A 55318-nucleotide genomic window follows, 5' to 3' on the forward strand; every position below is an offset into this window, starting at 1 on the left:
AAGGGTTGCGCGGCGACTATTCGGTCTGCCGTGCCGATTTCACCGTGGCGCAGGGTTACGACTACAGCGACGAAGAGCAGGCAGTGTGGCGCACGCTGTGCGACCGCCAGACCGAACTGACGCGCAAGCTCGCCCACCACTCCTATCTAGACGGCGTCGAGAAGCTCGGCCTGCTCGACCGCATCCCTGATTTCGACGAGGTCAGCGCCAAGCTGCGCAAGCTGACCGGCTGGGAGATCGTTGCCGTGCCAGGTCTCATTCCCGCGGCTCCCTTCTTCGACCATCTCGCCAATCGCCGATTCCCGGTCACCAACTGGCTACGGACCAGGCAGGAGCTCGACTACATCGTCGAACCGGACATGTTCCATGACTTCTTCGGCCACGTCCCGGTGTTGTCGCAGCCGGTGTTTGCCGATTTCATGCAAATGTATGGCCGCAAGGCCGGCGACATCATTGCGCTGGGCGGCGACGAGATGATCACCAGGCTCTACTGGTATACGGCAGAATACGGCCTGATGCAGGAGGCCGGCCAGCCGCTGAAGGCCTTTGGCGCCGGCCTGATGTCCTCGTTCACGGAATTGCAGTTCGCCGTCGACGGCAAGGATGCCCACCACGCGCCCTTCGACCTGGAGACGGTGATGCGGACCGGCTACGAGATCGACAAGTTCCAGCGCGTCTATTTCGTGCTGCCGTCGTTTGACGCCTTGCGCGATGCCTTCCGGACCGCCGACTTCGAGGCGATAGTCGCCCGCCGCAAGGGCCAGCCGGCACTCGACCCGGCGACGGTCTGACGCCTTAGTCGGCCTCGGCCTCGTCTCGCTGGCCGCAGCCGCCGTGCTGATGCGCATCGCCGTCTACGGCTTTTGAGCCATGCCCTGCATCCGCCGGCGCCATTACCGGCGCCCGCATCGGCGGCTTGATCAGGCCGCTTCGGAAATGTCCGTGCCGAGGATCGTCAGGTTGCGGCCCTGATGCTTGGCCTGGTAGAGGCGCCGGTCGGCGGCGTGCATCAGGTCCGACACGCTCATATCTTCGCCGCAGACGGTGCCGCCGATGCTGACGGTGAGTGGGATGGTCCGCTCGTCGACGGGCCGGAAGCGGATCAGCTCGACTTCGCGGCGAATACGCTCGGCGACGCGCTTGGCCTCCTGCTCGGTGGCGCCGGTCAGGAAGGCGCCGAACTCCTCGCCGCCGATGCGGCCGAGCACATCGCCGCTGCGCACGCCGCGCTGAATCGCGCTGGCGATCAAACGCAGCGCGTCATCGCCGGTCAGGTGGCCAAAATTGTCGTTGATCCTCTTGAAGTGGTCGGCGTCGATGATCAGCAGCGCGCCGCGATCGGACTTGCGGCGCGAACCCTCCAGCGCGGCAAAGAAGCTTTCCCGGTTGAGCATGCCGGTCATGTCGTCGCGGCTTGCCTTTTCCGCCAGGCGGCGATGCGCGGCGGCGAGCTGGGCATGCGCGCGAGCGAGGTCGCGATGTGCGTTTTTCAGCCTGTCGCTTTGCCAGAAAGTGCTTGCGCTGGCGGCCCATGTCAGCACCAGTGGACAGAGCGTAGAGGTCAGCCAGATCGTGCGGTTGACCGGGAATCCCATCGCCGGAACGATGATCAGCGTCAAAACGAGCGATGCCGCGACTGACGCGAAAGCGACGGCGGCGGATCTCAGAATTATGCTGTTCATCGCTTGCTCCCACAAGACTGTCTCTGTGCCAGCAAGCCCTGAAGGGCACCTTTCCCGGATGACTAAAATTTGAACGGTGAGGTCATTTCTGCAATCATAGCGAGTAGAAGTTGTGGATAAAGTCTCTTTCAGGCCGTCCGTTTCATGCCATAAGGAGCAGATGACCACGCTCCCTGACCCCGCCCGCTTCGCCCATGTCACCGATTGGGTGTTCGACCTCGACAACACGCTCTATCCGCATCATTCGAATCTGTTCTCTCAGATCGACGTCAAGATGACCGCCTACGTCGGCGAACTCCTGGCGCTGCCGCGCGACGACGCGCGCAAATTGCAGAAGGAGCTCTACCGCGAATATGGCACGACGCTGAACGGGCTGATGACGCGCCACGGCATCGACCCCGACGATTTCCTCGAGAAGGTCCATGACATCGATTACTCATGGCTGGTGCCCGATCCCGTCCTCGGCACGGCCATCCGCCAGCTTCCGGGCCGCAAGTTCATCTTCACCAATGGCGACCGCAGGCATGCCGAACGCACCGCGCGCCAGCTCGGCATTCTCGAACATTTCGACGCCATCTTCGATATCGTCGCCGCCGGGCTCAATCCCAAGCCGGCGCGCCAGACCTATGAGAAGTTCGCCGAACTCCACTCCGTTATCGGCCACAATGCAGTGATGTTCGAAGACCTTGCCCGCAACCTTTCGGTGCCGAAGTCGCTGGGCATGACCACGGTGCTTGTCGTGCCGCGCAATTTCGAACCGACCTTTTCCGAGATCTGGGAGCGCGATCCAGCCAACGAGGATGACGTCGATTTCGTCACCGACGACCTTGCCAGCTTCCTGACGGCGGTAGTCGAGGTAACGGCCTGAAGCGTCCTGCCCGCCAGGTTCACAGACTGTAGAAGCGGCTGATGATCCCCCAGGCCTCGTCGGCGGTGTCGACGAAATCGATGATATCCTGGTCGCCGGGGCTGATCGTGCCCTGCTCGGCGAGGAAATCGAGATCGATCGCCCGTTTCCAGAAGGATTTGCCGAACAGGATCACCGGCACGCGCTCCATGCGGCCGGTCTGGATCAGGGTCAGCGTCTCGAAGAACTCGTCCATTGTTCCGAAGCCGCCGGGAAACACCGCGACGGCCTTGGCGCGCATGACGAAATGCATCTTGCGGATGGCGAAATAGTGGAAGTTGAAGCAGAGCTCCGGTGTCACATAGCTGTTCGGTGCCTGCTCGTGCGGCAGGACGATGTTGAGGCCGATCGACGGCGCGCCGACATCGTCGGCGCCGCGGTTTCCCGCTTCCATCACGCCGGGTCCGCCACCGGTCACCACGACATATTCGCGGTAGTATGACGTGGCCGACTGCTGCGAGCAGAGGCGGGCGAATTTGCGCGCCTCCTCGTAGTATTTGCTGTTTTTCTCGAGGTTCTTCTTCTGCGTTTCGTTCTTGGCCGCCCAGGCCTCGCCGCCGGGCTCAGGCAGGCGTGCGCCACCAAACAGGATGACCGTCGAACGGATGCCGCGTTCGGCCAGGATCATCTCAGGCTTCAAGAGTTCGAGCTGCAGCCTGACCGCGCGCAATTCGCGACGCGTCATGAAGTCGGGGTCGTTCCAGGCCAGCCGATAGGTCTCGGCACGCGTCTGCGGCGTGTCCGGCACACTCTTCGACCGCTCCAGATCCTCGTCCGAATGCGGCAGCGGCGTCCACCCCGCCTTTTCCATAGGAGTCATAATTGCGCTACCCGTCCAAATTCTTCAGTTGCGCCGTCCCATGGCGCAGCCGCGATTGACCCTCATTGAGCCTTAACATAAGCAGGTTCCGCAAAAGTGTCCGACGGTTTTGCGACAAGAACCTGCTACATGCAAAGACCCAGGAAGGCAAAGCCTGCCAGCGGTCCGCGCGACTTTCAAAACAGGTTAAGGCGCAGCCCCTTAACAGCTTGGTAATGGAGCGAATTCATGTCGAAGCCAGATCTGGCGAGCCTCGAAAAGACCATTGAGAAGGCCTTCGAGGAACGCGACACGATTTCGACGATGACACGCGGCGAGACGCGCGACGCCATCCAGTCGGCGCTCGACCTGCTCGACCGCGGCACCGCCCGTGTCGCCGAGCGGCAGGCCGACGGCAAGTGGCATGTCAACCAGTGGCTGAAGAAAGCCGTGCTGTTGTCGTTCCGGCTCAATCCAATGGAGATCATCAAGGGCGGCCCGGGCCAGGCGGTGTGGTGGGACAAGGTGCCGTCGAAGTTCGATGGCTGGAGCGCCGTCGATTTCGAGAAGGCGGGATTCCGCGCCGTGCCGTCATCGATCGTGCGCCGTTCGGCGTATGTCGCGCCGGGCGCCGTGCTGATGCCGTCCTTCGTCAATGTCGGCGCCTATGTCGATACCGGCACCATGGTCGACACCTGGGCCTCGGTCGGCTCCTGTGCGCAGATAGGCAAGAACGTGCACCTGTCCGGCGGCGTCGGCATTGGCGGCGTGCTGGAGCCGATGCAGGCCGGCCCGACCATCATCGAGGACAATTGCTTCATCGGCGCGCGCTCGGAAGTGGTCGAGGGCTGCATCGTGCGCGAAGGCTCGGTGCTCGGGATGGGCGTCTTCATCGGCCAGTCGACGAAGATCGTCGACCGCGCCACGGGCGAGGTTTTCTATGGCGAGGTGCCCTCGAATTCCGTCGTCGTCGCCGGCTCGCTGCCTGGCAAGCCGTTGCCGAACGGCAAGCCGGGCCCAAGCCTCTACTGCGCCGTCATCGTCAAGCGCGTCGATGCCAAGACCCGGTCCAAGACCTCGATCAACGAATTGCTGCGCGATTGATCTTTGCGCAAAGCGGGCGCACCTTCCGCCGGCGCGACGATCGGTCGCGCTGGTTCAACATGGAGGGGTGACATGGACTGGAAGTATCTTCTCACAAGTTTCGACGGCCGCATCAACCGTGGCAAGTTCTGGGCTGGCATCGGCGTATTCATCGTTATCGGCATCGTTGCCTTCATTCTCGACGCGATTCTGGGCACGCGATTCACCACGGCCAGCGGCGCCCAGGTCGGCATCATCGGCATCCTGTTCGCGCTGGCGTCGATTTATTTCGCCATTGCCCTCTATGCCAAACGCTGGCACGACCGCAACAAGTCGGGCTGGTGGACGCTGATCGGCCTCGTACCCATCATCGGGGGCATCTGGCTGCTGGTCGAACTCGGCATCCTCGAAGGCTCCAGGGGTGCCAATCAATATGGACCGGACCCGCTTGCCTAACAGATCAGATCTTACCTGGCTTTTCTTCAAAACATCGGGCCGCGTCAGTCGCGCGGCCTATTTCCTTGGTGGATTGCTCGTTGCCATCATCCAGGCCTTCCCGCTCTACCGGTTCACGCTGGTGCCCGAGGGCTCGCCCGAGAGCAACATGTGGTCGTTCATCTTCTTTATCGCTTTCATCGCATCGCTGTGGTCGAACATCGTGCTGGCGGTGAAGCGGCTGCACGACTTGGACAAGCCGGGCATTGCCGCGCTGATCCTGTTCGTCCCGGTGGTCTCGATCGTCGCCTTCCTTGTGTTGTGCCTGTTTCCAGGGCAGCCTGGACCCAATCGCTATGGCCGGCGCACCAACGAGCCGGCACAATCCTGAGGGCCGATCGGACATGCGCTACCGCACGCTTGATCCGGAACTGATCGTCGACACCGCCGAGCGGCTCGAAGAGCGGATCGCCGACCGTTTTCCCGAAGCGGGATTGCGTGGCGTCGCCGCCGAGCTGGTCTCCCTGTCGCGCGATTTGGCCAAGGCCGCCAAGGCGCTCGAGTCGCCGATCTGGTGGCTGCGCGGGCTCATCATTGCCGCCGTCGTCGCCGGCGCGCTGGTGTTCCTGTTCGTCGGCACCATCCTGCCGCTCATTCATATCTCCCAGGCCGACGATGCGGTTCAGTCGGTGCAAGGTATCGAAGCCACGATCAACATGATGATCCTTGCCGTGCTTGGCTTCCTGGCGTTGACCCGAACCGAGGAGCGTATCAAGCGCAAACAGGTGTTCCGTCAGTTGCACGGCCTGCGCTCGCTGATCCATGTCATCGACATGCATCAGCTGACCAAGGATCCGGCAGCTCTTTCGGCCGATTTCAGGCCGACCACGCATTCTCCTGCCCGCATCACCAATGCCGCCGACCTGGCGCGTTATCTCGACTATTGCTCCGAAATGCTGTCGATCACCGGCAAGATCGCAGCGCTGTTCGCGCAGTCGGTCAATGACGATGTCGTCATCGATGGCGTCAACGACATCGAGAACCTGGCGTCCAACCTGTCGCGGAAAATCTGGCAGAAGATCACGTTGATCGACGGCCGGCCGGCGCCGCAGCGATCTGCCCCGGCGACAGGCCCGGCGAGCCAACCCGCTCCGCTTCCGCCGCGCGCACCAGCGCAGTGATCCGCTGGACCATCGGCGCCGGCGTGCCGGCCTTATCCGCCAGCCGCAGGATGGCGCCCTGCAAGTCGTCGATTTCCGTCGGTCGGCCGCGCTGCAAATCGTCCCACATTGACGAGCGCGCTTGTGGATCGATCGCCAGCATGCGCCGGGCCAGCAGTTTGAACAGGCAGTCGGGCATCCTGAGCACCTTCGACAGCAGGGATGGCCGCAGGCCGGCAATCCGCGCCGGCTCAATGCCGGACGCTTTCATCGCCGTGAGCGCCTCGTCGATCTGACCGGCCAGAATCAGCCGCCAGCGCCGATCGGCCAATTCGGTTGCCAGGGGCAGGTCCGACAGCGCCACCAGCGGGTTGTTCAAATTCATCAGCAGCTTGCCCCACAGCACGGCCTTCATGTCGCCACGGGCCTCGACCGCAAAACCTTCGACACCAAGCAGATGGATCAGGCCGGAATTGCCGTCTTCGACCATCACCTTGCTGTCGCTGGCGCGGTGAACGCGCAGCGGCAGTTCGCCATCCGGGGACTGCACGACATTGAACGGCACCATGCCGGCCAGCACTGTTTGCCCGGTAAGCCCGGCGCGCAGCCTTTCTGCATTTTCGATGCCATTCTGCAGGCTCACCACAACCGCATCCGGGCGGGCATGGACCTTGATGAGGCCTGCCATATCCTGCGTCGCGCCGCTCTTGACCGTGACCAGGATCACATCCGCCTCCGGCAGGGCGGCCGGATCGGTGGTGACTGCAAGCGCCTCCGGCTTGATCGAGCGATCGCGACCTTCAAGATCGGTGACCCGCAATCCGCCCTGCCGCAACGCCGCATCGATACGCGGCCGGGCCAGCAGAATCACCCGGCGCCCGGCGAGCGCCAGGCAGCCGCCGGCATAGCAGCCGATGCTGCCGGCACCGGCAATGACGATTCTTCTTTCCCGGTCTGCCATCCTGTCGCCCGCGCGGGTCGCAGCTATACGACATGAAAACCATAATATCGGCGGTATCGCCAGCCATGAGGCTGGCCCCCATGTCTGGCCGTGACAGGCCTTCCGCTTTCGACTATCGCTTTTGCCATGACGCTGCCGACCGATCCCGCCGAAAACCTCGCTGCCCTTATCCGCTGTGCATCCGTGACGCCCGCTGAGGGCGGCGCGTTGGGCGCGCTGGAGACGATGCTGAAGCCGCTCGGCTTCCTGGTCGACCGGCCGGTGTTTTCCGAAAACGGCACGCCCGATATCGAGAACCTCTATGCGCGACGGTCCGGCAACGGCCCGCATCTGATGTTCGCAGGCCATACTGACGTGGTGCCGGTCGGTGACGAAGCCGCCTGGACGCATCCGCCCTTCGCTGCCGAGATCGCCAATGGCGAGATGTATGGCCGTGGCGCGGTCGACATGAAGGGCGGCATCGCCTGTTTCATCGCCGCCGTGGCACGCCATGTCGAGACCAAGGGCGGCCCGAAAGGGTCGGTCTCGCTGCTGATCACCGGCGACGAGGAAGGGCCGGCCATCAACGGCACGGTCAAGCTGCTCGAATGGGCGGCTGCCAGGGGTGAGAAATGGGATGCCTCCCTTGTCGGCGAGCCGACCAACCCCGATACGCTCGGCGACATGATCAAGATCGGCCGGCGCGGTTCGATGTCCGGAGCCATAACGGTCAATGGCCGTCAGGGCCATGTCGCCTATCCCTTGCTTGCCGACAATCCGGTGCGTGGGCTGATGAGCCTGGTCGACGCCTTGCTGCACCCGGACTTCGACAAGGGCACCAGGGATTTCCAGCCGACCAATCTGGAGATCACCTCCATCGATGTCGGCAATCCGGCCACCAATGTCATCGCGGCCAAGGCGACCGCGACCTTCAACATCCGCTTCAACGACAGCTGGACGGCCGAGACCCTGCAGGCCGAGATCCACAACCGGCTCGACCAGGCGGCAAGACGCAAGAAGTACCGGCAGGCCAAGAAGACGCCGGTCGACTATGAGCTGGTCTGGCGCGACCGGCCGAGCCATGTCTTCCTGACCCGCGATGACAGCCTGGTCGAGACGCTTCGCGGCTCGATCAAGTCGACGGTCGGCAAGGAGCCGGCGCTGTCGACTTCCGGCGGCACGTCCGACGCGCGTTTCATCAAGGACTATTGCCCGGTGGTCGAGTTCGGGCTTGTCGGCAAGACCATGCATATGGTCGACGAGCGTGTCGCCATTGCCGATCTCGAAACGCTGACGCAAATCTATCAACGCTTCATCGAAGACTGGTTCGGGCAGGGCTAGGGCATGCTTTCGGCTGATGAAACCCAAGCTTCGCTGACGGGCGCCTGGCGGCTCATGCTCGGCAAGGCTGACGGCTTGCGCCTGCTCGACCTGTCGGCCGACGGCTTCTGGAATTCCTTTTTCGCCATTGTCGTTGCAGCACCGGCCCTGATAGTCGGCTGGGTCGGCATCGCCAACGAGATCGGCGATCCAGACGCTTTCGCGGGGCGCTTCAGCATGCTGGTGCGTCTGGCGACCGTCGACATCGGCTCCTGGGTGCTGCCGCTGGTCGTTCTGGCCCTGGTCGCGCCGCGCGCCGGCATTGGCGGCCGCTTCGTCCACTATGTCGTCGCCAGCAACTGGGCCTCGGCCATTACTGCCTGGCTGATGCTGCCCTCGGCGCTGATCCGGCTTTTTCTATCGTCAGCGAGCCAGGTTTCAAGCCTTGTGTCGCTGTTGTTGTTTGCCCTGTCGATGGTGCTGACCTGGCGAATGACCAACGCCACAATTGGCAAGGGGCCCGCCATTGGCACCGCCGTTTTCGTCGGTATGTTCCTCGCGTCGCTGTTGGTGCTGTTCGGCCTGCAGACGCTACTCGGCATCGCCGTGCCGGATGATGTCGGGTCCCAGAGCCTTTCCGGGTTCGTCCCCGGGTAGAGCCTTCCGGACTCTACCCCAGACAGAGCCCTTCGGGCCTCTATCCCGGAGAGCCCCTATCCTGCATAGTCGATCTCAGGATAATCGACACCCACCAGAAACAGCCCGTCGGGCGGCGCCACCTGGCCGCAGGCGGCGCGGTCGTGCGCCTCGAGCGCTGTTTTCAGGTCGGCCGCGGTCCAGCTGCCTTCGCCGACTCGCTTGAGGGAACCGACCATCGAACGCACCTGATTGTGCAGGAAGGAGCGCGCCGAAGCCCTTACCTCGATCACGTCATCTTGCCTGCTCACGTCGAGCCGCTCCAGCGTCCTGATCGGGCTGTTGGCCTGGCACTGGGTCGAGCGGAAGGTGGTGAAGTCATGCCGTCCGACCAGGACCATTGCCGCTTCGTGCATGGCGCCCGCGTCAAGCCGTTTCGGCACCCACCACACTTTGCCCTTGTCGAGTGCGGCCGGCGCGCGGCGGTTGAGGATACGGTAGAGGTAGTGGCGGCCGGTGGCCGAGAATCGCGCGTCGAAGCTGTCGGAGACGACCGTTGCCTTGAGCACGGCGACGCGCGCGCCGGCCGCCTGCAGATGGGCGTTGACGGCATCGCGCACCTTGTCGTTGGGCCACGCCTTGACGAGGTCGACATGCGCAACCTGGGCGGTGGCATGCACGCCGGCATCGGTGCGGCCGGCGGCGCGCAGCCGGACCGCTTCGCCGCAGAATTTTTCGATCGCCTGCTCGATCGCCTGCTGCACCGAAGGCTGGTCCGCCTGGTGCTGCCAGCCGGCAAACAGGCTGCCGTCATATTCGATGTCGAGGCGAAAACGCGGCATGCTAGGGCGAGACGCCGAAAAGTGTGAAGCGGTTTTCGGACGACATCATGCTCGATCTCTTGGATTAGAGACGGATTCAGATTTCAGGTGGATTCGACCTGAAATCATCCGGCTCTAGGGCTGTTGCCGCCTACGCGGCGAGTGCCGAGCCGAAGGCCGACGCGTAGACCAGTTTGCCGGCTTCCGGAGCATCGCCCCAGGCCAATGCCTGCAGAGCCTCGCTTTGATACTCGCTCTCGAACTTTTCGGCGCGGGCGTGACTGTAGCCGAAACGGCTGTAATAGGCCGGATCGCCCAACACCACGGCCAGTGTCTCGCCGGTGTCCTTGAGGCGGATATGCGCCTCGCGGATCAGCGCGCCGCCGATACCGCTGCCATGGAACGAAGGCTCCACCGCCAACGGCGCCAGCGCCACGGCCGCGAAGTTCTTGCCGCCGCTTTCGACGAACAGCCGGGAAAACAGGATGTGGCCGACCACCTGGCCGTCTTCTTCCGCCACCAGTTCGGCGACGACGTCGCCGCCGGTCACCAGCGCGTCGACCAGCCCGGCCTCCGCCTGCTGGCCAAAAGCGTGCTCTTCGACGAGGCGAATGGCCTCGCGATCCCGCGGCGTCGCCGCGCGTATCGACATCATGCTCATGAGAATTTCATTCCTTTTTCGATCTTGGCCCCGCGCAGGAACTCCTGCGCGGCAGCAGGCCTTCCGCCCGCCCGTTGAACTTCGACCAGCCTGATCGCGCCTGCCCCGCAGGCGACAGTCAGCCGGTCATCGAGAATTCCTCCCGACTCGCCCAAATCTTCCGAAAGCGACAGGCCTTGCGATAGCGTCGAGCGAAGCAGTTTCAGCCGTTCCGGGCGGCCGCCAATTTCTATCTCCGACCAGGCGCCGGGAAAGGGCGACAAGCCACGAATATGATTGTGGACCTCGCTCGCCGGGCGAGTCCAGTCCACGCGCGTCTCGGATTTATCGACTTTCTTGGCGTAGGTCACCCCTTCCACCGCCTGGTCGGCAAATGTCAGCGTGTTCCTTTCCAGTCGGGCCAGCGCTTCCACCATCAGGGTTGCGCCGACGCTCATCAATCGATCGTGCAGATCGCCGGCTGTCATATCGGGCTCGATGGCGCATTTTTCAACCAATCCGACCGGACCGGTGTCCAGACCCTCTTCCATGCGCATCACCATCATGCCGGTTTCGCTGTCGCCGGACATGATGGCGCGCTGGATTGGTGCAGCCCCCCGCCAGCGCGGCAAAAGCGAGGCATGGCCGTTGATGCAGCCAAGCCGGGGCGCCTCCAGAACCGCCTTCGGCAGCAGCAGGCCGTAGGCGACCACCACGGCTACATCGGCCCGCAAGGCCCGGAAAGCGGCCTGCTCGGCCTCACCTTTGAGCGAAGTCGGTGTACGCGCCTCGATGCCCAGCCGCTCCGCTTCGCGCTGCACCGGCGACGGCGTCAGTTCCAGCCCGCGCCGTCCGGCGGCGCGCGGCGGCTGGGTGTAGACGGCTGCGACTTCATGTCCGGCCTCGGCGATGGCGCGCAACGTCGGCACCGAAAACTCCGGCGTGCCCATGAAGATGACGCGAAGGGGCATTTCCCCTATCCCACCAGCTTGCCCGGCGCCTTGTCTCTGGCGAGCTTCTTGAATTTCTTCACAACCATGTCGCGCTTCAGCTTCGAGATATGGTCGATAAACAAGACACCATTGAGGTGGTCGATCTCATGCTGCAGGCAGGTCGCCATCAGGCCCTCGGCCTCCATCTCCTGCAATTTGCCGTCACGGTCGAGATACTTGACCCGCACGGCGGCCGGGCGCTCGACCTCGGCATAATAGTCCGGGATCGACAGGCAGCCTTCCTCGTAGACGGACCGCGCATCGGCGCTCTCCAGGATTTCCGGGTTGATGAAGACGTGCGGCGCCGGCTCCTCGTCTTCCTTGGCGAGATCGATCACCAGCATGCGCAGCGGCTCGCCGATCTGGATTGCGGCCAGCCCGATGCCGGGCGCGTCATACATGGTCGCCAGCATGTCGTCGGCTAAATTGCGCAAAGGCGCGTCGACACGCTCCACCGGCTTGGAAACCTGGCGCAGGATGGGATCGGGAAGGATGATGAGCGGCTTGATCGGCATGGCGCTCCACCTAAGACCTCCAGCGAAAAGCGTCAACCGTTGCGCGCGAAGCTCGTTCACGTTTTGATCTGTGCGATCAGGGCGAATCGTTTATGCTGTCCACATGAATGATCTGAGCACCATCCTTTCGGAACCTGTCGCCCGGCTTGGCGCCACCACGATCACACTCGGCCATGCGCTGGCCTTCGGCGCCTTGCTGGTTCTCGGCCTGTTCGTGGCGCTCGTTGTCGCGCTGTGGCGGTCGGCCAAGGCGCGCGCAGTCGCTGCCGCCGAAGCCGCCGATCATGCCCGCGACGCCGAGGCGCGAATGGCCGGCATTCTGCAAAGCCAGGCCGAGATGCAGGGCCGCATGGGCGCCATCGCCGAAGTGTTCGGGGCGCGGCAAGCGGAATTGACGCAGTCGATCGGCCAGCGTCTCGATGCCATGACCGGCAGGCTCGGCCAGACCATGACCGAGCAGACGAAATCGACGCATGAAAGCCTGGCCAAATTGCAGGAGCGGCTGGCGATCATCGATGTCGCGCAAGGTAACATCCAGTCGCTCGCCGGCCAGGTCGTGCAGTTGCAGGCGATACTCTCCAACAAGCAGACGCGCGGCGCCTTCGGTCAGTCGCGCATGGAGGCGATCGTCGCCGACGGCCTGCCGCACGGCGCCTACGAATTCCAGGCGACGCTGTCGAACGGCAGCCGGCCCGACTGCCTGGTGAAGATGCCGAACGGCGCGCCGTCGCTTGCCATCGACGCCAAGTTTCCGCTGGAAGCCTGGAACGCCATCCGCGCCGCCGATGGCGCCGACCTGCAGAAGGTCGCCTCGCAGGCATTCCGCCGCGACATCGAGATCCATGTCCGCGATATCTCGGAAAAATACCTGATCCAGGGCGAGACCCAGGACACCGCCTTCATGTTCGTGCCTTCGGAATCGGTGTTCGCCGAGATCCATGAGAATTTCGAGGCGATCGTCCACAAGGCGCATCGCGCCCGTGTCGTCATCGTCTCGCCGTCGCTGCTGATGCTGTCGATCCAGGTTATTCAGGCGATCCTCAAGGACGCCCGCATGCGCGAACAGGCGCACCTGATCCAGGGCGAGGTCATCCGGCTGATGGAGGATGTTGCGCGTGTCGATGAGCGGGTGCGCAAGCTGCAGGTCCATTTCGGCCAGTCCGCCAAGGACATCGACGACATCCTGGTTTCTACTTCGAAGGTCACCAAGCGCGGCCAGAAGATCGAGGCGCTGGAGTTCGGCGCGCAGGCCGACGGCGAAGCCGCGGCGGACGCCGCGTCGCGGCCTCCCGCTGCAAAGGCTGACACGGGCGCTCGCGTTGCCGATTCGAAGACCGGGCAGCTCAGGCTGAGGGTCGTCGAAGGCGACGATTGAACAGCGCTACTGCTCCTCGACGGTGGTCATGTCCTGAAATTCCGGCAGCCAGTGCAATGCCGAGCGGTGCCAGTATTGCATCCGGGGAACCAGTTCATCGCGCTGCCTCGCCGTGCCGACCCGGATGCCATAGACTTTCGGCCCGTCGCCAACCGATGTGGCGTATAGATGCGAGCCGCACTCGCCGCAAAAGGCCTGCGCGCGCTTGGCGCCGCTCGATCCTGTCTTGATGTAGATTTTCGGCGTACCCTTGGTGATGCGGTAGTTGCTTTCGAGCGCCGGAACCGTCACGCGAAAAGCCGTGCCGGTCAGTTGCTGGCAGTCCGTGCAGTGGCAGATGTTCGTCTTTTCAGGATCGACCTCCGCCTCGTAGGTGATGGCGCCACAATGGCAGCCGCCGTCGATTTTCATCTTCGTTCCTCCAAAGTGTTGTTAATCTTAGCGAGGCAAGACCGTGAGGCAATGGCGCAACGCTAATCCGGCGCCGGATTGGATGCGGTCTCGATCAGCTTGCGCCGCTTTTCCCAGGTGCCGGTGGTCTGCGGCTTGACGAACAGCCGTGTGATCTCCGGCATCTCCTTCTGTAGCCGCGCCTCCAGGCGCTCCACACAGGCTTCGATCTCCGGCGCCGTCAGGTGATCCTCGAACTCGATGCTCAGCCCGGCAACGATCTCTGCCGGCCCCATATGGACGGTCAGAACGCCGTTCGCCCGCTGCACCGCCGGATCTTGTTGGGCGATCGCCAGCACCTGTCTCTGCACCTCGGGCGAGGCCGGCTCGCCGATCAGTAGGCCCTTGCTTTCGCGGGCCAGGAAAATTGCCGTCGCGCCAAGGATCAGCCCAATGCCGATCGAGGCGGCGCCGTCGAGTTCCGGCATCCCCAGCAGTTCCGCCGCCAGGATGCCAGCGAAGGCGACGATCAGGCCGAGAAGGGCCGCACTGTCCTCGAACAGCACGGTGTAGACGCTCGGATCCTTGCTCGACTGCACGGCCCGCAGCCAGCCTTCCTTGCCCTTCTGATTGCGGAACTCCTTCAGCGCCACCAGCCAGGAGCTGCCTTCGAACAGGAAGGAAAGGCCCAGGACGAGATAGTTCACCTTGACGTTGGCGACCGGTTCCGGCGCCATGATGTGGATCACGCCCTCGTAGAACGATACCCCGGCGCCCACGGCAAAGACGAGAAGTGCGACGATGAAACTCCAGAAATACAGTTCGCGGCCGTGACCGAGCGGATGCGTGTGGTCAGCCGGACGGGCGGCGCGATGCATGCCGTAGAGCAGCAGGCTGCCATTGCCGGTATCGACCAGCGAGTGCACGCCTTCCGACAGCATCGCCGAACTGCCGGTGAAGAAGGCGGCGGCGAACTTGGTCAGCGCGATGGCGAGATTGCCGGCCAGCGCCGTGTAGATCACCCGTTTTGAGCCGCCATGCGCAGCCATGGTGTGTGGTCCCGTTAGATGCGCACCCAGCCTAAGGCCAGAGGCAGAAGCTCCACAGACATCACAATGCACGAACCGCAGGCTCGTTCAAAGCTGGCGTGCGTCAAAGACAGTGCTGGACAGATTGGCCGGCAGGAAGCGGGCTAGTCGACGATCTCGCTGGTCCACACCTTGAACCCGGCGAGCGTGCCCGGCCCGAAAATATGGGTCAGCGGCACATCGGCGGCGTCACGGCCGGAGGCGATCAGGATGCGGCCGATGCGCGGTGCGTTGTTGCGCGGATCGAAGGCATGCCAACGGCCGCCGAGATAGACTTCCATCCAGGCGCAGAAATCCATGCTCGCCCATGGCTTTGGCATGCCGATGTCGCTGATGTAGCCGGTGCAGTAGCGCGTCGGGATGTTGAGTGCCCGGCAGAATGTGACGGCGAGATGCGCATAGTCTCGGCAGACACCGCTCTGTTCGCGGTAGGCCTCCGCAGCGCTACGTGTCGGCCGAGCATTGCCGTAGTTGAAGACGAGATGATTGTGGACGAAGTCGCAGACCGCCTGGACGCGTGGAATGCCGAGCGGCGTTTGCCCAAACAGCCGCCACGCTTCATCAGCCAGAAGGTCGCTCTCGCAAAATCGGCTGGGCAGCAGGAACAGCAGCGTGTCCGCCGGCAGGTCGCGCACCTCGTGCTGCCAGGCCATCAGGTCGCCCATCTCGAAGGTGCCGGGATCGCGGATCACCGCGTCGGTGCCGAAGGTGAAACGCCCGGGCGGCGCGACGAACCGGTTGCACCAGTTGCCGAAACTGTCGCGGTAGCTCTGGATGGGCACCGGCGGGTTGGAGATCAGGAAATCCGGCCGCTCGAGATCGGAGGCACGGGAATAGTGGACATTCAGCATCGCGATGAGCGGCGTTTCCTGCGGAAAGTCGAAGCTCATTTCGCAGCCGATGTGGATTCGCATTGTCGTCCTGACCGGCCTGCCTGACGATCACCCGGCGACGGCACGGTTGATGCTGCAGTGCGAAAATGACCATGGCACGGACCGCCAGAGTTTACGAGCAAATTAGAAACCGGTTGAAAGCGATCCGCTGACGGCGGCAGCAGTCGCTAACCCCTTGCAGTCGGGCGGTTCTCTTGTTTCACTTCGCTTCCCGCAATCGGAGGAACGAATCATGGCTAAAGGTGCGATGAAGGCAGGCAAGGAAGCCCGCAAGCCGAAGAAGGACGCCAAGAAACCCGCTCCCGCTCCGGCCCTGAAGGCGCCGCCTGTCAAGGCGATGAAGCTTAAGGACAAGTAGGTCCGGGCCATCCGCATTGGAATAGGATTACGACCGGCAACGTTGTTGCCGGTCGTTGCTGATCGAGCGCCCGAAATACCGATGTTGGCATGGCGGGGACGACCTCGCGCTACCCCAAATCCGGACGGGACGACCCGCCATTGCTTGATTGATTGATCGTCGGGCACCCGAAGATCGCTTTTCGGTCCGATGCTCTGATGGAGCGTTGTCGATGTCTTGGATTCTTCTCTTTTTTGCCGGCCTGTTCGAGATCGGCTGGGCAATCGGCCTCAAATACACCGATGGCTTTTCGAAGCTGGTGCCGACCGTGCTGACCGTTGCCTCCATGATCGTCAGCCTCGCCTTGCTCGGCCTGGCGCTGAAGACGCTGCCGGTGGGTACCGCCTATGCGGTGTGGACCGGCATCGGCACCGTCGGTACGGCACTGCTCGGCGTCTGGCTGCTCGGCGAGCCGGCCACGGCGATCAGGCTGGCCTGCATCGCGCTCATCGTCTGCGGCATCATGGGACTGAAGTTCGCCGCCTGACCGGAACGGCGGACAAACGCGTTCAGGGTCGCTGCAAGGCGACCCTGATTCTTGAAGCTGATTGCTTCGGCAGTTTTGAGGCTAGCGGGCGGAGAAGCCCGGAGGCGTCCTGCCGGTACGCTGCTTGCGCGCCGCATAACGCGCGTCGCGCTTGGCCTTGCGTTCGGCTTCGTCGGCCAGAAAACGGGCGATGCGCTCGTTCTCTTCGGATTCCCGAATCTTGGCCTCGGCCTGTGCGGCTTCCTCGGCGGCGATACGTGCTGCCTCGGCCGCCGCCTCGCGCTCGGCCTTCTCGACCGCTTCGCGTGCCAGCTTTTCCTGCTTCAGCCGGGCCTTTTCAGCCTCGCGGATTTCGCGGGCCGCTAGGATTGCCTTGCGTTCGGCCTGCCGCGCCAGCACTGCGGGATCATCCGCAGCCGGCTTTGCCTTGAAGCGCTCGAGGAGCGCCTTCTTTGCCTCGTTTGCGGCGTTGCGCCGCTCGAAAACGTCTTTTTCCCTGTAGATAGCCAAGTCCACTTCCCTGGAGTCAATTCGCGACGCTTACATACGCGCGAAAACCGAGAGTTCAAGCGCCAAAACGGCATGGCAGCCATGAAATTATTGGCTGTTGCAGCCGGGAGACGTCTTTTCGGCCGAAACCGGCATGCACTGTTCACCGTCCGCCCCTCTGGCGGCGCGACGGGTCGGTCGCTACGTCTAGAGCGATTCACCCGAAACGGTGAACCGCGCTTTCTCTCTGGTTTTGACGCAATTCCGGGCGGAAATCCGCCTCACACTTTTCCTGGGATTACTACGCGACCAACCCAACAGCAGGATGACACTTAATGGAACTCGGTCTCTACACCTTCGCCGACGTCAGCCCGCAGCCGGGTCCGGGCGCCATCGGCCCGCATGAGCGGCTGCGCAACCTGATCGAGGAGGTCGAACTGGCCGATCAGGTCGGTCTCGACGTCTTTGGCCTCGGCGAGCACCACCGGCCCGATTATGCGGCCTCAGCGCCGGTCGTAGCCCTGGCCGCAGCCGCCGAGCGCTCGAAGCGTATCAAGCTGACCAGCGCGGTCACCGTCCTGTCTTCCGATGATCCGGTGCGCGTCTTCCAGCAGTTCGCCACGCTCGATCTTCTGTCGGGCGGCCGCGCCGAGATCATGGCCGGACGCGGCTCGTTCATCGAATCCTTCCCGCTGTTCGGCTACAATCTCGAGGACTATGACGAGCTGTTTGCCGAAAAGCTCGACCTGCTGCTCGCCATCCGCGATAGCGTGAAGGTCACCTGGTCCGGCAATCTGCGCGCTCCGATCAACGATCGCGGCGTTTATCCCCGGCCCTTCCAGGACAGGCTGCCGGTCTGGATCGCCATTGGTGGCACGCCACAGTCTGCCGCCCGCGCTGGCGCACTCGGCCTGCCGCTGGCGCTCGCCATCATTGGCGGCGAGCCGGCACGGTTCGCGCCGCTGTTCGATCTCTACCACGAGGCCGCCAGGCGCGCCGGCAGCGAACCGGCTGATCTCGCCACCAGCATCAACGTGCATGGCTTTATCGGCGAAACGACCGAGCAGGCGGCCGACGATTTCTATGGACCCCAGGCGGAAGTGATGAACCGCATCGGCCGCGAGCGCGGCTGGGGTCCGACATCGCGGGCGCATTTCGACCAGTCGCGCGGTCCCAACGGCGCACTGTTCGTCGGCAGCCCCGAGCAGGTGGCCGAGAAGATCGTCGCCCAGCACAAGATCTTCGGCAACGACCGTTTCCTGCTGCAGATGGCGATCGGCACCATGCCGCATGCCAAGATCATGAAGGCGATCGAACTCTACGGCACCAGGGTGGCGCCGATCGTGCGCAAGGAAACGGCGAAATCCGCGCCGGCGCTGGCGGTGCCCGTCGAAAAGTAGGTCGGACCCGATCTCCCCTGACGAAACCAAGTGGAATGGCGGGCATGAAGCCGATCGCCACGGGGTACGTTCCAATATCGATCCATGACCATGGCCGGAAACGGCTCGTGCTGTCGCGACATGCGCTTAAAGGCAATGGTCATACCAGCCATCTCGGTGGAGCCCGGTTCACCTAACCCTGGAACCTGACCCCGTCACTCTGCGTTTCATGCAGGCAATCGCCGATCGCCGAGGGGCGCCCGGCTCAAGGGGCGAGCATGAAGACCGAACCCACTGCCTTGGGCGCAGGCGTTGCCGATGAGCCGAATTCGCGCGTCGCGGCTCACGCCGACATGCATCTGACGCGCTTACTGCTCGTCGGCATCTTCCTGTTCATGGCCATCTATGCGCTCTACTTCGCCCGCGCGTTCTTCATGCCGGTCATCCTGGCTTTTCTGCTGACGCTGACGCTGACGCCGATCGTCCGGCTGCTGCGCAAGCGCGGCATCCCCGAAGTGGTTTCGGCAACCGTGCTGGTACTGCTGTCGCTTTTCGTTTTCGCCAGTGCCGGCTATCTGCTCAGCGGTCCAGTCATCGAACTCATCAACAACACCTCGTCGATCGGCCAGCGGCTCACCGAACGGCTGGCGCAATTGCGGCGTCCGCTCGAGAAGATCATGCAGATTTCGCATCAGATCGAACAGCTGACCGAGACCTCGCAGGAGCCGGGCGTCCAGAAGGTGGCGGTGGCGCAGTCCGGCATTCTGTCGGCAGCGGCCAGCAACATCCTGTCGGCGGGAACAAGCCTCACCATAATCTTCGTACTGTCGCTGTTCCTGCTCGCCTCCGGCACGATGTTCTACGAGAAGATCATCCAGTCCTTCGCGCGTCTCAGCGAAAAGAAGCGGGCGCTGCGCGTCGTCTATGACGTGGAGCGGGAAATCTCGCACTATCTGCTCACTGTCACCATCATCAATGCCGGTCTCGGCGCCGTCATCGGCCTTGGCCTGTGGGCACTCGGCGTGCCCAACCCGCAAGTCTGGGGCATCACTGCCGCCATGCTCAACTTCCTGCCCTATGTCGGCGCGCTGTTGACCATCATGCTTGTCACGATCATGTCGCTGATCAGCTTCGACACCGTCTCCTACGCGCTACTGGCTCCGGCCTTCGTGTTGTTGTGCGATATCATCGAAGGCCAGTTCGTGACCCCGACGGTGGTCGGCCGCCGCCTCGAGATCAATGCCGTGGCGATCCTCATCGCCATCGCCTTCTGGTCGTGGCTGTGGGGCTTCGTCGGTGCCTTGATGGCGGTGCCGCTGCTGGTCGTCATCAAAGTGTTCTGCGATCATTTCGACGGCCTCAGCCATGTCGGCAATTTTCTCGCCGCACAACACACGGCTGTCATCGAGGACGAGGACGTCGCCGACACTGAAATTGCAAAAGGCTGATCAATATTTTTGAATTTGCAGGTCGCAGGGCGCTTCCTACATGCGGTCCTGACACAGGAAACCGTTCATGACCGACCTTTCCGTTCTCGACCTGTCGCCGATCGTCGAAGGCAGCGATGCCTCGCAATCGCTGGCCAATTCGCTTGATCTTGCCCGTCATGCCGAGCGGCTGGGCTACAAGCGCTTCTGGCTGGCCGAGCATCACAACATGCCAGGCATCGCCAGTGCGGCAACCGCGGTCGTCATTGCCCATGTTGCCGGCGGCACCAAGGCCATTCGTGTCGGCGCCGGCGGCATCATGCTGCCCAACCACGCGCCGCTGGTGATTGCCGAGCAGTTTGGCACGCTGGCCGCGTTGCATCCGGGCCGCATCGACCTCGGCCTCGGCCGGGCGCCCGGCACCGACATGGCCACGGCCCGCGCCTTGCGCCGCAATCTCGAGGCCGGGGTCGACAATTTCCCGCAGGATGTCATCGAACTGATGCGCTATTTCCAGCCGGCCGAGGAAGGTCAGCGCATCCGCGCCGTGCCTGGAGAGGGCCAGAACGTGCCGGTCTGGATTCTCGGCTCCAGCCTCTATGGTGCGCAGCTCGCTGCCATGCTCGGCCTGCCCTATGCCTTCGCCTCGCATTTCGCGCCGGCGGAACCCGATCACGCGCTGGACGTCTACCGCTCGCGCTTCCAGCCGTCGGAGCAGCTCGACAAGCCGCATGTCATGCTTGGCCTCAACGTCTTTGCCGCGCCCACCGACGCTGAGGCACGGTTGCTGTTCACGTCGTTGCAGCAGGCCTTCGTCAACCTTCGCACCGGTCGGGCCGGCCGACTGCCGCCACCTGTCGAGAACTATGAGCGCGATCTCGAGCCGATGGCCAAGACCATCCTCGGCCAGGCATTGTCCTGCGCCGTCGTCGGCTCCCCGGAAACGGTCCGGCAAGGCATCGACGCCTTCGTGCGCCGCACCGGTGCCGACGAGCTGATGGTCACAGCGCAGATATCAGATCATGCGTCGCGAGTGCGGTCGTTCGAGATCTTGGCCGAGGCGCATAAATCGCTATCGCAAGCTGCCTGACAATCCGCCTCGGCTAAGGGCGTACACCTTTCGCAACGTCCAGTGCCCGCCGACGCGCGAAAACTACGCGCTCACGCTCTGCGCCATCGCTCCCAGGGGGCGGCATGAATTGCGGATCATCAGCCGGCCTTTGAGCACCAGCTTGCGCGGCGGCGCGTCCCTGTTGCCGGCGAGACGGTCGAGCAAGAGGTTGGCCGCCTGCTCGCCGATCGCCTGCACCGGCTGGGCGACCGTGGTCAGCTGCGGCTGGAACACATCGGACCATGGAAAATCGTCGAAACAGGCGACCGAAATGTCTTCAGGACAGGACAGGCCGATGTCGCGGATCGCCTTCATGGTGCCGATCACCATCGGGTTGTTGGCCGAGAAGATCGCGCTTGGCCGATCGTGCGAGGAAAGCATCTGCATGGTGGCATTGTAGCCGTCGATCTCGTGGAAATTGCCGAAACGGATCAACTCCTCGGCGATCGGCAGGCCGGCGGCGTAAAGCGCCTCGCGATATCCCGTCATGCGGTCATGCATCGGCGAAATGTCAGACGTGCCGGTGATGTAACCAATGCGCCGATGGCCGAGATTGATCAGGTAGGTGATGGCGTCGAACACCGCGCGCTGGTTGTCGAGCACCACGGCATCGGTATCGACGCCTTTGCAGAGACGGTCGAGCAGCACGACCGGCACATTGGCGTCGTCGACAATCCGCTTGAGGATCGCGCCGTCGCCGACGCGCGCCACGATCAGCCCGTCGACCATGCGATCGAGCAGCAGCCTGATCTGGTCGTCCTGGGTGTTCAGGTCCTCGTCCGTGCAGCAAAGCATGACGGCATAGCCGGCCCGGTCGAAGGCCTGCTGGATGACCGAGACGACATCGGTGAAGAACGGGTTTGTGATGTGCGGCACGGTCAACCCGATGGTGCGGGTCGTGCCCATCTTCAGGCTGCGGGCGATCGCGTTGCGCTTGTAGCCGATATCGCGGATCGCCTGTTCGATGCGCTGGCTGAGTTCCGGGCTGACCGTTGCCGTGCCGTTGATCAGCGCCGACACCGTGGCGACCGATACACGCGCCGCTTCGGCGACGTGGAGCATGGTCGGCGCCGTGGATTTTCGCTTCCTAGTCCGCTTGAATGCTGTCATTTCGAAACGTTTCGCCACCCCTCTATGTGCTATATCTACGGAATTTTGCATTTTTTCGCAAGAATTGAAATATGTCGGCTCAGCATCATCAGATATCGGCTTGACATGATCGAAACGTTTAGATTAGCGTTTGGGTGAGATTTGACGAGGACGGAAGGGAGGCCGCCATTGTCATGGAGCACGCGAATTCCCTATCCCCGGAGCACAGTGCGGCGGATCGTTCGAACGTCGTTCTGAGCGCCGAGCATATTTCCAAGAGCTTCGGCGGCATCGCCGCCTTGGTCGATGTCCGCTTCGAACTGCGGCGCGGCGAAGTCCATGCCCTGATGGGCGAGAACGGCGCCGGCAAGTCGACGCTGATGAAGATCCTCTCCGGCGTCTACACCGGCTACGAAGGTAAGGTCAGCGTCGATGGCCGTCCCGTCAGCTTCTCCGGCGTGCGCGACGCCGAGGATGCCGGCATCGCCATCATCCACCAGGAACTCAACCTGGTGCCGGAACTCAGCGTCGCCGACAACATCTTCCTCGGGCGCGAGAAGCTGATCGCCGGGCTGATCGTCGACCGCAAGGCGAGCAGCCGCGCCGCAGATGCTTTGTTGCGGCGGCTCGGCATCGAACTCGATCCGCAAGCCCGCGTCGGTGCCTTGCGCGTCGGCGAGCAACAGCTGGTCGAGATCGCCAAGGCGCTGTCGATGTCGGCACGTATCCTGATCATGGACGAGCCGACTTCGGCGCTGTCGCCGGCCGAATGCCAGCGGTTGTTCCGCATCATTCGCCAGCTCGCCGACAGCGGAGTCGCCATTGTCTACATCTCGCACCGCATTGACGAGGTCATGCATCTGGCCAGCCGCGTTACCGTGTTTCGCGACGGGCGCCATGTACTGACCGAGCCGATGGGCAAGCTCGATGAAGACGCGATCATTTCCGCGATGGTCGGCCGCAACCTGCTCGCGTCCCCTGAGGGCGAGCGCGGCCCCAGTGGCAAGATCGTGCTCTCGGTCGAGAATCTGTCGCTGTCGAAGCCCGATGCCCATGGCTGGCGAACGGTGATCGACGGCGTCGGATTCGATCTTGCCGCCGGAGAAATCCTCGGCATTGGAGGGCTGCTCGGCTCTGGCCGCACCGAGATACTGGAAGCGATCTTCGGCTCGAGCGATGGCCGCACCGGTGGCGAAATCCAGGTCGACGGCAGGCCCGTGGATATCCGCTCGCCCCGCGACGCAAGGCGGCTGGGCATCGCACTGGTGACCGAGGACCGCAAGACGCAAGGCCTGCATCTGCAGGCCTCGATATCAGACAATGTCGCGTTGCCGCTGGTCGGGTCGCTGGCGCGCTTCGGCATCCGGTCGCTGGCCGGCGAGCAGGGGCTGGCGCGGCAGGCGGTCAAGTCGCTCGGCATCCGCTGCCAGGACATCGACCAGCCCGCCGGCACGCTGTCGGGAGGCAACCAGCAGAAGGTCGTCATCGGCAAATGGCTGGCGACCAGGCCAAGGGTGCTGTTGCTGGACGAGCCGACGCGCGGCATCGACGTCGGCGCCAAGCGCGAGATCTACGACCTGATCTTCAAACTGGCGCGCGACGGCCTCGCCATCGCCGTCATCAGTTCGGAACTGCCCGAGCTTCTGCATCTCTCCGACCGTATCCTGGTGATGGCCGATGGCCGCCAGACAGGCATTCTTTCCCGCGATGCGGCCAGCGAGGAGGCCATCATGCGGCTCGCCGCACCGCGTCGGACCATATCGAGACCAGCCGCATGACTGTCCTGAAACTCCTGTCCCAAACCAAGCTCTATTGGGGCCTGATCGCCATCTTCCTGATCGGCGTGCTGGGCTCGCCGATGAGTTCGAAAGGCAACAACATCTTCCTCTCCTACGGCAATCTGCTCGACGTGCTGCGCCAGGTCTCGACCACCGGGCTGATCGCCACCGGCATGACGGCGGTCATCATCACCGGCGGCATCGATCTCTCCGTCGGCTCGCTGATGGCCATTTGCTCGGTGGTCTGCGCCATGCTGCTGACCGTTCCAGGCGTGACGCCGGGCGTCGTGCTGGGCGTGCCGACCGTCGCCTTGGTGGCGCTTTGCCTTGGCTTCGTCGTCACCCGCTTCATCTTCCAGAACATTGCAAAATCCCGTGCCGGTGCCGATCTCGTCCGTGAGATCAGGCTCGACGGAATTCGCGGTCTGATCACGCCCGCCGTCGTCGGCGTGGTCCTGTGCAGCCTGTCGCTATGGTACCTGCTGCCGCAGATCGAGCCGAAATTCGGTGTGCTTGGCGTGTTGTTGGTCGCGCCGTGCGTCGGGTTGCTGTTCGGCGCGCTCAACGGCTTCATCATCGTTGCCGGACGGCTGCAGCCTTTCATCGTCACCCTGGCGATGATGGTGACGGCGCTCGGCATCGCCCGGCTGACCGCCGGCCAGAACAATGCGGTTCTGCCGGTCTATACCGGCTCGAACGCCACCGCCGATTTCGAGATGCTGCGATCGCTGGTGTTCGGCGTTATCCCGATGCCGGGCCTGTTCTTCCTCGGCGCCATCCTGATCTATGGCGCGGTGCTGCGCTTCACGCCGTTCGGCCGCTATGTCTATGCCATCGGCGGCAATGAGGAGGCGGCGCGCCTCTCCGGCATCGCAGCCGGCCGCGTCAAGATCGCCACCTATGCCATTTCCGGCCTGCTCGCTGGCATCGCCGCCGTGCTCTATGTCGCGCAGTACCGGCAAGGCAAGCCGGATGCCGGCGCCGGGCTGGAGCTGGACGCCATCGCCGCCGTCGTCATCGGCGGCACCAGCCTGATGGGCGGGCGCGGCAGCCTCACCGGCACGTTCTGCGGTGTGCTGATCTTCGGGCTGCTCTCCAATATCCTGCAGCTCCACAACATCAATTCGAACCTTCAGCTGGTGCTGAAGGGGATGATCATCATCGGCACCGTGCTCGTGCAGGAGCGCAATGCCGGTGATCTCCTGGCCTATCTGCGCCTGCCAGGCGGGCAAACGGCGCGCAAGGAAACGGCCGCGGCAAAGCGGCCGTCACAAGAGACATCGTCTCTCAATCTCGGAGGAAACAAAAAATGAAACGACGTGACATGCTGAAACTTGCCGCCATGACCGCGGCACTGCTGACCACCACCGCGCTGCTGACCAGCGGCAATGCCTTCGCCCAGGACAAGAAGTGGAAGATCGGCTTCTCCCAGGTGACGACCATCGAGCCCTGGCGCGCGCAATTCAACAAGGACATCCTGGCCGAAGCCGCCAAGCATCCCGAGGTCGAGCTGATCATCACCGACGGCGAGGACAAGACCGAAAAGCAGGTCGCCGATGTCGAGAACCTGATCCGTCAGGAGGTCGACGCGCTGTTGGTGTCGCCGAAGGAATCCGCCGGCCTTACCGGCGTCGTGCAGCAGGCGATCGACGCCAAGATCCCGGTCTTCGTGCTCGACCGCAATGTCGACACCAAGGACTACACCCAGTTCGTCGGCGGCGACAACGCGCTGATCGGCCGGGCGGCCGGCGAATATGCCGTCGAACTGCTCGGTGGCAAGGGCAAGGCATCAGGCAATGTCGTCGAGATCTGGGGCGGCATGGGCACCCAGCCGGCGCATGATCGCCATGACGGCTTCCATGAGTTCACCGACAAGGAACCGGGCATCAAATATCTGCTCGACCAGCAGTCGGGCGACTGGAAGCAGGACCAGGCCTACAATTTGATGGCCAATGCGCTGAAGAGCAACGAGAAGATCGATCTCGTCTATGGCCACAACGACCCGATGGCCTATGGCGCCTATCTCGCCGCCAAGGATGTCGGCCGCGAGAAGGACATCAAGTTCATCGGCATCGACGGTCTGCCCAACGAAGGCGTGCAGATGGTGAACAAGGGCGAACTGACCGCGACCTTCACCTATGTCACCCCCGGCGCCGAAGGCCTGCGCCAGGCGATCAAGTTCCTGAACGGCGAAAAGGTCGAAAAGACCATCACCTTGCCGACCGAGAAGATCACCAAGGAAAACGCCGCCAAGGTGCTGAAGGACAACGGCCTCTGATCTAAACTTCCTGCCGGGTGCTTTTGCGCCCGGCAGATCCGCCTACGCCAGCTTCGCCAGCAGTTTCATGAAGGTGGCGATCTCCTTGGCCGAGAGCGGCGCCAGTGTTTCCCTTGTGATCTCACGGGCCAGCGGGATCAGGCGCTCGATGGCGTCGCGGCCTTCCGCGGTCAGGTTGACCAGCAGCCGTCGCTTGTCGACCTCATGCTTGGAAAGCTCGACCAGACCGCGCGCCTTCAGCCGGTCGATGACACCCTTCACCGTCGCCGCATCCATGGCGATCAGCGTGCCGAGCTGGTTCTGCGAGGTCTCGCCGACGTCGCGCAGCTTGGCGAGCGCCGCGAATTGCGGCGGCGTCAGGTCGCCGATATGCGCGGCAAAGATCGAGACATGGCGCTGATGCGCCTTGCGCAGGATGAAGCCGACCTGCTCCTGCAAATGGTAATCCTGGTCGTCAGGCTCGTCGGACTCGACCAGCTTCAGCAGATTTTCCTCAGCACTCACCGCAGCCCGTCCCAGGCCTTGATATCCTTGGCGGCCAGGCCGCCCATGCGGTCGTGCACGCGCGGGCCGCAGGTCATGGCGAGGCAAAACAGGATCTCGTCGGGGCGCGGCCCGTCACTGATGCCGACTTCCATGGCGTCGAAATGGCTGCGCACATAGGCGGCGTTGATGTGGCCGAGCGGCACGTCGAGCCTTGAACCGAAAGCGCCGACCTTCTTCGCCGACGGCACGATCGCCTTGGCGTCGCCGAGCCGTTCGCGCATGGCGTAGCCGCCGGGCACATGCCAGAGCGCGCCGTGCTCGAGTTCGCCCGATGTGCCGACAATGGCGCCCTTGCCGTAACCGTCGATCTGTTTGACATCGCCGCCGAGTGCGGCGATCAGCCGGTCGGCGAGCAGCAGGCCGAGCGGCTTCAGATCATCCATGGCGCTCTGCAAATCCTCGACGTAGCGCCCGGCGAACGGGTTCTTCACCAGCGCCATGGCGGCGGCGCGGCGACGCGGCACTTTCGCGACCGGCCCGCCCTCGTGAAAGATCTCCTCGGTCAGAACCGCGATCTTGCGGATCGGAAACTCAGGCATGGGCAACTTCCTTCCCTGGACTTTTGTTGGGCGCGGCAAGCGCCATGGAACCACCGATGCGGGTCTGGCCGGCAAGGAAGAGCGCCGATGCGGCGATCAAGCCCCTGCGGCGGAAATCTTCGGCGACGGCAAGGCCGCTGTCCAGCGCCATGGCGATCTCCGCTGGAGAAAGCCGGCCGACCTCTTGCGTGACAAGCCTGTCGCCAAGGTCGCTGTCCGGCGCCAGATCGCGCGCCGGCACACGCCGGATAGCCTGATGATTGGCCAAGTCGACGGCGTTGGCGATCAGCGTCGCGGCGGCATCGGCTTCTGCTCCAGTGCGCGCCAGCACGGTCACCGCATCGGCAATGCCCAACGAAAACGAACGTCCGCGCCAGCCGCTGGTGGCAACGCCGCGCACACCATCCTCGACATGGACGACGATGCGGTCGGCGAGGCCGTGCCCGGTGCGGGCAATGGCAAGTGTCATCGACCGGCCGGCACCAAGATGGATCGCACTGTCGCCGCCATTGTTGACATAGGCACGGTCGAGCCTGCGTCCGACAAGCAGCGCATCAAGCATTTCGTCGGCTACCGAGCCGGCGACGGCGGCCATCGGCGTGATGAAGCTTTCGGCCAACGGCACCACAGCCGCTTCCATGCGCCGCGCTGTCGGACCGACGAAAGCGCGAGCCCGCAACGCGGCTGGGCGGCGCAGTTCGGGCAATTCCTCCACCAGCTCGGGCAGAATGGTCTGGAATCGTGCTACGGCTTGCTCATAGGCCAGACGGCATTCGCCCGCCTCGCCAAAGGCTTCGACGATAAGGTCGATCGGCCCGTGGTTGAGATGCAGCCGCTTGCCGTCCCGCAGCCAATGTACTTGCGGGCCTTCCATCACCCAGCCCCGTTCGACACAGCGCGGCGCAATTGCGCCAGCGGCGGCCATGGATTGCTGGCCGGCGCATCGGTGCCGCGTCGCGGATTGAGGTATTCGCCACCCCTAGCAACGATGTCCTCGACGCTACGGATCTCGGTCTCGTAACCGCCGAGCCTGACATAATCGTCACGGCGCAGGGTGAATTCGATCGGCGCAACAAGTGCGGGTGTCGGCACATAGCCGAAGGCGCCCTCCGGCACCCGCGTGACATCGACCATCAGCGTGATGCCGCCGCCCGGCCAGACATAGACCGGCGCGCCGCCGACCGTGACATAGGTAGTCAAGCCCTGCACGGAACGGGTCAGGTTGACCGGGTTTTCGGTGACGCCGGCGCGCAGCGAACCACCGGCGCCGCCGATGAACAGCACGGTACACAGCGCCGGCTCGCAATTGTCCTCGATCAGTTCGACCGATTTCTGCAGCCGTTCGGGAAATGGCTTCTGCACCGGCTTCAGCTCGTCGTCGAGCTCGTAATAGGCGAACTGCTCGCCGGTGGTCGAAACCATCAGCAGCGACAGGCCCGGCCGCGCGCCCTTCTTGGCATTCCATTCGCCGAGGATCGACAGCGGGTCGGATATGCTGGTGCCGCCCCAGCCGAGGCCGGGTTCGGAAACCTTGAAATAGCGGCCTGGCGTCGAGCGGCGGCCGATGATTTTTATGCCGGTGTCCTGCCAGCCCAGCACCTTGCCGGCCTGATGCTCCGAGACGACGCCGGTGATGTGGTCGTCGACCACCACCACCTCGTCGACCAGGCCGCGCCATTGCGTGGCGAACATGCCGATGGTGGCCGAGCCGCACCCGACACGCATGCGGTGTTCCTGCTTGCCGTCGATGACGGGCGGTTTGCCGGCTTCGACGATGATGGTGGCGCCGCCGTCGATGGCGAGTTCGACCGGCCTACGGTTGCACAGATTGAGCAGCGCGTCGCAGGTGGCGCGGCCTTCAGCCTTGGAGCCGCCGGTCAGATGATGCACGCCGCCAAGCGACAGCATCTGAGAGCCATATTCGCCTGTCGTGACATGGCCGATCGCTTCGCCTTGCGACCGCACCACAGCCGTTTCGGGTCCGATATGACGGTCGGTGTCGATCTTCACCTTGACGCCACAATAGGAGAAGATGCCCTCGGTGACGACCGTGACGAGATCGACCCCCTCGACCTCCTGGCTGACGATGAACGGCGCCGGCTTGTAGTCGGGGTAGGTCGTGCCGGCACCGATGGCAGTGACGAAGCGGCGGCCGGTGTTGATCAGTTCGCCGTCCCACGCCTCGCCCTCGGCGACGAACGGCACGATTGCGGCCCCGGTTTCCGCCGCATGATCGAGAATGGTCAGCGGGTCCATCCGCACGATCTTGCCGCCGACATTGCCGTAACGGTCGCAGGCGCCGGTGCGGCCATCGGCGATGTAGCACATCACCGGACAGGCATCGCAGCGGATCTTTTCCGCCACCAGCTTCTCGCCGGGATCGTGGGTTTCGAAGCGTTCGGCAAGCTCGCTCATCGGCGTGCCTCCTTTTCGCTAATGGCGGCGCGGATACGCGTCGGCGTCGCAGGAACCTTGGTGACTAGCACGCCGGTGGCGTGGCGGATGGCATTGAGGATCGCCGGCGCCGTCGGGATCAGCACATGCTCACCCAACCCCTTGGCGCCAAAGGGTCCTTCCGGATCCGGAACTTCTATCAGGATGGTCTCGATCGGCGGCACGTCGCCGATGGTCGGGATCAGATAGTCGTGCAGATTCTCGGTGCGGCCGGGAATATACTCCTCCATCAGCGCCATGCCGATGCCTTGCGCGATGCCGCCCTCGATCTGGCCTTCGACCAACAGCGGGTTGATCGCCTTGCCGACATCGTGCGCGGCGGTGATCTTGATCAGCTTCACCGTGCCGAGCTTGAGGTCGACCTCGAGTTCCGCGATCTGCGCGCCATAGCCATAGACCGCATAGGGCTTGCCCTGGCCCTTGGCGTCGAGCGGCAGCGTCGGCGGGTCGTAGGTCTCCTCGGCACGGAAGACGAAGCCTTCGGCATCCACGTCGAGCGAGGCGAGTTCGATACGGCGAGTGGCTTCACCTTCGCGGATAGCGATCGCCGGGCCGTCGAGTTGCAGCGATGCCTTTTCGGACACATTGGCGAAACGCAGGATCTTTTCGCGCAAGGCGCGGCCGGCCTTCTCTGCCGCCTTGCCGGTGACGAAGGTCTGGCGCGAGGCCGATGTCTTGCCGGCATCGGGAGTGATAGCCGTATCGCCGCTCTTCAGCTGGAATTTTTCCAACGGCAAGCCGAGCGCGTCGGCGCAGATCTGGGTGATGACCGTGTTCGAGCCTTGGCCGATATCGATGGCGCCCTGGTGCAGGATGACCGCGCCGTCTGCAGCGATGCCGACGCGAATGGTCGACGGATTGGGCAGCGAAGTGTTGCCGCAGCCGTACCAGCAGGACGCGATGCCAACGCCGCGCCTTCTATCCCTGTTGGCACTGTTGAACGCATCCGCGTCGGCTTTCGCGCGTGCCCAATGCGGCCGCAGCGATTCGAGGCATTCGGCGATGCCGACGCCTGAGTCCAGCCGCTGCCCGGTAACCGTTTCGGACCCGTTCCGAAGGCAGTTTCTCAGCCGAAAGTCGAGCCTATCCATGCCGAGCTTGCCGGCCAGCTCGTCATAGAGCGTCTCCTGCATGATCGTCGCCTGCGGCACACCGAAGCCGCGGAAGGCGCCCGAAATCGGCCCATGCGTGTGAATGGCCCGACCCTCGGCCCGATAGTTCGGCGTCGCATAGGGTCCGGACGCATGCACCGGGACGCGGTTGGCGACCGTCGGCCCCCAGCTTGCATAGGCGCCGGTGTTGAAATCGCCTTCGAAGATCATGCCGGTGACATGACCATCGGCATCGGCGCCGATGGTCGCTTTCATCTCGGCTGGATGGCGCTTGGTGGTCGAAATCATCGATTCGGTGCGGGTGTAGGCGAGTGCCGCCGGCCGCCCCGTCTTCAGCGCTACAAGACCGATCAGCGGCTGCAGCGAGACATCGAGTTTCGAGCCGAAACCGCCGCCCGTCGCCGTCGGCACGATGCGCACCTTGTCGACGGCAAGGCCGAGCACCTTCGCCGTCTCGTCGCGGTCCATATAAGGCGCCTGGGTGCAGGCGACGACCACCAGCGTATCGCCGTCCAGATACGCATAGCCGGCTTCCGGTTCGATATAGGCGTGCTCGACATAGGAGGTGTCGATGGCGCCGGAAACGATGAAGGCCGCGCCGGCGAGAGCCGCCTCGGGGTCACCGCGTTCGACGAAGCCGGCAGTAAGCAGGTTTGCCAGCCGGTTGTCATGAATGAGCTTGGCACCGCCGGCTCTCGCTTCGCACGGCTGCAGAAGATGCGGCAATTCGGTCCAGCGAACCGGAAAATCCGACATGTCTAGATCGAGGATCGCCTCGCGCTCGCCGGCAACGAGAGCTACCGCCTCGCCGCGCAGGCGAGCAAACTCTTCGGCCAACGCCGGCTGGTCGGCGAACGGCCCGATGACGCCGAAACAGTTCTTGCCGGGAATGTCGGCAGCCGTGAAGACACCGGCGATGCCGGGGTGTGCCTTCGCCCAGCCGTCGAGGTCACCGAAGGTGAAGCCAGCGTGATAATGCGGCGAGCGGACCACCAGCACGGCCAGCGCGTCGGCAGGGAAAGAATCGCCGCCGAATTTCTCACCGCCGGTAACTTTTGGCACGCCGTCGAGCCTGATAGGGGAGGAGCCGATCGCTTGGCCGGATTGAGGCAAGCGGAAATCGAGGCTTGCTGCCTGAAGGGAGGCATCCATGACCGCCGCGATGATCTTCCGGTAGCCGGTGCAGCGGCACAGAATCCCGCCCAGCGCGTCCTGCACCTCGGTCTCGGTCGGGTTAGGCTGCTTGTCCAGCAATGCCGTTGCCGCGACCAGCAGCGCTGGCGTGCAGATGCCGCACTGCGCCGCGCCGTGGGCAAGGAACGAGGCTTGCAGCGCCGACAGCCGGCCGTTGGCGAGGCCTTCAACGGTTGTAACCGACGTTCCGGCAGCGGACGCAACCGACATCAGGCAGGCGCAGACGGGATCGCCGTCGACCAGCACCGTGCAGGCACCGCAATCGCCGGCATCGCAGCCGACCTTGGTGCCGGTCAGCAGCAGTTCGTCGCGCAACACCGAGGACAGCCGGCGCAGCGGCGGTACGTTGACCGAGATCGCGTCGCCATTGACCTCGAAGGCGATATCGGCCCGTGCAGCACCGAAGCCAGGCAGGACGTTGCCCAGATCGGGCAGGGCTTCATTCATTTCAGGCTGAACTTGGCTCACGCCGCCACCTCGTCGCCGGTCGTCCATCCCACAGCCGCAAGCACGGCGCGGGCCACGATCTCGCGCACCGCATCGATCCGGTACTCGGCACTGCCGCGCACATCGGCGATCGGCGACAGTTCGCCCATCGGGGCGGACAGGATCGCATCGGCGAGTCCGTCGTCCGACGGGAGCCCGCGCAAGGCAGCCTCGACGCCAACAAGCCGCTTGGCCACCACCGAACAGGAGCCAGCGGCGACCGCGGCATCCGTAACCGTGCCGTTGTCGACGACCAGACGCGCTGCCACCATGGCGATGGAGATCACAAGGTAGCGCCGCGCGCCGAGCTTGACGAAAGCCGACGTGCCAGTGGTAGCGCCTTTCGGCACGCGAATGGCCGTCACCATCTCGCCTGGAAGCAAAGCCGTGCGGCGGTTGCCGAGAATGAAATCGTGCAGCGGCAGACGGCGTGTCGCAGCCACGGAACGCAGCTCGACCTCGGCATCGAGAACCATCAAAGCCGGCACACCATCGGCGGCAGGCGACGCGTTGCAGAGGTTGCCGGCGACGGAGGCGACATTCTGGATCTGCGCCGAGCCGACCTCTCGCGCCGCCTGTTTCAGCGCATCGAAGGCCGGCGGCAAGGGATGGCGAATGATATCGGTCCAGGTCGTACGCGCGCCGATGACGAAATGGCTGCCCGTCTCTGCAATGCCGCGCAGCGCCGCCAGGCCGTTGATGTCGAGGACATCGTCCCGGAACGGTTTGCTGCCCTGCGCCGGATAAAAATCGGTGCCGCCGGCAAGAATGCGCCAGGCGCCCTCGCCAAGCAAAGCGAGCGCTTCGTCGACCGAGGTGGGTTTCGCGTAACGGATCACGCCTTGCCTTCCAGAACAGAGGTCTTCCAGAACCGGTATTTCGAAAGATCCTTCCGGCATCGGCAACCGGGGGAATTCATTCGTATGCAAATGATATCAAGACGGCAGGAATTGTCAAAGCCGGAGTTTGCGACCACTCGATCGGCAAGCATTTCTTATACCTTGAGAGGTTGACGCCGCGGCCCTTCTGGTCAAGTTTCTGCGTCCGGTCGCGTCAGCGGCATTTTCCACTGGAGCCTGCATACGGAAGAGGAAAGCCCATGGCCGACGAAGCGCTTGTCGTCATCGACCTGCAAAACGATTTTTGTCCGGGCGGCGCGCTGGCGGTTGCCGGCGGCGACGAGATCGTGCCGCTGGTCAACGACCTGATCCGGCATGCCGATCACGTCGTGCTGACGCAGGACTGGCACCCCGCCGGCCATTCCAGCTTTGCTTCCAGCCATCCGGGCGCGCAGCCTTTTACAATGATCGAAATGCCCTATGGCCAGCAGACGCTGTGGCCCGACCATTGCATCCAGGGCAGCCTGGGCTCTGATTTCCATTCCGGCCTTGCCTGGACCAAGGCCGAACTCGTCATCCGCAAGGGATTTCGGCCCGATATCGACAGCTATTCGGCCTTTTTCGAGAATGACCGCAAGACACAAACCGGTCTTGGCGGCTATCTCCGGGAACGCGGCATCGGCACGCTGACCCTGGTCGGGCTGGCGACCGATTTCTGCGTCGCCTTCTCGGCGCTGGACGCCGTCAGCCAGGGTTTCAAGACCACCGTCAGGCTCGATGCCTGCCGTGGCATCGATCTCAACGGTTCGCTCGATACAATGCTGCACCGCATGCGCGACGCCGGGGTGACGCTCGAAGACCCCTTGTCGGACTGAACGGATCCTTGGGAAAGAGCCCCCTCACCCGGATTGCCAACCGAATTACGAAGGGTAATTCGGGGCAATCCGACCTCTCCCCAAGGGGAGAGGAGTTCGCTGGCGCCGACGCCTGCCTCTTCTCCCCGGCGGGGAGAAGGTGGCCGCGCAGCGGTCGGATGAGGGGGCCTTTCTCATGCGCTATCCGCCTCTATCCCGTGAATGCCTGGGCGGCATGCATTATAGCGGTTTTCGCAATACTATTTCCTGGAATGGCTTTTGCTGCCGAAGACCACGGCCTGCCCGGTGCCGCGATGTCGCTGTGGTGGGCGCTGCCCTTCACCGGACTGCTTTTGTCGATCGCCACCGGCCCGCTGCTGTTCCCTCATGCCTGGGAGCATCACTACGGCAAGATCGCGGGCCTGTGGGCGGCGCTGGTGATCGTGCCGCTGGCCCTTGCCTTCGGCGTCCCCTCGGCGACCGAGGCGGTGTTGCATGCGCTGCTTACCGAATACATGTCGTTCATCATCCTGCTGTTTGCACTGTTCACCATTTCAGGCGGCATTCTGGTCGCCGGCAACATTCATGGGACGCCGCTGGTCAATGCCGGGCTGTTGCTGGTCGGTGCACTGCTCGCCTCGGTCATCGGCACGACCGGCGCCTCGATGATCCTGATCCGGCCGATCCTGCGCGCCAACGACGCCAGGCCGTTCAACGCCCATGTCGTGATCTTCTTCATCTTCCTGGTCTCCAACATCGGCGGTTCGCTGACGCCTTTGGGCGACCCGCCACTGTTCATCGGCTTCCTGCGCGGTGTCGACTTCTTCTGGACGACTGCCAATCTCTATCGCGAAACGCTGTTCGTCGGCGGTCTCGTGCTGGCCGTCTTCCTAGGCATCGATATCGTCCTGCACCGGCGCGAGGCTGGCGCGCCAAAGATCAAGGATCCGACACCGGATACGGAGGTGCGTCTGCGCGGCCTGGCCAATCTTCCACTGCTGGCCGGCGTGATCGGTGCCATCCTGCTGTCGGCGGCCTGGAAGCCGGGCGTGAGCTTTTCCGCCCTCGGGGTGAGTCTCGAGCTGCAGAACCTGGTGCGCGACGCCACCATCCTGGCGCTCGCCTTCCTTTCGCTCGCCGTCTCGCGCAAGAGCCACCGCGAGGCGAACGGCTTTAATTGGGGACCGATCGCGGAAGTCGCAAAGCTGTTTGCCGGCATCTTCATATGCATCGTGCCGGTCGTCGCCATCTTGAGAGCCGGACATGACGGCGCGCTGGCGCCCCTGGTCGCCCTCGTCACTTCGTCCTCGGGCACGCCCGACGACCTCGCCTATTTCTGGCTGACCGGCGCGCTGTCGTCCTTCCTCGACAATGCACCGACCTATCTGGTGTTCTTCGAGCTTGCCGGCGGCGACCCACGGCACCTGATGACGGAATTCGCCTCGACTCTGGCGGCGATCTCGGCCGGCGCGGTGTTCATGGGCGCGAACACCTATATCGGCAATGCGCCGAACTTCATGGTCTACGCCATAGCCCGACATCGAGGCGTGAAGATGCCGGGCTTTTTCGGCTATATGGCATGGTCCGGCCTGGTACTGATCCCGACATTCCTGATCGCGGGTTTTCTGTTTTTCGGCTGATCACCCGACACCGACATAGCGTCGCACCGCCGACGGGTCGGCGCGCAGCTCTGCGACATCGACCGTCTCGCGATTGCGGCCGTTTTCGATGAAGGCAACGCGGTCGGCGACCGAAAGCACCGCGTCGACACGCTGTTCGACCAGAATGGTCGAGACGCCCATCTCGCGCAATTGCGACACCGTCTCGCGGATCTTGGCGATCATCGACGGCATCAGCCCTTCGGTCGGCTCGTCGAGCAGCAGTACCTGTGGTTCGAGGCACAGCGCACGCGCCATCGCCAGCATCTGCTGTTCGCCGCCGGACAGCGTACCGGAGCGTTGCCTCAGCCGCTGGCGCAGCAATGGAAAAAGGTCGAGGACGTTTTCCCGCACGGCCTTGCCCTTGCCACGCGCCATCAGGCCGATCTCGAGGTTTTCGGCCACCGTCATCTCGGCGAACAGCCGCCTTCCCTGCGGCACATAGGCGACCCCGGCCTTGGGCACCTCGTGCGCCGGCAGTCCGGTCAATTCCTTGCCATCGAGCCTGATCGAGCCGGCGCTTGATGGGACCAGCCCCATGATGGCCTTGAGCGTCGTCGTCTTGCCGGCGCCGTTGCGGCCGAACAGGCACAGCACCTCGCCCTTGTTCAGCACCAGGTCTAGTCCATAGAGCACCTGGACCTCGCCATAGAAGCAGTCGAGCCCCGCGATTGCCAATGCTTCGGACTTCGTCTCCGTCATGGGGCCGTCCCCAGATAGGCTTCCTGCACCGCCGCATTCTCGCGGATCGCTTCCGGCGTGCCTTCGGCGAGAATCCTGCCGGCGTTGAAGACGGTGATGCGGTCGGCCAGTTGCATGACGACAGGCATGTTGTGCTCGATCAAAAGCACGGTGGCGTTTTTGGCGATCTCGCGCACCAGCTCAATGAAATTGTCGATCTCACTGTCGGCAAGGCCTTGCGTCGGTTCATCGAGGATCAGCAGGCGCGGCTTCAGTGCCAGGCCCATCGCCACTTCCAGTAGGCGCTGGTGGCCATAGGACAACTGCCCGGTCGGCATGTGGGCACGATCGGCCAGCCCCGTGCGTTCGAGCGCCGCCATGACGCCTGCCCGCACCGCACCCTTCGAGCGGTCATCGCTCAGGGTCCGCTGCACCGGCAGCGCGACATTGTCGTAGGCGGAAAGATTGGCAAAGACGCTGGTGATCTGGAACGTGTAGGCGATGCCCTGGCGAACCCTGATATAGGCCGGCTCGCTGGTGATGTCGGCACCGTCGAAGATTATCATGCCGGAAGATGGCTGGATGCGGCCGCTGACCAGGCTGACGAAAGTGGTCTTCCCCGCCCCGTTCGGGCCGATGACGGCGCGGATTTCGCCCGGCATCAGCTCGAAATCGACGCCGTCGACGGCACGCAGGCCGCCGAAGTTCCGCGACAGGCCCTTGGTGGTCAAAAGCGGCATCATGGCAGCCATCCGAGCCAGCGCTGCCGGATGCTGCCCAGAATGCCCATGGGGAAAAACAGCACCAGCAGGATCAGGGCGATGCCGACGATCAGCAGATAGGCCGAGGTGTAGCCGCTGGTGATGTCGATGACATAATACATGAACAGCGTGCCGATCAGCGGCCCGAGTGTCGTGGCCGCACCCCCGAGCAGCACCCAGAGCAGCGGCAGGATCGAATACTGCACCGAAGCGAAGCTCGACCCGACATAGCCGAACAGCAGGGCATAGGCGGCGCCCGAAGCAGCGCAGATAGTGCCGGAGATGACGACCGCGGCGAGTTTGTTGGAGAACGTGTCGTAGCCGAGCATCTTCGTCCGCTCCTCGTTCTCGCGGATGGCGACCAGCACGCGGCCATATCTGGAGCGGACGATCGCCAATGTGACAAGCAGCACGAGCGAGAACAGCGCCAGCGCCGTCATATAGCGCCCGGTCGGATTGGTGAGATCGAGCGATCTCGAGCCGAAAGCAAGCACCCGTGCCGGTTGCGGCACGACCATGCCCTGGTCGCCACCGGTCCATGTCGCGAAGTAGAGAATGAGGAGGTAGAAGACCTGGGCGAACATCATGGTGACGATCATAAAGGCGACACCCGTGGTGCGCAGCGCCAACAGGCCTATCGCCAGCGCCAGCACTGCCCCGCAGGCGATCCCGCCAAGGAAGGCCAGTGGCACGCTCCAGCCGAGATGGATGACGGCAAGGCCGGCGCCATAGAGCCCGGCGGCAAAGAACATGGCGTGGCCGAGGCTGAGCAGGCCGACATAGCCGAACAGCATGTTGTAGCCCATGGCAAAGACCGCCAGCACCATGATGCGAGCGAGCAGGCCGTGATAATAGTCCGGCAGCAGGAAGCTCAGCACGAAGAGCAGGGCGATGACGCCGAGATGCAGGGCATAGGCTTTTGCCGGCGAAGCTTCGCTCATCGCGACGCCGTCCCGAACAGGCCTTGCGGGCGGAACACCAGCACCATGGCCACCAGCAGCGTGGCGATGATCTTGGCCAGCGTCGGCGAGAAGAACATCGAGATGATGCCGTCGGACAGGCCGATCAGCACGGCGGCGACGACGGTTCCGCGCAGCGAGCCGAGGCCACCGATGATGACGACGATGAAGGACAGCAGCAGCGGGTCCTGTCCCATCAGATAATGCGCCTGGCTGATCGGCACGATCAGCACCGCGGCAACGGCCGCCAGCATGGCGCCGAGCGCGAAGACGCCGCCATAGACGCGACCGACGGGAATGCCGAAGGCCTGCGCCGTCTCGCTGTCATACTGCGTGGCGCGCATGATGAGGCCGATCTTGGTCCGCGTCAGCACCAGCCATGTCGCGACCAGAAGTAGCGCGGAAGCGGCGATAATGGACAGCTTGTAGCCGGAATAGCCGAACCATGGCAAAAGGATGCGGTAGCTGAACGGCGGCTCTACCGGCCGCGCCTCCGGACCGTAGAAGGTCAGCGCCAACTGCTGGATGATGTAGAGCATGCCGATGGTGGCAACGATGGTGGCTTCCGGATTGTAGTTGAGCCGGCGCAGCACCAAGCGTTCGGCGACCAGCGCGATAGCGCCGACGATCAGCGGCGCAATCACCAATGCAGCCAGGAAGCCGAGTGCCGGGTGGCCGCCGATCGCCGTGGTGATCGCCCAGGCGAGCACGGCACCCAGCATGAAGAACTCGCCATGCGCGACATTGACGACGCGCATGACGCCGAACACCAGCGACAAACCAAGCGCAGTCAGCGCCAGCACGGCGGAGGTGACGAGGCCTTCGAGGGCGGCGAGGAGGAGGTGAGGACCGAAGTGCATCGGTTACACGCCTAGGGTAGGCGCGAGGCGCACCCCCCTCTGCCCTGCCGGGCATCTCCCCCTCAAGGGGGGAGATTGGCTGTCACCACCGCTTTCGGTAATCGCCGAGGCCGGTAGGCAATCACCTTCGCAAAAACTGCCAATCTCCCCCCTTGAGGGGGAGATGTCCGGCAGGACAGAGGGGGGTGGCTTGGCGCTCACGCTGGCTGAGATAAGCTCACAGCGCCTGCGTCGTATAATCCCCCTCGGCCTCGTAAAGCCCGTCCTCGATCTTAGTCTTGTGCACGACTTTCAGCTTGCCGCCCTCGACCTTGGAGATGTTCTGGATGCCGAAGCACTGGTGGATCTTGCCATTGAAAGTTTTGGGTCCCTGCGGGTGCTCGGGTCCTTCGGCGAATTCGGTCAGCGCCTCGGTCGCCTCGACCAGCTTGGCTCGGTCTTCCGGTCCCTTGTAGCCGGCGTCTTCCATCGCTTTCTTGACGACGTAGAGCGTCTCCCAGCAGCCGAACATATGGGCCGCGGTCGAGACGTCCTTTGGGTCGCCGACGGCGGCACCATTGTCGTCGATGCCGACGGCGGCGCGGTAGGCCTTTTGCGCCTCGGAATCGTCTGGCTGCGCATAGCGCGGCGAGCCTTCCCAGAAATGGCTGCCATCGAGGAATTCGAGGCCGGGGCTGTTGATGTCGGTGGCTTCGAGCGAATCGATGAAACCGAACAATTGCGGCCGGTTGGAGCCGTAGAATTCGCCGAGTTCCTTGACGAAGGTGAGCACCGCCGGCCCGACCATGACGTGATAGAGCACCTCGGTCTCGGCCGGGATCTGCGGGAAGTACTTGGTGAAGGAGGATTCCGTCGGCGGGATGGCGATCTGGGCGATGACGTCGGCGCCTTGCGCCTTCAGCGCCGGCGGCAGGTAGTCGCGATGGTCGTAGCCGAAGGCGAAATCCGGGAAGATCATGGTGACCTTCTTGCCGACATTGCCTGCAATCCACGGCGCCATTGCCTGGATCTGGCTCTTCACATCGGTGATCCCAGGCTGGAAGACATACCGGTTCAGCTTGGTCGAGGCGACATGATGGCCTTCGCTGACGACGAAATACGGGATCTTGGCTTCGCCGGCAGCCGGCGCCGAACCGATGACGACGTGCGAGAACAGCGTGCCGAAGACGATGTCGGTCTTGTGATGCGTGGCGAACTTGCCGACCACCTCGGCGCCACGGCCGGGATCGGTGCCGTCATCCTCGATGATCACCTCGACCTGGCGGCCATTGATGCCGCCGGCAGCGTTGATCGCCTTGACCGCGGCAGCCGTGGTCTTCTCGTACCAGCGGCCATAGGCAGCGCCGATGCCGGTGCGGTGCGACTGGAAGCCGATCTTGATCGGCGCCGAACTCTGCGCCTGGGAATAGCGTACGAAGCCGGGGGCGGTGACCAGGCCGGCGGTGGCAGCCAGACCCTTCAGCGCCGTACGGCGGGTGAGCGCAGTCTTGGAGAGGTCGAAAAATCCATTCTTGTCAGCCATGTTCGTTCCCCTGTTTTTCAGTCTTGACCAACGATAAGGCGGCTTAGGCACCCTCTCTCAGAGGACGCGAAAAATTGCATGTGTACAAACTAAATCACCAAAGCCTTGATGTGGCAAGCGAGCTTCCCCGACGATATCGAGGCCGCCGTTTTCTCATCCGGCGGTCGGCGTGGCAAGCAACCAGAGGCCGAAGACGGTGTAGGCGATCATCAGCAAGGTAAGCGGGAACTGGCTGAGCGCGGCGCGGGAAGGCTGCAGGTGCAGGCGCCAGGCGAAGCCGTGGGCGACCAGGACGGCGAGCACATGGCCTGATATGATGGTGCCGGCCTGTACATTCCACAGCCACCACGCCGAGTCCGCCCCGGCAACGATGCCGGCCTCGATCTGCATGTCGGCGGTGCCGAACAGGTTCCAGCCCAGCGCGAACGGATCGGAAAGTGCCGCAAGCGCATATTGGCCGTCGACGAGCAGCGCTGTCAGATAATGAGCGACATGATAGGCGAGCGCGATCGGCACGATCGACCAGACCAGCAGGCCAGCCGCCTGGCCGAGGGTATGATCGCTGCCGGCGAGACGCTGGCCGAGCCGGACGGCAAGCAGGAACACCGCCGCCAGCAGCACGAATGTCAGCACCAACCCGAACGTGCCGCTGCCGATCACCGCGGTGCGGCCGGGAAATTCGAGCGGATTGATGCCGAACAGGCCAAGCCAGAAGAACGTCTTGGACAAGCCGTCGAACGATACCGACGACAGGGCCAGCAGCAGGAAGGCGATGCCGCTCGTCGGCAATGGCTCGGCCGCGAGCAATTTGGCGCCCGGCCAGCACAGGCCAAGCCGGCCGTTCTCATCGCGCTCTACAATCGCGAAGCGCGCCACCATCGAGAAGAAGACCGTCAGGAATTCGCCGCTGCGGCTCCAGGCACGATAGCCGAATACCAGCATCGCAAGGAAGGTGAGCAGCCAGTAAAGGCCCGCGGCTGAGGCCAGCCGCACCGGATCGTCAGGCGCCGGATCGATGAGTTCGAACCAGGCAAAGGCGAAGAACAGTATCACTGCCGACCAGTAGCCAAGCCATCGAGGGTATTGCCACCTTCCCTCGTCGTCCCCGCCCAACAGGCGCGAGACCAGGCGCCATGGCCCGTACCACGGGTTGAGCCATGACCAGAGATCGCCGAAGACGCCTTGCAACAGCGCGACGCCGGCCCACAGCAATGTCCAGATCACCAGCGGCAACGGGTTGGAGAGCGGGTCGCGGCTGCCGGAAAATCCGGCGGCGATCAGGAGTGCAAAGCCGGCAAAGGATATCAGGCTGACGGCAGTGCGGACGCTGTCGCCGAAGGTGAATAGCGGCAGGCGCCGGCGCCAGAAACGATCGAGCCAATCCACCGGCAGCAGCGCCAGCACGAGGAAACTGACGGCAACGGCGAACGCGCCGCCGACCAGGTAGTAGCCCGTCGGCAGGAGCAGGACATGGCCACGGTCGGAGGCGTGCGCGAAGGCGGGGGTGGGGAGAGATGCAGATAAGCAGATGAAGCTTGTCTTTAAGAGGCGACAACCTTCGCCGCAGCGATCCTTCACACCCCCCTCTGGCCTGCCGGCCATCTCCCCCGCAAGGGGGGAGATCGGATGTCGCCCAGCCTTTCGCCAATTTCCAGCATCGGAGAAAAAGGCGGACTGGTCGAAGCGGCCAATCTCCCCCCTTGCGGGGGAGATGTCCGGCAGGACAGAGGGGGGTGGGCGGGAACTCAACCTATCCGAGATTTCATCTTTGCCGGCGATGCTAGATCCTTCGCGGTTTCTCACACCTTGACCAGTTGTTCCACGCGGTCCTTCTCCCCGAAAATCCGCAGATACCGCTCGATCTCTTTCTCATCTCCGGTCGCCTTGGCCGGATTGTCGGAGAGCTTGACCGCCGGCCTGCCATTGGCCTCGGTGACCTTGCAGACCAGCGATATGGCGTCGAGGCTGTTGGTTTCGGTCGGCGCGCAGCCTTCGAAATCATTGGTCAAATTGGTGCCCCAGCCGAAGGACATGCGCACCTTGCCTTTGAAGTGGCGGTAGGTCTCCTCGATTGTCTCGACCTCGAGCCCATCGGAGAAGATCAGCAGCTTCTGGCGGGGATCCTTGCCCTTGTCGCGCCACCACGACAGGATCTTCTCGCCGCCCTCGATAGGCGGGGCGCTGTCGGGACGGAAACCGGTCCAGTCGGCCACCCAGTCCGGTGCGTCGCGCAGGAACGACGCGGTGCCGAAGGCGTCGGGCAGCACGATCAGCAGATTGCCGCCATAGTAGCGCTGCCAGTCCTGCAGCACCTTGTAGGGCGACTGTTTCAGCTCTTTTTCGGAATTGGCCAGCGCCGCGAATACCATCGGCAGTTCATGCGCGTTGGTGCCGAGCGCTTCGAGGTCGTTGTCCATCGCCAGAAGCACGTTGGAGGTGCCGGTGAACGCCTCGCCGATACCTTCCTTCAGCGCTTCGACGCACCAGCGCTGCCACAGGAAGGAATGCCGCCGGCGCGTGCCGAAGTCTGAGATGCGAATCCCGGGCAGCGCTTTCAGCCGCTCGGTCTTGGCCCACATCTTGGCCTTGGCGCGGGCATAGAGCACATCGAGCGCGAATGGCCCGAACGCCCGCATGGCGGCGCGAGATCGGAGTTCGTTGATGATCGCCAGCGCCGGGATCTCCCACAGAGTGGTGTACATCCACGGCCCGTTGAAGGTCAGTTCATATTGCCTGTCCCGCTTCGACAGCTCGTATTCGGGCAGCCGGAAACCTTCGAGCCAGGCGAGAAACTCCGGCTCGAAGATCTGCTTGCGGCCGTAGAAATTGTTACCGGCAAGCCAGATCATTTCCTTCTTGGAGAAGCGCAACGTGCGGGCATGATCGAGCTGTTCGCGCAATTCGCCCTCATCGATCACGTCCGCGAGGCGAACCGAAGTGGTGCGGTTGATCAGCGAGAAGGTGGTCTCGACCTTGGGGTACATGCCCCAGATCATCTGCAGCATCAAAAGCTTGTAGAAATCCGTGTCGAGCAGGCTGCGCACGATCGGATCGAGCTTCCAAGTGTGGTTGTAGACCCGCCGCGCAATATCGGTCTTAGCCATGTTTCAACACCGCCTTTGCTGCCTGCAATCCACAACCGCGACAGGCCTCATAGCATCGAATTCGCCAGAACGCTGCCCGGTTTCAGGCTGGCCCGACAAAAAGAGAGCCCTGTGGAGGCGGAAGCCCACCGATGGCCACCGCAAGCCGCTGTCAGGTTCCGGTTTTGGCACCGATGACCCTGAGCGCCGGACGCTTGCGGCGGCTGACGATGCGGCCGGCCACCGGCGCGTCGGCGCGGCCGTCATCCCCGGCCTTCTCGGCAAACAGCCAATCGATGAACACCTGCACGATCGGCGTCGCCCTCATTTCGTTGCGACAGACGACATAAAAGTCGTCGACCGCCGGCACCGACAGGCTGAACGGCGCGACCAGCATACCCCTGGCCAGCAGCGCGCTCGCCGTCACGGAATCGCCCAGCGCCACGCCATGGCCATGCACCGCCGCCTCGGTCGCCATGCGTGCATCGCCAAGATGATGGCGGCGGCCTCGCTCCAGGTCCAGCGCATCGGCGGCCGCCAGCCATGTGTGCCATTCGCGGCCATCGTCGCCATGCAGGAAGACATGGTCGGCGAGATCCCTGACGCTGCGGATCGGACGGTTGTTGATCAAGGTCGGGCTGACCACGGGAAACAGCTCGAGGCCCGACCATTTGCGCATCCAGCAATCGGCCCAGCTGCCGTCGCCATAATGCACGCAGACGTCGATGTTCGGCGCCCGCAAATCCCTGGGGTCGTTGGAGGGAATAAGCGTCAGACTTATGTCGGGATATTGCGCCATGAAACTGCCGAGCCGCGGTGTCATCCACAGCAACAGCAGCGCCGGCACGCAGGAGACCGAAAGTGTGCCGCTGCTCGCCGGCCTTGTCATGCGCTGGGTGGCGGTCGCGATGCTGTCGAAGGCCGTCGAGACCGCCGGCAAAAGTTCGGCGCCATGCGGCGTCAGTTTGACCCGCTGACCGACCCGCTCGAACAGCTTGACGCCGAGCGACTGCTCGAGTGCCTTGATCTGGTGGCTGATCGCGCCATGCGTGACATTCAGTTCACTCGCCGCCTTGGTCAGCGAGCCATGGCGGGCCGTTGCCTCGAAGGCACGCAGCGGATTGAGAGGCGGCAGCCGATTGCCCATGAGCATCCATTGAAGCACGATCCCGAAAAGTGGAGGCCGGTTTTCGGATGAGATCGTGCGCACAGTTTATTGTGAGATTTTCTCACAGAGAACACGCTAACATTATCATTTGATTTTTCAATGGGGCTGCCAGACACTTGAGCCCGGAACAGCTTCAAGACGTGAAATCTGCAGGCAGCCAGCGCGACAGCGACCCGCCCGGATGACGGTCGGCTCGCCAGGCATCGCCAACGGTCGCACTGCATCAGCCCGGCAGGAGGAGCGGATATGGGATTCGATCGCGGCAAACTCGATGCGTTGCGTCGCAAGTATGGTGAAAGCCATGGCGGCGAAATGTTCGACCCGAAGTTCCGCAAGGTCGCCGACAAGATCTTTTCCAAGAGCGGCACGCGGCTGGCGCCCTATTCCGGCATCCCGACCTTCCTCGCCGCACCTTACCGCGAAATAGCAGCCGACAATCCGGATTTCGGCGATTTGCAGGTGGCGATGATCGGCGTGCCGATGGATCTCGGCGTCACCAACCGGCCGGGCGCGCGCTTCGGGCCAAGGGCGCTGCGCGCCATCGAGCGCATCGGCCCCTACAATCACGTGCTGGAATGCGCGCCGACGCATGAGCTCAGGGTCGCCGATATCGGCGATACGCCGTTTCGCAGCCGCTACCGGCTGGAGGTCAGCCATGAAGACATCGAGCACCGCACCAACCAGATCGTCGATGCCGGCGTCATTCCATTGTCTGTGGGCGGCGACCATTCGATCAGCCATCCGATCCTGAAGGCCGTCGGCAAGAAGGCTCCGGTCGGGCTGATCCACATCGATGCCCATTGCGACACCAGTGGTCTGTTCGACATGACCAAATTCCACCATGGCGGGCCGTTCCGCAACGCCGTGCTCGATGGCGTGCTCGATCCGACGCGCACGATCCAGATCGGCATTCGCGGCTCGGCCGAATATCTGTGGGAGTTCACCTATGAGTCCGGCATGACGGTGGTCCATGCCGAGGAGGTGACCGGTCTCGGCATTCCCGCCATCATCGAGAAGGCGCGCAAGATCGTCGGCGACGGGCCGACCTACATTTCCTTCGACATCGATAGCGTCGATCCGGCCTTCGCGCCCGGCACCGGCACGCCGGAAGTCGGCGGGCTGACGACGCGCGAAGTGCTTGAATTGCTGCGCGGCCTCAAGGGCCTCAACATCGTCGGCGGCGATGTCGTCGAGGTGGCGCCGCAATACGACGCCACCACCAACACGGCGCATGCCGGCGCACAGGTGCTGTTCGAGATCCTGAGCCTGATGGTGTTCAGCCCGGCTGTTACCGGCAAGGGAACCTGACGTTCAGAAAGCAAAGGCGGCCGCCGTACTGGAGCCGGCGGCCGACCCAAACAAACAAAGCTTCCAGAGGGGAATAAAAATGACGATCCGAAAGACATTTGCATCCATTGCCGCCATGCTCGTGCTCAGCACCGCTGGTCTCTCATTCGCCACGCAGGCCGCCAGCGCCGATGCGCTGGCAGATATCACCAAGGCCGGCGCCATCAATGTCGGCGTCTTCGCCGATTTCCCGCCCTTCTCCTCGGCCAGCGCCGATATGAGCCTCAAGGGCTATGACATGGATGTCGCGCAATACATTGCCGATACGCTCAAGGTGAAGCTCAATCCTGTCGCCGTCACCGGCCAGAACCGCATCCCGTATCTGAACGACCATCGCGTCGACCTCTTGATGAGCGTCGGCTATTCGAAGGAGCGCGAGCAGGTGATCGACTTCGCTGTCGCCTACGCGCCCTACTACATCGCCGTCATCGGTCCGGCGGCACTTTCGGTCAAGGGCAAGGAAGACCTTGCCGACAAGTCGATCGCCGTCAACCGCGGCACGCTGGAAGACACCTCGCTCACCGAGGCAGCGCCGGCGTCGGCCGACATCAAGCGCTTCGACAACTACAATTCGGTGATCCAGGCCTTCATCTCGGGCCAGACGCAATTGATGGTCGTCGGCAACGATGTCGGCGCGCAGGTGCTGGCCAAGCAGGACGCGCTGAAGCCCGAGCAGAAGTTCCAGCTCCTGACCTCGCCCTCCCATATCGGTCTCAACAAGAATGAGGACAGCCTGAAGAAGGCGGTCAACGATGCCGTTGCCAAGATGCTGGCGGACGGCAAGCTCGACGAAAGCTCGAAAGCCTGGCTGAAGACGCCGCTCAATCCCGACAATCTCAAGGATTGAGTTTCCGTGGCCTTTGCCTGGCTTCCAGGTGCCGTCGGCGATATAGCGCGCGGCGCGGCCACGACGATCCTGTTGATCGCCGTGACCACGCTGGCGGGAACGTTCCTCAGCATCCTGGGTGCCGCGGGGCGCCGCAACGGCCCGGTGCTGCTCAAGCGGGCCATCGCCTGGTATGTCGAGATCATCCGCAACACGCCGTTCCTGGTGCAGCTGTTCTTCATCTTCTTCGGCCTGCCCAGCCTTGGCATCAGGCTCGATCCGGTGCTGGCCGCCATCCTGGCGATGACGCTCAACATGGCGGCCTACACCATCGAGATCGTCGGCGCCGGGCTTGACGCCGTGCCTGGCGGACAGACGGAAGCAGCCCTGGCACTTGGGCTGCGGCCACGTCAGGTGTTCATCAAGATCGTGCTGCCCCAGGCGCTCAAAGTGATCTTTCCGGCGCTGACCAGCCAAATCGTCATCATGATGCTGGAGTCCGCCGTCGTGTCGCAGATCGCAGTGCGCGAGCTGACCTACGAGGCCGACATGCTGCAGGCGCGCACCTTCCGTTCCTTCGAGACCTATCTGGTCGTGACCTTGGTTTATCTCTTGATGTCGATGGCATTGCGCCGGCTGCTGGTGTCAGGTGGACGCCGCATCCTGGGGGCCGGCGTGTCATGATCGAATTCACCTTCTGGGACATCGTGCGCAACCTGCTGCTCGCCGCCCGCTGGACGGTGCTGCTATCGCTGGCGGCCTTCATCGGCGGCGGCATCGTCGGCCTGGTCGTGCTGCTCTTCAGGATCGCGAAGAATAAGTGGAGCCGGCGCGTCGCCTCCGGCTATATCGCCCTGTTCCAGGGGACGCCGCTTTTGATGCAGCTGTTCCTGATGTTCTTCGGTCTGCCGATGCTGGGCCTGCGCATCGAGCCATGGACGGCGGCGGTGCTCGGCCTGACCTTCTTCGCCAGCGCCTATCTCGCCGAAATCTGGCGCTCCGGCGTCGCCGCCCTGCCGCTAGGCCAATGGGACGCCGGCGCCAGCCTCGGCCTGCACTACCTGCAGGAACTCAGGCTGATCATCCTGCCGCAGGCGTTTTCGATCACCCGCGCGCCGACAGTCGGTTTCCTGGTGCAGCTCATCAAATCGACGGCGCTGACCTCGATCATCGGCTTCGAGGAACTGGTGCGCACCTCCAACGCCATCAACAACGCCACCTTCGAACCGTTCAAGGTCTACGGGCTGGTGGCGCTGATCTTCTTCGTCATGTGCTTTCCGCTGACGCAGTACGCGCGGAAGCTCGAAAAGCGGGCTATGGCGCATTGAGGCCGAATGCACGTTGACATTGCGGGCTGAAGATCGCCGGCAGTATCATCGCACAGGCAGCACGCGAATGAAGGCGACGCATGGGGAAGCCAGTCGGCAGCTCTAGCGCTTTACATCTGCAGCCGAGTACCTAGTTTTAAAGCTTCGCACCGTGCACCTTCGTGCGTGGATGATCGAGAACGGGACCGTGAGCTCTGGCCGGCCCCATCAAAAACTTCCGAAAGGATGACTGCTATGACACAGGCCAAGAATGGCGACACCGTGCGCATCAACTATACTGGACGTCTGGCCGACGGCACTCAATTCGATGCTTCCGGCAGCGAACCGCTGCAATTCACGCTGGGTGAAGGGCAACTGATCCCTGGCCTTGAAACCCAGGTCGAGGGCATGGAGGTGGGTGCGAAAAGCACCGTCAAAGTTCCCGCCGAGGCCGGCTATGGGCCACACCGCCCTGAAGCGGTCATGACCATCGATCGCGCCAAGGTGCCAGACAACATCAACGTCGATGTCGGCACTCGATTGCAGGTTAGAACCGGCGACGGGCGCCCCATGCCTGTAACGGTCGTCGGCGCGGACGACTCCAGCGTCAAGCTCGACGGCAATCATCCGTTGGCCGGTAAGGACCTGGTGTTCGATGTTGAACTGGTCGAGATCGTTCAGGCGGCGTAGTTTCGGCGTCAACGGGATGAATCATGGCTGAAAGTTTGAGTCACCGGTTCGACTCAACCCGCAGCGCGAAGAATATGACGGTCGCCGAGCAACGGGCGGCCGTCCCATATCAATGTCCGAACACCAGCGGCGGCGCCAGGCGATCCCGCCGCAACAGCGCCAGAAGCAGCGCGCCGCCACGGCCAGCCGGGCGGCCGCTGTTGCCTTTACTTCGGTATAGGCAAAGACGAGACACGGAAGCTGCAACCTGCCACCAGGCTCTCGCCAGGGCCAAGCACCGTCAATCCATTCCATTTGTCGATCGAGCCGCGGTTGTGAGCATCGACGACATGACTTATCGGCTCGAAACAGAAGAAGTCGCTCGCCTGCGATGGCGAATAGACCTGGTAGAAGTTCAAAGGCGGCGACGCTTCGATCCTGAGGCCGCAATTTTGCTCCGGCCAACATATGGAAGCGACGCCGTCCCAGCCGGCGAAGGCATTGTTTATCCATCCGACCGGCAAGGCAGTCGGCGTGCCGAAATCCCAATCGGGACGGGTTTTGACATCCACGAACCCGTCGGGAAGATGGTCGGGCCGTTCGAGGCAGACCTGTGACGCCGGGGCGTGAAGCGTTGTCCGTGAGGTTCTGGGCAACCATGGATGAACGCCAAGCCCGAACGGAAGCCTGACCGTCGCGCGGTTGACGATTTGAAGCAGCAGTTCGAGCGCCTGTCCAGTCAGCGCGTAGCTCACCTCCGCGCGGTACCGGTACGGGCCGGGTCCCCCGCTGGTCAGCGACAGCCTGGCATGGTCCGGCGTCAGGCTGTCGACATCCCATGCTTTTGAAAATCCATTGCCGTGAATGGGAAACGGCTCGCCGGCAAGGTTGGGAAGCAGTTCGTGAAAATTGGCGTCGAAGGTGAAGCCACCGCTCGAGATGCGATTTGACCATGGCAGGAGCAAATTGCAGGCGAGATCGAAGGGGTTCGAACTCCCGTGCTCCGGCCATGGCCTGAACAGCGGCACGCGGCCATGGTCGAACCGCGCCAGACCTGCCCCAAGCGAAGGAACAATCTCGGCGGACAGGTCGCCGCTTCGAATTTCAATGGTCTCGATCATTCAGGAGGTATCGGCCTTGGCAGCGGCGGCCGGCTGTTGATGGCGACCCTTGCGGGCGACAGCGAGAAGGTCATTCGACGCGATGCCGATCAGCGCTTTCATCTGGTCATGCGCGTCGTCGACCCTACGCATGCGGATGGCCTCCAGCACGTCGCCATGCGCGCTCAGCGTCTGCTGGTAATTGGCGGTGGCCGATGTGGTCAATCGGAAGGAGAAGCTCAGCGCCGCGGCAAGCATGTTGCCGAGATTGGCGAAAACCGGGTTGCGGCTGGCGCGCAGGATGGCGGTATGAAAGCGGACGTCGGCGTCGAGACAGGCGGCGAGGTCATCCTCCGGCGCTATCCGCATGGCCTCATAGGCGGCTTCGATCACAGCGAGATCGCCCGAGGTCGCCATCTTTGCCGCAAGCTGCGCGGCAGCTGGCTCGATGACCAGCCGCGCCTCGATCAAGCCGCGAACAAAATCGAGATCGGGCTCGATATCGCGCATCCATTCGAGAACCTGCGCATCCAGCCTGTTCCATTCGCTCGACACACGCACGCGGGTGCCTGCCCGCTTGCGCGCCTCGATCAATCCCTTGGCCGAAAGCGTCAGCAGCGCATCGCGAAGCGCTGTGCGGCTGGCGCCGTAGATGACACACAGTTCAGCCTCGGTCGGCAGCAGCGCGTGCTGTGCATAGGTGCCGGCGAGAATGCGCTGTCCGAGATCGCGGGCGATACGATCCTTCAGGGATGACGTGGCGCCATCCCCGGCGGACGGATCCTGCTTGCCTTGACCAGTCGAAGCGGTCGCCGCGTCCATCGTCATGTCCTGTTCAAGTGGTACTCGGCAATCACCACAGCAAGGATCAGCAGCGAGCCTTTTGCAAGCAATTGATAAAAGGTTGGTACCGACGTCAGTATCATTCCGTTGTTGAGCACGCCAATGATGGCGACGCCGAGCAGCGCGCCGACAATCGTTCCCTTGCCGCCCTGCAAGGCGCAGCCACCCAGCACCGCCGCTGTAATGGCCTCGAGTTCCAGGCCCTGCGATCCGGATACAGGCTGCCCCGAGCCGGTGCGGGCAGCCAGCAGGATCCCGGCCAGACCGGCGGCAACGCCACTCATGATGTAGATGCCGACGCGGTAGCGGTTGATGTTGATGCCGGAGAAGCGGGCGACAACGGGATTGCCGCCGAGCGCATAGATGTTGCGGCCGACGATCGAGCGCGCCAGGAAGAGATGGAACACGATCGCAGTCAGAACAAGAATCCAGATCAGCAGCGGCAGGCCGAGGATCCGCCCGATGCCTATGAACCGGAACGTGTCGCTGAAGATGGCGATCGACTGGCCATCGGACATGATGAAGGCGATACCCCGAAAAATAGCCATGGTGCCGAGCGTGGCAATGACCGCATTGACCCGTCCGTAGGTGATGATGATGCCGTTGACGAGACCGGCAAGACCGCCAAGCACCAGGCCGGCAACGATGCCCGCCGAGGGCGACCCGGTCGCCTGGATGGCCATTGCAGTCGATACGGTGGTCAGGCCGACAGTGGCGCCGACGGCGATATCGAGGCCGCCGGCGACAATGACAACGGTCTGGCTCATCGCCAACACGCCGAGGATGGTGATGCCGAGACCGATGTTGAGCAGGTTTCGGCTGGAGAAAAACACATCGCCGCGCAGCGAACCGAAGATGACGACGAGAATGGCGAGCGCGACCAGCAGGCTGATGTTGTGAACGCCGAGGCGCTCCACTAGGCGCGAGGAAGCCCCCCTGGCGCCGGTCTGCGCTTTCGAGGCGCGAAGCTCGAGGCTGTTCATTGGATGTGGTCTCCGAGCGCTGGTGCCGATTGCGGCATGGCGTGTTTGAGGATCGTCGCCTCGTCGATGTCGGGCCGGGACAATTCGGCGGTGATGCGGCCTCCCGCCATGACCAGAACCCTGTCGGCGAGGCCGATGAGTTCCGGCATTTCCGAAGAGATCAGGATGATGCCGATCCCGCTTGCCGCGAGTTCATCGATCAGCCGATAGATTTCCGCCTTGGCGCCGATGTCGATGCCGCGGGTCGGTTCGTCCAGGATGAGCAGCATCGGCTGCCGGGCAAGCCAGCGCGCCAGAACGACTTTCTGCTGGTTGCCGCCCGACAGCTTTGAAACCTCTTCGTCGAGATTGGGAGCCTTGATCGACATCTTGGCTGCCAGCGGCGAGACAATCTCCAGCGCCTTGCGCCGGTTGAAGAAGCCGAAGCTCGACGTCTTGTCGGGCACGCAAAGTGCCGCGTTGTCGAGAATGCTTCTAAAAAGGAGCAGCGCCTCGTGCTTGCGGTCTTCCGGAGCAAAGCCAATGCCGGCGACGATTGCCGCATGCGGACTGTTGGCGAGAACCGACACGCCATTCATGACTATGGTTCCAGCGAGGCGGCGGTCATAGCCGACAATCGCCTTTGCCAGTTCGGATCGGCCCGCACCCATGAGGCCGGCGATGCCGAGCACCTCGCCTCGGCGAACCCTGAGGCTGACATCGCTGACGCGGTCGGTGCTCAGGCCCGCCACGTCCAGCAACAGTTGTCCCGCCCGCCACGTCTCGCGCGTGAACAGGTCGGCTATGTCGCGGCCGACCATGAGCTTGGCAATGGTCTGTTCGCTGGCACCGGCTGCCGGCGAATCGTCGACCAGCCGACCGTCGCGCAAAACGACGATGCGGTCGGCAAGGTCGATGATCTCGTTCAGCCGGTGCGAGATGTAGACGATCGATGTTCCCTCTTCGCGCAGTCGGCGGATGACTGAAAACAGGCGGCGCGCCTCGTCATCGGTCAGCGACGAAGTCGGCTCGTCGAAGGCGATCAGGCGGCCGCCGGCGCGGATGGCGCGCATGATCTCGATCATCTGCCGTTGCGCCGGGCCGAGTGTGCTGCACAGTTGCCGCGGCCGCATGTCCTGCTGCATGCCGAAGGTCGCAAGCACCCGGTCGGTCTGTTCCTCCAGCTTGCGCCAGTCCAGCAGCACGCCCGCCAGTCGCGGCAATTCACCGACGAAGATATTTTCGGCAACCGTCAGGTTCGGCACGATCTCCGGCTCTTGATGGATGACGCGAATTCCGGCCCGATGGCTGTCGCGCGGCTCGCCGAAAACAATCGGCGTGGAACCGTGCCGCACGGTGCCGCCGTCGGGGCCGAACACACCTTCGAGAATGCGCATCATCGTTGATTTGCCGGCGCCGTTCTCGCCGACCAAAGCGAGCACCTCGCCCGGCCGGAAGGCGATCGAGACGCTGTCGAGCGCCTGCACGACGCCAAAGCGCTTCGATACCTTGTCGAGCGAGAAGAAATCCGGTTGGGTCAAAGCTCACTCCTTGGGAATACGTGCAACCGTACAGCGTCATGCGCCTTACGGCGCATGACGCGTAACCGGTTCACTTGCAGAGCTTGGCCTTGTAGTCCGAGGCAAAATTGTCGGCGGTGATGTATTCCGGGTCGGTGAAGGATTGAACCGGCAGCTGCGTTCCATCCTTGATCGAGGCCAACAGGATCTTTACCGCCAGCGCGCCATGGTTTGCAGAGTTCAGCCACATCGTACCACGGAATGCCGAAGGCTTTCCGGATCCGAAGGCCTCACAGGCGCGACTGCCGTCAATGCCGATGCCCATGCCCTGGTCCGGGGTATAGCCGGCGTTTTCCAGGGCACGCGCCCCACCCAGCACGCCGTCGTCATTGCAGGAATAGAATATCCAGTTGGTGACGCTGGGATTGGCGGTCAAGGTGGTGGTCATCACGTCGATGGCATTGACCATCGTGTTGTCGTAGGGGACGCGAACGATGTTGGCGGGCTTGAAGTCGGGCACCGCCTTCAGGAATGCCTCTTCGGCGCCCTTGTTGCGCTGCATGCAGGTATCCGCCTTGCGGTCCTCGATCGAGGCGATGCGCACCTCTTTCCCGGCCCAGCCGCCTGTCTTGTAGAGCTTGGCCAGTTCTTCGCCCACACGCGCGCCGATATTGTACGCATTCATCCCGACATAGGGGACCTGGGAGCCGTCCTGGTAGTAGATGTCGTCGTCGACCGCCACTAAAGGAATTTTCGCTGCCTTGGCTTTCTCGGCGATGACCGGCCCCAGCGCCTTGTCGGGAACGACGATGGCGATGCCCTTGACGCCGTCACCCACCATTGTATCGAAAGTGGTGATCGTCAAATTGGCATCGAACTGGACGTCCTGCGATACGAAGGTGGCTCCGCCGGCCTCTGCCGCTTTCTTGGCGCCGCCGACTTCGGCGACGAACCATGGATGGTCACCCATCTTGTTGATGTAGCCGATCTTGATGTCGTCGGCGCTTGCCGCGCCGGCCATCAATCCGCCAGCCAGTATCGCCAGTGCTGCCACTGTCTTGGTCGTCGATTTCATGTGGATCCTCCCTGCTTGATGGTTGTCAGTCGTGGTAGAGAACCGAGCGGCCACCATCGATGGTGATCGTTTCGGCATTGATGAACGGCGCTTCGTCGGAAGCGAGGAAAACGGCCGTCATTGCAACCTCGTCCGGCCGGCCAATGCGCTTGGGCGGATGGAGGTCATAGGCCCGCCGCTTCTCCTCGGCGGGGTTTGGAAATGTGTTCCAGTAGGCTTCCGCGATCGGCGTCTCGACGTAACCGGGGGCGATCGCGTTCACGCGGATGCCGCGCGCCGCATATTCGATGGCGAGCGAGCGGGTCAGGCCGACAAGCGCATGCTTGGCAACCGGATAGGGAAAAGTGTGAGGAATGATCTTGAAAGCGTGGCAGCTGGCTATGTTGACGATCGATCCCGAGCCGTTCGCCAGCATCGTCGGCAGAACCGCCTTGGCGCAGAACCATGCGGCCTGGAGGTCGAGCTTCAGGCAACGGTCCCATTCCTCGTCCGGCATCAGCAGAGGTTCGTGGAAGACGTTGGCGCCGGCATTGTTGACGAGAACGTCGATGCCGCCATAAGCCGCTATCGTGCGGGCTACCATGTCGGCTACCGCCGATTGGTCCGTGACGTCGATTTCGACGAAAAGCGCGTCGGCACCCTGGGCACGCAACGCGTCGGCGATTGCCTTGCCGCTTGCCGCATTCAGCTCGGCGATAACGGTCTTTGCCCCCTGCATGGCGAAGGCCCGGGCCGTGGCGGCGCCGATGCCTTGTCCGGCGCCGGTGACGATCGCGATCTTTCCCTGAAGCCTGCCTGTCATGGCGCTCACCAATCGACCACGGTGCCGTCGGGCATGATCG

General features: G+C 63.3%; 57 protein-coding genes and 2 pseudogenes (2 of these 59 only partly in view). 24 read left to right on the forward strand and 35 right to left on the reverse strand.

Translation table 11 applies throughout. The annotated features are described in order from the left end of the window. Nucleotides 1-791: the 3' portion of a phenylalanine 4-monooxygenase gene (gene phhA / locus NKI20_RS09990; RefSeq protein ID WP_352830172.1), read on the forward strand. It extends 46 nt beyond the left edge of the window; 791 of the gene's 837 nt are visible here — the last part of the coding sequence; the start codon falls outside the window, past its left edge; the stop codon is at nt 789-791. 129 nt (nt 792-920) lie between these two features. Here the strand turns inward: phhA and NKI20_RS09995 are convergent, their stop codons facing one another. Then, complete coding sequence (locus tag NKI20_RS09995; RefSeq protein ID WP_352830174.1) at nt 921-1682, reverse strand: GGDEF domain-containing protein; 762 nt, start codon at nt 1680-1682, stop codon at nt 921-923. A gap of 160 nt (nt 1683-1842) precedes the next feature. Between NKI20_RS09995 and NKI20_RS10000 the strand changes: the two genes are divergently transcribed. Next, nucleotides 1843-2550 carry a pyrimidine 5'-nucleotidase gene (locus NKI20_RS10000; RefSeq protein ID WP_023761376.1) on the forward strand — a complete coding sequence of 236 codons (708 nt, stop codon included), beginning with the start codon at nt 1843-1845 and terminating at the stop codon, nt 2548-2550. A gap of 19 nt (nt 2551-2569) precedes the next feature. On the opposite strand, the gene NKI20_RS10005 is transcribed toward NKI20_RS10000, so the two are convergent. Next, nucleotides 2570-3409, reverse strand: a complete 840-nt coding sequence (locus NKI20_RS10005; RefSeq protein WP_023761377.1) for an LOG family protein — start codon at nt 3407-3409, stop codon at nt 2570-2572. 228 nt (nt 3410-3637) lie between these two features. On the opposite strand from NKI20_RS10005, the gene dapD reads away from it, so the two are divergent. The 4 genes from dapD (at nt 3638) to NKI20_RS10025 (ending at nt 6087) form a co-directional block, all read left to right on the forward strand. Further along, nucleotides 3638-4492, forward strand: coding sequence for a 2,3,4,5-tetrahydropyridine-2,6-dicarboxylate N-succinyltransferase (gene dapD, locus NKI20_RS10010; protein ID WP_352830176.1), 855 nt, complete (start codon nt 3638-3640; stop codon nt 4490-4492). 72 nt (nt 4493-4564) lie between these two features. Beyond that, a complete protein-coding gene (locus NKI20_RS10015) occupies nt 4565-4927 on the forward strand; it encodes a DUF805 domain-containing protein (RefSeq protein WP_023761379.1) in 363 nt (120 codons plus the stop codon). After that, nucleotides 4920-5297, forward strand: a complete 378-nt coding sequence (locus tag NKI20_RS10020; RefSeq protein ID WP_352830178.1) for a DUF805 domain-containing protein — start codon at nt 4920-4922, stop codon at nt 5295-5297. Before NKI20_RS10015 ends, NKI20_RS10020 begins: the two co-directional genes overlap by 8 nt. A 13-nt stretch (nt 5298-5310) precedes the next feature. Next, nucleotides 5311-6087, forward strand: a complete 777-nt coding sequence (locus tag NKI20_RS10025; RefSeq protein ID WP_352830180.1) for a hypothetical protein — start codon at nt 5311-5313, stop codon at nt 6085-6087. Here NKI20_RS10025 and NKI20_RS10030 read toward each other — a convergent pair. Next, nucleotides 5987-7027, reverse strand: a complete 1041-nt coding sequence (locus tag NKI20_RS10030) for a 2-dehydropantoate 2-reductase (RefSeq protein WP_352830181.1) — start codon at nt 7025-7027, stop codon at nt 5987-5989. The genes NKI20_RS10025 and NKI20_RS10030 overlap by 101 nt on opposite strands. 126 nt (nt 7028-7153) lie before the next feature. On the opposite strand from NKI20_RS10030, the gene dapE reads away from it, so the two are divergent. Then, entirely contained in the window at nt 7154-8347 is a 1194-nt protein-coding gene (dapE, locus tag NKI20_RS10035) for a succinyl-diaminopimelate desuccinylase (RefSeq protein WP_352830183.1), read from the forward strand. A 3-nt stretch (nt 8348-8350) separates the two neighbouring features. Continuing rightward, a complete protein-coding gene (locus NKI20_RS10040) occupies nt 8351-8983 on the forward strand; it encodes a transporter (protein WP_352486124.1) in 633 nt (210 codons plus the stop codon). A 56-nt stretch (nt 8984-9039) separates the two neighbouring features. Here the strand turns inward: NKI20_RS10040 and truA are convergent, their stop codons facing one another. From truA to def, 4 genes are all read right to left on the reverse strand, one after another. Next, a complete protein-coding gene (gene truA / locus NKI20_RS10045) occupies nt 9040-9804 on the reverse strand; it encodes a tRNA pseudouridine(38-40) synthase TruA (RefSeq protein ID WP_352830185.1) in 765 nt (254 codons plus the stop codon). Nucleotides 9805-9934: 130 nt separating this feature from the next. Next, nucleotides 9935-10444 carry a GNAT family N-acetyltransferase gene (locus tag NKI20_RS10050; protein WP_023761385.1) on the reverse strand — a complete coding sequence of 170 codons (510 nt, stop codon included), beginning with the start codon at nt 10442-10444 and terminating at the stop codon, nt 9935-9937. Continuing rightward, nucleotides 10441-11394 carry a methionyl-tRNA formyltransferase gene (fmt, locus tag NKI20_RS10055; RefSeq protein WP_023761386.1) on the reverse strand — a complete coding sequence of 318 codons (954 nt, stop codon included), beginning with the start codon at nt 11392-11394 and terminating at the stop codon, nt 10441-10443. Before fmt ends, NKI20_RS10050 begins: the two co-directional genes overlap by 4 nt. Before the next feature lie 5 nt (nt 11395-11399). Further along, complete coding sequence (def, locus tag NKI20_RS10060; RefSeq protein WP_023761387.1) at nt 11400-11930, reverse strand: peptide deformylase; 531 nt, start codon at nt 11928-11930, stop codon at nt 11400-11402. Nucleotides 11931-12033: 103 nt separating this feature from the next. Here def and NKI20_RS10065 point away from each other — a divergent pair, with 103 nt between their 5' ends. After that, nucleotides 12034-13305, forward strand: coding sequence for a DNA recombination protein RmuC (locus tag NKI20_RS10065; protein ID WP_023761388.1), 1272 nt, complete (start codon nt 12034-12036; stop codon nt 13303-13305). Nucleotides 13306-13311: 6 nt separating this feature from the next. Here the strand turns inward: NKI20_RS10065 and NKI20_RS10070 are convergent, their stop codons facing one another. The 3 genes from NKI20_RS10070 to NKI20_RS10080 form a co-directional block, all read right to left on the reverse strand. Next, nucleotides 13312-13716: a GFA family protein gene (locus NKI20_RS10070; protein ID WP_023761389.1), complete on the reverse strand. Its 405-nt coding sequence runs from the start codon at nt 13714-13716 to the stop codon at nt 13312-13314. 62 nt (nt 13717-13778) lie between these two features. After that, complete coding sequence (locus NKI20_RS10075; protein WP_352486125.1) at nt 13779-14744, reverse strand: cation diffusion facilitator family transporter; 966 nt, start codon at nt 14742-14744, stop codon at nt 13779-13781. 143 nt (nt 14745-14887) lie between these two features. Next, nucleotides 14888-15697 carry a transglutaminase-like domain-containing protein gene (locus NKI20_RS10080; RefSeq protein ID WP_352601735.1) on the reverse strand — a complete coding sequence of 270 codons (810 nt, stop codon included), beginning with the start codon at nt 15695-15697 and terminating at the stop codon, nt 14888-14890. A gap of 211 nt (nt 15698-15908) precedes the next feature. On the opposite strand from NKI20_RS10080, the gene NKI20_RS10085 reads away from it, so the two are divergent. Both NKI20_RS10085 and sugE read left to right on the forward strand, forming a co-directional pair. Further along, nucleotides 15909-16034: a hypothetical protein gene (locus NKI20_RS10085; protein ID WP_013528464.1), complete on the forward strand. Its 126-nt coding sequence runs from the start codon at nt 15909-15911 to the stop codon at nt 16032-16034. A 211-nt stretch (nt 16035-16245) separates the two neighbouring features. Then, nucleotides 16246-16560, forward strand: a complete 315-nt coding sequence (gene sugE / locus NKI20_RS10090; RefSeq protein WP_352601733.1) for a quaternary ammonium compound efflux SMR transporter SugE — start codon at nt 16246-16248, stop codon at nt 16558-16560. An 81-nt stretch (nt 16561-16641) separates the two neighbouring features. On the opposite strand, the gene NKI20_RS10095 is transcribed toward sugE, so the two are convergent. Further along, nucleotides 16642-17070 (reverse strand): DUF6481 family protein, encoded by a 429-nt coding sequence (locus tag NKI20_RS10095; protein WP_023761392.1) that lies wholly within the window; start codon nt 17068-17070, stop codon nt 16642-16644. A gap of 314 nt (nt 17071-17384) precedes the next feature. Here NKI20_RS10095 and NKI20_RS10100 point away from each other — a divergent pair, with 314 nt between their 5' ends. Further along, the gene (locus tag NKI20_RS10100) at nt 17385-18449 is read left to right on the forward strand and encodes an LLM class flavin-dependent oxidoreductase (protein WP_352830188.1); all 1065 of its coding nucleotides are present in this window, start codon (nt 17385-17387) and stop codon (nt 18447-18449) included. Between the two features lie 65 nt (nt 18450-18514). Here the strand turns inward: NKI20_RS10100 and NKI20_RS10105 are convergent. Next, nucleotides 18515-18604: pseudogene (locus tag NKI20_RS10105) on the reverse strand (transcriptional regulator); the annotation flags it as partial. Nucleotides 18605-18706: 102 nt separating this feature from the next. Between NKI20_RS10105 and NKI20_RS10110 the strand changes: the two are divergent. Then, nucleotides 18707-19876: an AI-2E family transporter gene (locus NKI20_RS10110; RefSeq protein ID WP_352601729.1), complete on the forward strand. Its 1170-nt coding sequence runs from the start codon at nt 18707-18709 to the stop codon at nt 19874-19876. Nucleotides 19877-19943: 67 nt separating this feature from the next. Beyond that, nucleotides 19944-20945 (forward strand): LLM class flavin-dependent oxidoreductase, encoded by a 1002-nt coding sequence (locus NKI20_RS10115; protein WP_352830189.1) that lies wholly within the window; start codon nt 19944-19946, stop codon nt 20943-20945. Between the two features lie 63 nt (nt 20946-21008). On the opposite strand, the gene NKI20_RS10120 is transcribed toward NKI20_RS10115, so the two are convergent. Further along, nucleotides 21009-22028 carry a LacI family DNA-binding transcriptional regulator gene (locus NKI20_RS10120; RefSeq protein ID WP_352830191.1) on the reverse strand — a complete coding sequence of 340 codons (1020 nt, stop codon included), beginning with the start codon at nt 22026-22028 and terminating at the stop codon, nt 21009-21011. Nucleotides 22029-22249: 221 nt separating this feature from the next. Between NKI20_RS10120 and NKI20_RS10125 the strand changes: the two genes are divergently transcribed. From NKI20_RS10125 to NKI20_RS10135, 3 genes are read left to right on the forward strand one after another with little or no spacing between them, the layout of a single operon-like run. After that, on the forward strand, nt 22250-23833 hold the full coding sequence (locus NKI20_RS10125) for a sugar ABC transporter ATP-binding protein (protein WP_352830192.1): 1584 nt from the start codon (nt 22250-22252) through the stop codon (nt 23831-23833). Continuing rightward, nucleotides 23830-25146, forward strand: coding sequence for an ABC transporter permease (locus tag NKI20_RS10130; protein WP_352728331.1), 1317 nt, complete (start codon nt 23830-23832; stop codon nt 25144-25146). Before NKI20_RS10125 ends, NKI20_RS10130 begins: the two co-directional genes overlap by 4 nt. Beyond that, nucleotides 25143-26111: a substrate-binding domain-containing protein gene (locus NKI20_RS10135; protein ID WP_352830193.1), complete on the forward strand. Its 969-nt coding sequence runs from the start codon at nt 25143-25145 to the stop codon at nt 26109-26111. The genes NKI20_RS10130 and NKI20_RS10135 overlap by 4 nt, the downstream gene beginning before the upstream one ends. A gap of 42 nt (nt 26112-26153) precedes the next feature. On the opposite strand, the gene NKI20_RS10140 is transcribed toward NKI20_RS10135, so the two are convergent. From NKI20_RS10140 to NKI20_RS10165, 6 genes are read right to left on the reverse strand one after another with little or no spacing between them, the layout of a single operon-like run. Then, on the reverse strand, nt 26154-26615 hold the full coding sequence (locus NKI20_RS10140) for a MarR family winged helix-turn-helix transcriptional regulator (RefSeq protein ID WP_352830195.1): 462 nt from the start codon (nt 26613-26615) through the stop codon (nt 26154-26156). Further along, nucleotides 26612-27196 (reverse strand): amino acid synthesis family protein, encoded by a 585-nt coding sequence (locus NKI20_RS10145; protein ID WP_352830198.1) that lies wholly within the window; start codon nt 27194-27196, stop codon nt 26612-26614. Before NKI20_RS10145 ends, NKI20_RS10140 begins: the two co-directional genes overlap by 4 nt. After that, nucleotides 27189-28070 (reverse strand): UPF0280 family protein, encoded by an 882-nt coding sequence (locus NKI20_RS10150; protein WP_352830287.1) that lies wholly within the window; start codon nt 28068-28070, stop codon nt 27189-27191. Before NKI20_RS10150 ends, NKI20_RS10145 begins: the two co-directional genes overlap by 8 nt. After that, nucleotides 28070-29611: a 6-hydroxynicotinate reductase gene (locus NKI20_RS10155; RefSeq protein ID WP_352830201.1), complete on the reverse strand. Its 1542-nt coding sequence runs from the start codon at nt 29609-29611 to the stop codon at nt 28070-28072. The genes NKI20_RS10150 and NKI20_RS10155 overlap by 1 nt, the downstream gene beginning before the upstream one ends. Next, the gene (locus NKI20_RS10160) at nt 29608-32403 is read right to left on the reverse strand and encodes a molybdopterin-dependent oxidoreductase (RefSeq protein WP_352830290.1); all 2796 of its coding nucleotides are present in this window, start codon (nt 32401-32403) and stop codon (nt 29608-29610) included. The genes NKI20_RS10155 and NKI20_RS10160 overlap by 4 nt, the downstream gene beginning before the upstream one ends. Before the next feature lie 17 nt (nt 32404-32420). Further along, nucleotides 32421-33281 carry an FAD binding domain-containing protein gene (locus NKI20_RS10165; protein WP_352830203.1) on the reverse strand — a complete coding sequence of 287 codons (861 nt, stop codon included), beginning with the start codon at nt 33279-33281 and terminating at the stop codon, nt 32421-32423. A 260-nt stretch (nt 33282-33541) separates the two neighbouring features. On the opposite strand from NKI20_RS10165, the gene pncA reads away from it, so the two are divergent. Together pncA and NKI20_RS10175 are read left to right on the forward strand one after the other, a co-directional pair. Next, nucleotides 33542-34156 (forward strand): bifunctional nicotinamidase/pyrazinamidase, encoded by a 615-nt coding sequence (gene pncA / locus NKI20_RS10170; protein WP_352728337.1) that lies wholly within the window; start codon nt 33542-33544, stop codon nt 34154-34156. A 251-nt stretch (nt 34157-34407) separates the two neighbouring features. After that, on the forward strand, nt 34408-35775 hold the full coding sequence (locus tag NKI20_RS10175; protein WP_352830205.1) for a sodium:proton antiporter: 1368 nt from the start codon (nt 34408-34410) through the stop codon (nt 35773-35775). On the opposite strand, the gene NKI20_RS10180 is transcribed toward NKI20_RS10175, so the two are convergent. The 8 genes from NKI20_RS10180 to gcvA form a co-directional block, all read right to left on the reverse strand. Then, a complete protein-coding gene (locus tag NKI20_RS10180; RefSeq protein WP_352728340.1) occupies nt 35776-36495 on the reverse strand; it encodes an ABC transporter ATP-binding protein in 720 nt (239 codons plus the stop codon). Beyond that, nucleotides 36492-37217 (reverse strand): ABC transporter ATP-binding protein, encoded by a 726-nt coding sequence (locus NKI20_RS10185; RefSeq protein ID WP_352830208.1) that lies wholly within the window; start codon nt 37215-37217, stop codon nt 36492-36494. Before NKI20_RS10185 ends, NKI20_RS10180 begins: the two co-directional genes overlap by 4 nt. Next, nucleotides 37214-38176, reverse strand: coding sequence for a branched-chain amino acid ABC transporter permease (locus tag NKI20_RS10190; RefSeq protein ID WP_352830211.1), 963 nt, complete (start codon nt 38174-38176; stop codon nt 37214-37216). Before NKI20_RS10190 ends, NKI20_RS10185 begins: the two co-directional genes overlap by 4 nt. Then, nucleotides 38173-39054 carry a branched-chain amino acid ABC transporter permease gene (locus NKI20_RS10195; RefSeq protein ID WP_023761411.1) on the reverse strand — a complete coding sequence of 294 codons (882 nt, stop codon included), beginning with the start codon at nt 39052-39054 and terminating at the stop codon, nt 38173-38175. The genes NKI20_RS10190 and NKI20_RS10195 overlap by 4 nt, the downstream gene beginning before the upstream one ends. A 217-nt stretch (nt 39055-39271) precedes the next feature. Beyond that, nucleotides 39272-40576: an ABC transporter substrate-binding protein gene (locus NKI20_RS10200; RefSeq protein WP_352830214.1), complete on the reverse strand. Its 1305-nt coding sequence runs from the start codon at nt 40574-40576 to the stop codon at nt 39272-39274. A 153-nt stretch (nt 40577-40729) separates the two neighbouring features. Then, entirely contained in the window at nt 40730-42178 is a 1449-nt protein-coding gene (locus NKI20_RS10205; RefSeq protein ID WP_352830218.1) for a hypothetical protein, read from the reverse strand. Nucleotides 42179-42375: 197 nt separating this feature from the next. Continuing rightward, the gene (gene pncB, locus NKI20_RS10210; protein ID WP_352830221.1) at nt 42376-43680 is read right to left on the reverse strand and encodes a nicotinate phosphoribosyltransferase; all 1305 of its coding nucleotides are present in this window, start codon (nt 43678-43680) and stop codon (nt 42376-42378) included. A gap of 151 nt (nt 43681-43831) precedes the next feature. Then, the gene (gene gcvA / locus NKI20_RS10215; protein ID WP_352601694.1) at nt 43832-44806 is read right to left on the reverse strand and encodes a transcriptional regulator GcvA; all 975 of its coding nucleotides are present in this window, start codon (nt 44804-44806) and stop codon (nt 43832-43834) included. A 267-nt stretch (nt 44807-45073) separates the two neighbouring features. On the opposite strand from gcvA, the gene speB reads away from it, so the two are divergent. The 5 genes from speB (at nt 45074) to NKI20_RS10240 (ending at nt 48997) form a co-directional block, all read left to right on the forward strand. Next, a complete protein-coding gene (gene speB / locus NKI20_RS10220) occupies nt 45074-46135 on the forward strand; it encodes an agmatinase (protein WP_352830225.1) in 1062 nt (353 codons plus the stop codon). Nucleotides 46136-46214: 79 nt separating this feature from the next. Beyond that, entirely contained in the window at nt 46215-47021 is an 807-nt protein-coding gene (locus NKI20_RS10225; RefSeq protein WP_352830228.1) for a transporter substrate-binding domain-containing protein, read from the forward strand. Between the two features lie 6 nt (nt 47022-47027). Next, a complete protein-coding gene (locus tag NKI20_RS10230; RefSeq protein ID WP_352830230.1) occupies nt 47028-47684 on the forward strand; it encodes an amino acid ABC transporter permease in 657 nt (218 codons plus the stop codon). Beyond that, a complete protein-coding gene (locus tag NKI20_RS10235; RefSeq protein ID WP_352830232.1) occupies nt 47681-48328 on the forward strand; it encodes an amino acid ABC transporter permease in 648 nt (215 codons plus the stop codon). Before NKI20_RS10230 ends, NKI20_RS10235 begins: the two co-directional genes overlap by 4 nt. Nucleotides 48329-48562: 234 nt before the next feature. Further along, on the forward strand, nt 48563-48997 hold the full coding sequence (locus NKI20_RS10240) for an FKBP-type peptidyl-prolyl cis-trans isomerase (RefSeq protein WP_352601684.1): 435 nt from the start codon (nt 48563-48565) through the stop codon (nt 48995-48997). Nucleotides 48998-49203: 206 nt separating this feature from the next. Here the strand turns inward: NKI20_RS10240 and NKI20_RS10245 are convergent, their stop codons facing one another. The 8 genes and pseudogenes from NKI20_RS10245 to dgoD form a co-directional block, all read right to left on the reverse strand. Next, nucleotides 49204-50097: an aldose 1-epimerase gene (locus NKI20_RS10245; protein ID WP_352601682.1), complete on the reverse strand. Its 894-nt coding sequence runs from the start codon at nt 50095-50097 to the stop codon at nt 49204-49206. Further along, complete coding sequence (locus NKI20_RS10250) at nt 50098-50898, reverse strand: FadR/GntR family transcriptional regulator (RefSeq protein WP_352830235.1); 801 nt, start codon at nt 50896-50898, stop codon at nt 50098-50100. 2 nt (nt 50899-50900) lie between these two features. Next, nucleotides 50901-51902 carry an ABC transporter permease gene (locus NKI20_RS10255; protein WP_352601678.1) on the reverse strand — a complete coding sequence of 334 codons (1002 nt, stop codon included), beginning with the start codon at nt 51900-51902 and terminating at the stop codon, nt 50901-50903. Next, nucleotides 51899-52702: an ATP-binding cassette domain-containing protein gene (locus tag NKI20_RS33700; RefSeq protein WP_502898072.1), complete on the reverse strand. Its 804-nt coding sequence runs from the start codon at nt 52700-52702 to the stop codon at nt 51899-51901. The genes NKI20_RS10255 and NKI20_RS33700 overlap by 4 nt, the downstream gene beginning before the upstream one ends. Nucleotides 52703-52912: 210 nt before the next feature. Continuing rightward, nucleotides 52913-53362: pseudogene (locus NKI20_RS33705) on the reverse strand (ATP-binding cassette domain-containing protein); the annotation flags it as partial. A 130-nt stretch (nt 53363-53492) separates the two neighbouring features. Next, entirely contained in the window at nt 53493-54476 is a 984-nt protein-coding gene (locus tag NKI20_RS10265) for a substrate-binding domain-containing protein (protein ID WP_031260540.1), read from the reverse strand. A 25-nt stretch (nt 54477-54501) separates the two neighbouring features. Beyond that, nucleotides 54502-55278, reverse strand: a complete 777-nt coding sequence (locus NKI20_RS10270; protein WP_352830242.1) for an SDR family oxidoreductase — start codon at nt 55276-55278, stop codon at nt 54502-54504. A 5-nt stretch (nt 55279-55283) separates the two neighbouring features. Then, nucleotides 55284-55318: the end of a galactonate dehydratase gene (gene dgoD, locus NKI20_RS10275; protein ID WP_352830245.1), read on the reverse strand. 1138 nt of this gene lie beyond the right edge of the window; only the last 35 of its 1173 coding nucleotides appear in the window; its start codon lies off the right edge, out of view; its stop codon occupies nt 55284-55286.

The sequence above is a fragment of the Mesorhizobium sp. M0830 genome, from assembly GCF_040319965.1.
Taxonomy (GTDB): Bacteria; Pseudomonadota; Alphaproteobacteria; order Rhizobiales; family Rhizobiaceae; genus Mesorhizobium.

Excerpts from the sequence above, each read along its gene's own strand:
- sugE (WP_352601733.1), top strand. The coding sequence starts at position 16,246 with ATGTCTTGGATTCTTCTCTTTTTTGCCGGCCTGTTCGAGATCGGCTGG.
- NKI20_RS10240 (WP_352601684.1), top strand. The coding sequence starts at position 48,563 with ATGACACAGGCCAAGAATGGCGACACCGTGCGCATCAACTATACTGGA.
- NKI20_RS10130 (WP_352728331.1), top strand. The coding sequence starts at position 23,830 with ATGACTGTCCTGAAACTCCTGTCCCAAACCAAGCTCTATTGGGGCCTG.
- NKI20_RS10200 (WP_352830214.1), bottom strand. The coding sequence starts at position 40,576 with ATGGCTGACAAGAATGGATTTTTCGACCTCTCCAAGACTGCGCTCACC.
- NKI20_RS10195 (WP_023761411.1), bottom strand. The coding sequence starts at position 39,054 with ATGCACTTCGGTCCTCACCTCCTCCTCGCCGCCCTCGAAGGCCTCGTC.
- speB (WP_352830225.1), top strand. The coding sequence starts at position 45,074 with ATGGGATTCGATCGCGGCAAACTCGATGCGTTGCGTCGCAAGTATGGT.
- NKI20_RS10005 (WP_023761377.1), bottom strand. The coding sequence starts at position 3,409 with ATGACTCCTATGGAAAAGGCGGGGTGGACGCCGCTGCCGCATTCGGAC.
- NKI20_RS10135 (WP_352830193.1), top strand. The coding sequence starts at position 25,143 with ATGAAACGACGTGACATGCTGAAACTTGCCGCCATGACCGCGGCACTG.
- NKI20_RS33700 (WP_502898072.1), bottom strand. The coding sequence starts at position 52,702 with ATGGTCGGCCGCGACATAGCCGACCTGTTCACGCGCGAGACGTGGCGG.
- NKI20_RS10085 (WP_013528464.1), top strand. The coding sequence starts at position 15,909 with ATGGCTAAAGGTGCGATGAAGGCAGGCAAGGAAGCCCGCAAGCCGAAG.
- NKI20_RS10245 (WP_352601682.1), bottom strand. The coding sequence starts at position 50,097 with ATGATCGAGACCATTGAAATTCGAAGCGGCGACCTGTCCGCCGAGATT.
- NKI20_RS10125 (WP_352830192.1), top strand. The coding sequence starts at position 22,250 with ATGGAGCACGCGAATTCCCTATCCCCGGAGCACAGTGCGGCGGATCGT.
- NKI20_RS10185 (WP_352830208.1), bottom strand. The coding sequence starts at position 37,217 with ATGATGCCGCTTTTGACCACCAAGGGCCTGTCGCGGAACTTCGGCGGC.
- NKI20_RS10175 (WP_352830205.1), top strand. The coding sequence starts at position 34,408 with ATGGCTTTTGCTGCCGAAGACCACGGCCTGCCCGGTGCCGCGATGTCG.
- NKI20_RS10115 (WP_352830189.1), top strand. The coding sequence starts at position 19,944 with ATGACCGACCTTTCCGTTCTCGACCTGTCGCCGATCGTCGAAGGCAGC.
- gcvA (WP_352601694.1), bottom strand. The coding sequence starts at position 44,806 with ATGGGCAATCGGCTGCCGCCTCTCAATCCGCTGCGTGCCTTCGAGGCA.
- NKI20_RS10225 (WP_352830228.1), top strand. The coding sequence starts at position 46,215 with ATGACGATCCGAAAGACATTTGCATCCATTGCCGCCATGCTCGTGCTC.
- NKI20_RS09995 (WP_352830174.1), bottom strand. The coding sequence starts at position 1,682 with ATGAACAGCATAATTCTGAGATCCGCCGCCGTCGCTTTCGCGTCAGTC.
- NKI20_RS10255 (WP_352601678.1), bottom strand. The coding sequence starts at position 51,902 with ATGAACAGCCTCGAGCTTCGCGCCTCGAAAGCGCAGACCGGCGCCAGG.
- NKI20_RS10235 (WP_352830232.1), top strand. The coding sequence starts at position 47,681 with ATGATCGAATTCACCTTCTGGGACATCGTGCGCAACCTGCTGCTCGCC.
- NKI20_RS10265 (WP_031260540.1), bottom strand. The coding sequence starts at position 54,476 with ATGAAATCGACGACCAAGACAGTGGCAGCACTGGCGATACTGGCTGGC.
- NKI20_RS10250 (WP_352830235.1), bottom strand. The coding sequence starts at position 50,898 with ATGGACGCGGCGACCGCTTCGACTGGTCAAGGCAAGCAGGATCCGTCC.
- NKI20_RS10070 (WP_023761389.1), bottom strand. The coding sequence starts at position 13,716 with ATGAAAATCGACGGCGGCTGCCATTGTGGCGCCATCACCTACGAGGCG.
- NKI20_RS10100 (WP_352830188.1), top strand. The coding sequence starts at position 17,385 with ATGGAACTCGGTCTCTACACCTTCGCCGACGTCAGCCCGCAGCCGGGT.
- truA (WP_352830185.1), bottom strand. The coding sequence starts at position 9,804 with ATGCCGCGTTTTCGCCTCGACATCGAATATGACGGCAGCCTGTTTGCC.
- NKI20_RS10075 (WP_352486125.1), bottom strand. The coding sequence starts at position 14,744 with ATGGCTGCGCATGGCGGCTCAAAACGGGTGATCTACACGGCGCTGGCC.
- pncA (WP_352728337.1), top strand. The coding sequence starts at position 33,542 with ATGGCCGACGAAGCGCTTGTCGTCATCGACCTGCAAAACGATTTTTGT.
- dapD (WP_352830176.1), top strand. The coding sequence starts at position 3,638 with ATGTCGAAGCCAGATCTGGCGAGCCTCGAAAAGACCATTGAGAAGGCC.
- NKI20_RS10040 (WP_352486124.1), top strand. The coding sequence starts at position 8,351 with ATGCTTTCGGCTGATGAAACCCAAGCTTCGCTGACGGGCGCCTGGCGG.
- dapE (WP_352830183.1), top strand. The coding sequence starts at position 7,154 with ATGACGCTGCCGACCGATCCCGCCGAAAACCTCGCTGCCCTTATCCGC.
- NKI20_RS10270 (WP_352830242.1), bottom strand. The coding sequence starts at position 55,278 with ATGACAGGCAGGCTTCAGGGAAAGATCGCGATCGTCACCGGCGCCGGA.
- NKI20_RS10190 (WP_352830211.1), bottom strand. The coding sequence starts at position 38,176 with ATGAGCGAAGCTTCGCCGGCAAAAGCCTATGCCCTGCATCTCGGCGTC.
- NKI20_RS10145 (WP_352830198.1), bottom strand. The coding sequence starts at position 27,196 with ATGCCTGAGTTTCCGATCCGCAAGATCGCGGTTCTGACCGAGGAGATC.
- pncB (WP_352830221.1), bottom strand. The coding sequence starts at position 43,680 with ATGGCTAAGACCGATATTGCGCGGCGGGTCTACAACCACACTTGGAAG.
- NKI20_RS10000 (WP_023761376.1), top strand. The coding sequence starts at position 1,843 with ATGACCACGCTCCCTGACCCCGCCCGCTTCGCCCATGTCACCGATTGG.
- NKI20_RS10065 (WP_023761388.1), top strand. The coding sequence starts at position 12,034 with ATGAATGATCTGAGCACCATCCTTTCGGAACCTGTCGCCCGGCTTGGC.
- NKI20_RS10160 (WP_352830290.1), bottom strand. The coding sequence starts at position 32,403 with ATGAATGAAGCCCTGCCCGATCTGGGCAACGTCCTGCCTGGCTTCGGT.
- NKI20_RS10050 (WP_023761385.1), bottom strand. The coding sequence starts at position 10,444 with ATGAGCATGATGTCGATACGCGCGGCGACGCCGCGGGATCGCGAGGCC.
- fmt (WP_023761386.1), bottom strand. The coding sequence starts at position 11,394 with ATGCCCCTTCGCGTCATCTTCATGGGCACGCCGGAGTTTTCGGTGCCG.
- def (WP_023761387.1), bottom strand. The coding sequence starts at position 11,930 with ATGCCGATCAAGCCGCTCATCATCCTTCCCGATCCCATCCTGCGCCAG.
- NKI20_RS10025 (WP_352830180.1), top strand. The coding sequence starts at position 5,311 with ATGCGCTACCGCACGCTTGATCCGGAACTGATCGTCGACACCGCCGAG.
- NKI20_RS10205 (WP_352830218.1), bottom strand. The coding sequence starts at position 42,178 with ATGGCCGGCAGGCCAGAGGGGGGTGTGAAGGATCGCTGCGGCGAAGGT.
- NKI20_RS10120 (WP_352830191.1), bottom strand. The coding sequence starts at position 22,028 with ATGCTCCACGTCGCCGAAGCGGCGCGTGTATCGGTCGCCACGGTGTCG.
- NKI20_RS10180 (WP_352728340.1), bottom strand. The coding sequence starts at position 36,495 with ATGACGGAGACGAAGTCCGAAGCATTGGCAATCGCGGGGCTCGACTGC.
- NKI20_RS10030 (WP_352830181.1), bottom strand. The coding sequence starts at position 7,027 with ATGGCAGACCGGGAAAGAAGAATCGTCATTGCCGGTGCCGGCAGCATC.
- NKI20_RS10155 (WP_352830201.1), bottom strand. The coding sequence starts at position 29,611 with ATGAGCGAGCTTGCCGAACGCTTCGAAACCCACGATCCCGGCGAGAAG.
- NKI20_RS10110 (WP_352601729.1), top strand. The coding sequence starts at position 18,707 with ATGAAGACCGAACCCACTGCCTTGGGCGCAGGCGTTGCCGATGAGCCG.
- NKI20_RS10015 (WP_023761379.1), top strand. The coding sequence starts at position 4,565 with ATGGACTGGAAGTATCTTCTCACAAGTTTCGACGGCCGCATCAACCGT.
- NKI20_RS10150 (WP_352830287.1), bottom strand. The coding sequence starts at position 28,070 with ATGGAAGGCCCGCAAGTACATTGGCTGCGGGACGGCAAGCGGCTGCAT.
- NKI20_RS10080 (WP_352601735.1), bottom strand. The coding sequence starts at position 15,697 with ATGCGAATCCACATCGGCTGCGAAATGAGCTTCGACTTTCCGCAGGAA.